46 protein-coding genes (1 of these 46 running past the window's edge) are annotated in these 57671 nt (G+C 67.8%); 13 read left to right on the top strand and 33 right to left on the bottom strand.

What is annotated here, in order from left to right; genetic code table 11:
- Positions 1 to 251 carry the 3' portion of a PAS domain-containing hybrid sensor histidine kinase/response regulator gene (locus Q3A80_RS24740; RefSeq protein WP_446331497.1) on the top strand. The gene continues 1330 nt to the left of window position 1, outside the view, so the window shows 251 of its 1581 coding nt (coding positions 1331-1581); its start codon lies off the left edge, out of view; its stop codon occupies positions 249 to 251.
- Between the two features lie 14 nt (positions 252 to 265).
- Here Q3A80_RS24740 and Q3A80_RS24735 read toward each other — a convergent pair whose 3' ends face one another.
- Together Q3A80_RS24735 and Q3A80_RS24730 are read right to left on the bottom strand one after the other, a co-directional pair.
- On the bottom strand, positions 266 to 592 hold the full coding sequence (locus Q3A80_RS24735) for a four-helix bundle copper-binding protein (protein ID WP_446331551.1): 327 nt from the start codon (positions 590 to 592) through the stop codon (positions 266 to 268).
- A 37-nt stretch (positions 593 to 629) separates the two neighbouring features.
- Complete coding sequence (locus Q3A80_RS24730) at positions 630 to 1835, bottom strand: zinc-dependent alcohol dehydrogenase (RefSeq protein ID WP_446331496.1); 1206 nt, start codon at positions 1833 to 1835, stop codon at positions 630 to 632.
- A 441-nt stretch (positions 1836 to 2276) separates the two neighbouring features.
- Here Q3A80_RS24730 and Q3A80_RS24725 point away from each other — a divergent pair, with 441 nt between their 5' ends.
- Together Q3A80_RS24725 and Q3A80_RS24720 are read left to right on the top strand one after the other, a co-directional pair.
- Entirely contained in the window at positions 2277 to 3758 is a 1482-nt protein-coding gene (locus tag Q3A80_RS24725) for a SulP family inorganic anion transporter (protein ID WP_446331495.1), read from the top strand.
- A gap of 138 nt (positions 3759 to 3896) precedes the next feature.
- Entirely contained in the window at positions 3897 to 4115 is a 219-nt protein-coding gene (locus Q3A80_RS24720; protein WP_446331494.1) for a DUF6566 family protein, read from the top strand.
- Between the two features lie 77 nt (positions 4116 to 4192).
- Here Q3A80_RS24720 and Q3A80_RS24715 read toward each other — a convergent pair whose 3' ends face one another.
- From Q3A80_RS24715 to Q3A80_RS24705, 3 genes are all read right to left on the bottom strand, one after another.
- Positions 4193 to 5728, bottom strand: coding sequence for an FAD-dependent oxidoreductase (locus Q3A80_RS24715; RefSeq protein WP_446331493.1), 1536 nt, complete (start codon positions 5726 to 5728; stop codon positions 4193 to 4195).
- 318 nt (positions 5729 to 6046) lie between these two features.
- Entirely contained in the window at positions 6047 to 7471 is a 1425-nt protein-coding gene (locus Q3A80_RS24710; protein ID WP_446331492.1) for an aminotransferase-like domain-containing protein, read from the bottom strand.
- A gap of 755 nt (positions 7472 to 8226) precedes the next feature.
- The gene (locus Q3A80_RS24705; protein WP_446331491.1) at positions 8227 to 9639 is read right to left on the bottom strand and encodes an aminotransferase-like domain-containing protein; all 1413 of its coding nucleotides are present in this window, start codon (positions 9637 to 9639) and stop codon (positions 8227 to 8229) included.
- Positions 9640 to 9871: 232 nt separating this feature from the next.
- On the opposite strand from Q3A80_RS24705, the gene Q3A80_RS24700 reads away from it, so the two are divergent.
- Together Q3A80_RS24700 and Q3A80_RS24695 are read left to right on the top strand one after the other, a co-directional pair.
- Positions 9872 to 11140: an NAD(P)/FAD-dependent oxidoreductase gene (locus tag Q3A80_RS24700; protein WP_446331490.1), complete on the top strand. Its 1269-nt coding sequence runs from the start codon at positions 9872 to 9874 to the stop codon at positions 11138 to 11140.
- Positions 11137 to 12288: a branched-chain amino acid ABC transporter substrate-binding protein gene (locus Q3A80_RS24695; protein WP_446331489.1), complete on the top strand. Its 1152-nt coding sequence runs from the start codon at positions 11137 to 11139 to the stop codon at positions 12286 to 12288. The genes Q3A80_RS24700 and Q3A80_RS24695 overlap by 4 nt, the downstream gene beginning before the upstream one ends.
- A 31-nt stretch (positions 12289 to 12319) precedes the next feature.
- On the opposite strand, the gene Q3A80_RS24690 is transcribed toward Q3A80_RS24695, so the two are convergent.
- From Q3A80_RS24690 to Q3A80_RS24645, 10 genes are all read right to left on the bottom strand, one after another.
- Positions 12320 to 13231, bottom strand: coding sequence for a hypothetical protein (locus Q3A80_RS24690; protein WP_446331488.1), 912 nt, complete (start codon positions 13229 to 13231; stop codon positions 12320 to 12322).
- 145 nt (positions 13232 to 13376) lie between these two features.
- Positions 13377 to 15113 carry a phage integrase family protein gene (locus Q3A80_RS24685; RefSeq protein ID WP_446331487.1) on the bottom strand — a complete coding sequence of 579 codons (1737 nt, stop codon included), beginning with the start codon at positions 15111 to 15113 and terminating at the stop codon, positions 13377 to 13379.
- A gap of 113 nt (positions 15114 to 15226) precedes the next feature.
- On the bottom strand, positions 15227 to 16492 hold the full coding sequence (locus Q3A80_RS24680; RefSeq protein ID WP_446331486.1) for an MFS transporter: 1266 nt from the start codon (positions 16490 to 16492) through the stop codon (positions 15227 to 15229).
- A 15-nt stretch (positions 16493 to 16507) separates the two neighbouring features.
- Positions 16508 to 17296 (bottom strand): peptidylprolyl isomerase, encoded by a 789-nt coding sequence (locus Q3A80_RS24675; protein ID WP_446331485.1) that lies wholly within the window; start codon positions 17294 to 17296, stop codon positions 16508 to 16510.
- 9 nt (positions 17297 to 17305) lie between these two features.
- Positions 17306 to 17989, bottom strand: a complete 684-nt coding sequence (gene narI, locus Q3A80_RS24670; protein ID WP_446331484.1) for a respiratory nitrate reductase subunit gamma — start codon at positions 17987 to 17989, stop codon at positions 17306 to 17308.
- A gap of 24 nt (positions 17990 to 18013) precedes the next feature.
- Positions 18014 to 18709, bottom strand: coding sequence for a nitrate reductase molybdenum cofactor assembly chaperone (narJ, locus tag Q3A80_RS24665; protein WP_446331483.1), 696 nt, complete (start codon positions 18707 to 18709; stop codon positions 18014 to 18016).
- Complete coding sequence (gene narH, locus Q3A80_RS24660) at positions 18706 to 20241, bottom strand: nitrate reductase subunit beta (RefSeq protein WP_446331482.1); 1536 nt, start codon at positions 20239 to 20241, stop codon at positions 18706 to 18708. The genes narJ and narH overlap by 4 nt, the downstream gene beginning before the upstream one ends.
- Complete coding sequence (locus Q3A80_RS24655; RefSeq protein ID WP_446331481.1) at positions 20238 to 24008, bottom strand: nitrate reductase subunit alpha; 3771 nt, start codon at positions 24006 to 24008, stop codon at positions 20238 to 20240. Before Q3A80_RS24655 ends, narH begins: the two co-directional genes overlap by 4 nt.
- An 896-nt stretch (positions 24009 to 24904) precedes the next feature.
- Complete coding sequence (locus tag Q3A80_RS24650) at positions 24905 to 25096, bottom strand: DUF2964 family protein (protein ID WP_446331480.1); 192 nt, start codon at positions 25094 to 25096, stop codon at positions 24905 to 24907.
- Between the two features lie 13 nt (positions 25097 to 25109).
- A complete protein-coding gene (locus Q3A80_RS24645; protein ID WP_446331479.1) occupies positions 25110 to 25586 on the bottom strand; it encodes a universal stress protein in 477 nt (158 codons plus the stop codon).
- Positions 25587 to 25846: 260 nt separating this feature from the next.
- Here Q3A80_RS24645 and Q3A80_RS24640 point away from each other — a divergent pair, with 260 nt between their 5' ends.
- Positions 25847 to 26608, top strand: a complete 762-nt coding sequence (locus Q3A80_RS24640; RefSeq protein WP_446331478.1) for a 2-keto-4-pentenoate hydratase — start codon at positions 25847 to 25849, stop codon at positions 26606 to 26608.
- Positions 26609 to 26869: 261 nt separating this feature from the next.
- Entirely contained in the window at positions 26870 to 28276 is a 1407-nt protein-coding gene (locus tag Q3A80_RS24635) for a 3-deoxy-D-arabino-heptulosonate 7-phosphate synthase (protein WP_446331477.1), read from the top strand.
- 178 nt (positions 28277 to 28454) lie between these two features.
- Here the strand turns inward: Q3A80_RS24635 and Q3A80_RS24630 are convergent, their stop codons facing one another.
- Both Q3A80_RS24630 and Q3A80_RS24625 read right to left on the bottom strand, forming a co-directional pair.
- Positions 28455 to 29291: an alpha/beta fold hydrolase gene (locus tag Q3A80_RS24630; protein WP_446331476.1), complete on the bottom strand. Its 837-nt coding sequence runs from the start codon at positions 29289 to 29291 to the stop codon at positions 28455 to 28457.
- A gap of 233 nt (positions 29292 to 29524) precedes the next feature.
- On the bottom strand, positions 29525 to 30358 hold the full coding sequence (locus tag Q3A80_RS24625; RefSeq protein WP_446331475.1) for an oxidoreductase: 834 nt from the start codon (positions 30356 to 30358) through the stop codon (positions 29525 to 29527).
- Between the two features lie 94 nt (positions 30359 to 30452).
- On the opposite strand from Q3A80_RS24625, the gene Q3A80_RS24620 reads away from it, so the two are divergent.
- Positions 30453 to 31424: an AraC family transcriptional regulator N-terminal domain-containing protein gene (locus Q3A80_RS24620; protein WP_446331474.1), complete on the top strand. Its 972-nt coding sequence runs from the start codon at positions 30453 to 30455 to the stop codon at positions 31422 to 31424.
- Between the two features lie 27 nt (positions 31425 to 31451).
- Here the strand turns inward: Q3A80_RS24620 and Q3A80_RS24615 are convergent, their stop codons facing one another.
- A complete protein-coding gene (locus Q3A80_RS24615) occupies positions 31452 to 32615 on the bottom strand; it encodes an aldose epimerase family protein (RefSeq protein ID WP_446331473.1) in 1164 nt (387 codons plus the stop codon).
- A gap of 16 nt (positions 32616 to 32631) precedes the next feature.
- Between Q3A80_RS24615 and Q3A80_RS24610 the strand changes: the two genes are divergently transcribed.
- Positions 32632 to 32853, top strand: a complete 222-nt coding sequence (locus Q3A80_RS24610) for a hypothetical protein (protein ID WP_446331472.1) — start codon at positions 32632 to 32634, stop codon at positions 32851 to 32853.
- Positions 32854 to 32883: 30 nt separating this feature from the next.
- Here the strand turns inward: Q3A80_RS24610 and Q3A80_RS24605 are convergent, their stop codons facing one another.
- Together Q3A80_RS24605 and Q3A80_RS24600 are read right to left on the bottom strand one after the other, a co-directional pair.
- Positions 32884 to 34170: an MFS transporter gene (locus Q3A80_RS24605; protein WP_446331471.1), complete on the bottom strand. Its 1287-nt coding sequence runs from the start codon at positions 34168 to 34170 to the stop codon at positions 32884 to 32886.
- A gap of 118 nt (positions 34171 to 34288) precedes the next feature.
- Positions 34289 to 35434: a mandelate racemase/muconate lactonizing enzyme family protein gene (locus Q3A80_RS24600; RefSeq protein ID WP_446331470.1), complete on the bottom strand. Its 1146-nt coding sequence runs from the start codon at positions 35432 to 35434 to the stop codon at positions 34289 to 34291.
- A gap of 385 nt (positions 35435 to 35819) precedes the next feature.
- Between Q3A80_RS24600 and rbsK the strand changes: the two genes are divergently transcribed.
- From rbsK to Q3A80_RS24585, 3 genes are read left to right on the top strand one after another with little or no spacing between them, the layout of a single operon-like run.
- Positions 35820 to 36746, top strand: a complete 927-nt coding sequence (gene rbsK / locus Q3A80_RS24595; RefSeq protein ID WP_446331469.1) for a ribokinase — start codon at positions 35820 to 35822, stop codon at positions 36744 to 36746.
- A gap of 42 nt (positions 36747 to 36788) precedes the next feature.
- Positions 36789 to 38162 (top strand): L-fucose:H+ symporter permease, encoded by a 1374-nt coding sequence (gene fucP / locus Q3A80_RS24590; RefSeq protein ID WP_446331468.1) that lies wholly within the window; start codon positions 36789 to 36791, stop codon positions 38160 to 38162.
- Positions 38163 to 38164: 2 nt separating this feature from the next.
- Positions 38165 to 39217, top strand: a complete 1053-nt coding sequence (locus Q3A80_RS24585; protein ID WP_446331467.1) for an aldose 1-epimerase family protein — start codon at positions 38165 to 38167, stop codon at positions 39215 to 39217.
- A gap of 22 nt (positions 39218 to 39239) precedes the next feature.
- Here Q3A80_RS24585 and deoR read toward each other — a convergent pair whose 3' ends face one another.
- Positions 39240 to 40010: a DNA-binding transcriptional repressor DeoR gene (gene deoR, locus Q3A80_RS24580; protein WP_446331466.1), complete on the bottom strand. Its 771-nt coding sequence runs from the start codon at positions 40008 to 40010 to the stop codon at positions 39240 to 39242.
- A 155-nt stretch (positions 40011 to 40165) separates the two neighbouring features.
- On the opposite strand from deoR, the gene deoC reads away from it, so the two are divergent.
- Positions 40166 to 40846 carry a deoxyribose-phosphate aldolase gene (deoC, locus tag Q3A80_RS24575; protein ID WP_446331465.1) on the top strand — a complete coding sequence of 227 codons (681 nt, stop codon included), beginning with the start codon at positions 40166 to 40168 and terminating at the stop codon, positions 40844 to 40846.
- Positions 40847 to 40963: 117 nt separating this feature from the next.
- On the opposite strand, the gene Q3A80_RS24570 is transcribed toward deoC, so the two are convergent.
- From Q3A80_RS24570 to bktB, 12 genes are all read right to left on the bottom strand, one after another.
- Positions 40964 to 44485 carry a pyruvate carboxylase gene (locus tag Q3A80_RS24570; protein ID WP_446331464.1) on the bottom strand — a complete coding sequence of 1174 codons (3522 nt, stop codon included), beginning with the start codon at positions 44483 to 44485 and terminating at the stop codon, positions 40964 to 40966.
- Positions 44486 to 44866: 381 nt separating this feature from the next.
- Positions 44867 to 45868, bottom strand: coding sequence for a LysR substrate-binding domain-containing protein (locus Q3A80_RS24565; protein WP_446331463.1), 1002 nt, complete (start codon positions 45866 to 45868; stop codon positions 44867 to 44869).
- 169 nt (positions 45869 to 46037) lie between these two features.
- Positions 46038 to 46298, bottom strand: a complete 261-nt coding sequence (locus Q3A80_RS24560; RefSeq protein ID WP_446331462.1) for a hypothetical protein — start codon at positions 46296 to 46298, stop codon at positions 46038 to 46040.
- A 101-nt stretch (positions 46299 to 46399) separates the two neighbouring features.
- The gene (locus Q3A80_RS24555; RefSeq protein WP_446331461.1) at positions 46400 to 47893 is read right to left on the bottom strand and encodes an aldehyde dehydrogenase; all 1494 of its coding nucleotides are present in this window, start codon (positions 47891 to 47893) and stop codon (positions 46400 to 46402) included.
- A gap of 16 nt (positions 47894 to 47909) precedes the next feature.
- Positions 47910 to 49241 (bottom strand): NAD(P)/FAD-dependent oxidoreductase, encoded by a 1332-nt coding sequence (locus tag Q3A80_RS24550; RefSeq protein WP_446331460.1) that lies wholly within the window; start codon positions 49239 to 49241, stop codon positions 47910 to 47912.
- Between the two features lie 6 nt (positions 49242 to 49247).
- The gene (locus tag Q3A80_RS24545; RefSeq protein WP_446331459.1) at positions 49248 to 50135 is read right to left on the bottom strand and encodes a dihydrodipicolinate synthase family protein; all 888 of its coding nucleotides are present in this window, start codon (positions 50133 to 50135) and stop codon (positions 49248 to 49250) included.
- A gap of 154 nt (positions 50136 to 50289) precedes the next feature.
- Positions 50290 to 51585, bottom strand: a complete 1296-nt coding sequence (gene glyA, locus Q3A80_RS24540) for a serine hydroxymethyltransferase (protein WP_446331458.1) — start codon at positions 51583 to 51585, stop codon at positions 50290 to 50292.
- Between the two features lie 167 nt (positions 51586 to 51752).
- Entirely contained in the window at positions 51753 to 52634 is an 882-nt protein-coding gene (locus Q3A80_RS24535; RefSeq protein ID WP_446331457.1) for a glycine betaine ABC transporter substrate-binding protein, read from the bottom strand.
- A gap of 153 nt (positions 52635 to 52787) precedes the next feature.
- Entirely contained in the window at positions 52788 to 53675 is an 888-nt protein-coding gene (locus Q3A80_RS24530) for an ABC transporter permease (RefSeq protein ID WP_446331456.1), read from the bottom strand.
- Positions 53672 to 54961 (bottom strand): quaternary amine ABC transporter ATP-binding protein, encoded by a 1290-nt coding sequence (locus Q3A80_RS24525; RefSeq protein ID WP_446331455.1) that lies wholly within the window; start codon positions 54959 to 54961, stop codon positions 53672 to 53674. Before Q3A80_RS24525 ends, Q3A80_RS24530 begins: the two co-directional genes overlap by 4 nt.
- Before the next feature lie 575 nt (positions 54962 to 55536).
- A complete protein-coding gene (locus Q3A80_RS24520) occupies positions 55537 to 56391 on the bottom strand; it encodes a 3-hydroxybutyryl-CoA dehydrogenase (protein ID WP_446331454.1) in 855 nt (284 codons plus the stop codon).
- Between the two features lie 38 nt (positions 56392 to 56429).
- A complete protein-coding gene (bktB, locus tag Q3A80_RS24515; protein WP_446331453.1) occupies positions 56430 to 57623 on the bottom strand; it encodes a beta-ketothiolase BktB in 1194 nt (397 codons plus the stop codon).
- Positions 57624 to 57671 lie beyond the last annotated feature (48 nt).

Here is a 57671-nt window from a genome sequence, read left to right as displayed (position 1 = left end):
CCGTTCCGCACCTGATGCTGATCGACCTGTCGATGCCCGACATCGACGGCTTCGCGCTGCTGCACGAATTGCGCTCGATCGACACGCTCGCCGGAATGACGTGCGCCGCGCTATCGGGTCATGCACGCCCGTCCGATCGCGCGCGCACCGCGAGCGCGGGCTTCGACGATCACCTCGTGAAGCCCGTCGAGATGGCGGTACTCGACGCGCTGTTGCAGCGCGTCGCCCGCAAGGTCCACGGCGCGCGGTAGACGCGCGCCACCGCTCATTCGGCCATCGCCCGGCACATCGCCGCACACGCGTCGCAGGCGAGCGCGCAGCGCCGGCAATGATCGTGCGCATGCAGCAGGCACTCGGCCGCGCACCGGTCGCAAGCATACGCGCACAGCGCACAGATCTGCGGCGCGAGCACGCTGCGGCGAGCCATCGCGCCCGACGCGAAGCGGCACAGCTGCGCGCACTCGATGTCGAGCGCGATGCACTCGGTCAGTTTTTGCGCATCGGGTTCCGCGAGACATCCGGCCGTGCACGCATCGCACGCATGTGCGCATGCGTCGCACGCGGCCATGCAGTTGTCGTAGCGTTCGTTCATCTGGTTCATCGCGTTGCTCCTCATCGGGTTCGCATCGTCACGGCGTCAGCTTCACCTTCATCCAGCCGGGCTCGCGCACGTCGAACGCGCGATACGCGTCGATCGCGTTGGTCAGCGGCTCGCAGCGCGTGAGCACCGACGCCGGATCGAACGCGCCGCTGCGCACCAGTTCGAGCAGATGCGGCGTGATGGTCCGGTGATTGCAGTTGCCCATCTTGATCGTCAGGTTGCGGTTCATCGCCTCGCCGATCGGGAATACGCGCGCCTGCGGCGGATACACGCCGATCACCGCGACCGTGCCGGCCTTCGCGACCGCGCGCACCGCCCATTGCAGCACCTGCGACGGTCCGTCGCCCGGCACCCAGTTGCGGCCATCGGGCTTGCGGCGCGGCGCCACGGCGTCGACCTCCGCATCGAATGCGCGCGCGGCGTCCTGATCGGCCGCGGCCGGCCCGTGCGTCGCACGCATCGCATCGACGCCTACCGCATCGATCACCCGATCGACGCCGATCCCGCCGGTGAGCCGCAGTACCGTGTCGACCGGGTCTTCCTCGGAGAAATCGACGGTCTCGGCGCCTTGCGCGCACGCCATCTCGAGCCGCGATGCGATGCGGTCGATCGCGATCACGCGCCCTGCGCCCATCAGCTTCGCGCTCGCGATCGCGAACTGGCCGACCGGCCCGGCGCCGAACACGGCGACCGTGTCGCCCTGCTTCACTTCCGCGAGCTGCGCGCCGAAATAGCCGGTCGGAAAGATGTCGGACATCAGGATCGCGCGGTCGTCGTCGATCGCGTCGGGCAGCCGGATCAGGCTCGCGTTCGCCAGTGGCGTGCGCGCGTATTCCGCCTGCAGCCCGTCGAACGGGCCGGTGTCCGCCGGGCCGCCGTAGAACGCGGTGCCCGCGCGCGGGCCGCCGGGGTTCGCGACGTCGCATTGCGCGGTGTAGCCGGCGCGACAGTACACGCAGCTGCCGCACGCGATCGTCGACGGGATCAGCACGCGATCGCCGCGCTTGAGGTTGCGCACGTCGCGCCCGACCGTCTCGACGATGCCGACGCCCTCGTGCCCGAGGATCGTGCCCGGCTTCATCCCGCCGAGCGTGCCGCGCACCATGTGCAGGTCGGTGCCGCAGATCGCGCTGGCCGTCAGGCGCACGACCGCATCGGTCGGTTGCGCGACTTCCGGGTCGGGTGCCGTATCGATGCGAATGTCGCCGATGCCGTGAAATACCACTGCTTTCATGTCAGGCCCTCCTTGTCGAAAGCGGAAACGGTGCGAATGACCGTCGCGCTGTTCGAGCAATGCGCGCGCCCGTCGGCGCGGCGCACGCTGGACTTGCGGGCGATAATTCTGTAAGCTTCGCGCCGCAGCCGTGCGCTGCGCTCTTTTCTTCTTCCGCCGAATTCCCCCGAGCTTCCTATGTAGCGCCTCGCGAACCGCCCATCGTCATCCAGCCTGACCGACAGGGGGTTCGCGTACCCGCTGTGCGTGCCCGCGCGTTCTCGTGCGCCGGCCGCGCATCGCCTTTCCGTTTCCGAAGCCGCTCGCGCCGTCGCGCCCGTATTTCATCGGGCCGCAGTTCGCCGTACTTCGCCGCACTTCGCCGTGCGGCACGCACGCTTCGCCCCGGATCGCGCCCCCTCGACGCTCGCCTGTTTCGTCCTTCATTCATTTGCTTTCGCCATGCAGACTCGTTCCCTTCGCGACGAATGGTTCTCCAACGTCCGCGCCGACATCCTCGCCGGCACCGTCGTCGCGCTCGCGCTGATTCCCGAAGCGCTCGCGTTCTCGATCATCGCGGGCGTCGACCCGCGCGTCGGCCTCTATGCAGCCTTCAGCATCGCCGTCGTGTCGGCGATCGCCGGCGGCCGGCCCGGGATGATTTCCGCGGCCACCGGCGCGGTCGCGCTCGTGATCGCGTCGCTCGTCAAACAGCACGGCGTCGAATACGTGCTCGCGACCGGCATTCTCGCGGGGCTGCTGCAGATCGCGGCCGGCCTGCTCAGGCTCGGCGCGCTGATGCGTTTCGTGTCGCGCTCGGTGATCACCGGCTTCGTCAACGCGCTCGCGATCCTGATCTTTCTCGCGCAGCTGCCGCAGCTGCACGACGTGCCGCACTACGTGTACCTGATGGTCGCCGGCGGCCTCGCGATCATCTACCTGCTGCCGCGCGTGACGCGCGCGGTGCCGTCGCCGCTCGTATGCATCGTCGTGCTCACCGCGATCTCGCTGGCGCTGCACCTGCAGGTGCCGACCGTCGGCGACATGGGCGCGTTCCCGGACCGGCTGCCGTCGTTCGGGCTGCCGCAGGTGCCGCTCACGCTCGATACGCTGCGCATCATCTTCCCGTACGCGGCGGGCGTCGCGGTGGTCGGCCTGCTCGAGTCGCTGATGACGGCCGCGATCGTCGACGACTTCACCGACACGCCGAGCAACAAGAACCGCGAATGCCGCGGCCAGGGGATCGCGAACATCGCGGCCGGCCTGCTCGGCGGGATGCCGGGCTGCGCGATGATCGGCCAGACGGTGATCAACCTGAAGTCGGGCGGCCGCGGGCGGCTGTCGACGTTCGTCGCCGGCGCGTTCCTGCTGGTGCTGGTGGTGTTCCTCGGCCCGTGGGTGCGGCAGATTCCGATGGCCGCACTCGTCGCCGTGATGATCATGGTGTCGATCAGCACGTTCAGCTGGCGCTCGCTCGCGAACCTGCGCACGCATCCGAAGCGCTCGTCGTTCGTGATGGTCGCGACCGTCGCGGTCGTCGTCGCGACCGGCAATCTCGCGATCGGTGTCGGCGTCGGCGTGCTGCTGAGCGCGTTGTTCTTCGCATCGAAGGTGCAGCGCGTGCTGCGCGTCGAATCGACGTTCGACGATACGCGCGGCGAACGCCATTACGTGGTGCGCGGACAGGTGTTCTTCGCGTCGTCGGAAGCGTTCGTCGCGGCGTTCGATTTCAAGGAGCGCGTGCAGCGCGTGCGGCTCGACCTGTCGCACGCGCACTTCTGGGACATCACCTCGATCGATGCGCTCGACCGCATCGTGCACAAGTTCCGCCGCAACGGGATCGACGTCGAGGTCAGCGGGCTCAATCGCGCGAGCGCGACGATGATCGAACGGTATGCGACGCACGACAAGGCCGGCGCGCAGCCGGGCGCGGCCGCGCACTGACTGCGCGATCCGGTCGATGCTGCTACGATCGATGCAGCGCTGCCGGCGGCACGCGCGGCGGTGCGGCGGTGCGGCCGTGGCCGCATGGTCGAATGTGCCGCCGCCTGATCGTTCACCTGCAACGGAGGGCCCTGACCGATGCAAGCAAGCGATACGTACCTGGATCACGAGATCCGCGTCGAAGCGACCCGCAATGCGAACGGCGCATGGGTCGCGCACGTGCGGATCTTCCGCGATGGCGAGCCGGTGGACCTGCCGGCGCCGGAACTCGTCACGCCCGAATGGCTCACCTGCGACGAAGCGCTGCGCGGCGGCATCGACCAGGGCCGCGTGATGATCCGCACGCGCGATCGCTAGCGGCGTTCCGGTGTCGCGCGAGAATCCGCGCGCCATCGCGCGCCGCACCGTGCACGGCTGCGCAATGAAGCCCGCGCTCACGCGTGCGGCGCACGCTGCTGCTCGAGCGCCTCTTCCGCGCGCAGGCAGTCGAGATCGCGGCCGACCGTCGCGACCGCCAGCCGCACATTGCCGCGCCAGTACGTGACGGACGCTTGATGTGCACGCAGGTCGCCGTCGACTTCCACGCGATCCCAGTGCTCCGCATGTCCGACATAACGCACCGTCAGGTCGTAGTGCTGGGTCCAGAAAAACGGCACCGCGTCGAACGGCCGCTGCTGTCCGAGCATGTTGTGCGCGGCGGTGATGCCCTGCCGCTCCGCGACGACCCAGTGTTCGACGCGAATGCGTTCTCCCGTCAATGGATCCGGCCAGCGCGCGATGTCGCCGGCCGCGTATACGTCGGGTGCACTCGTCTGCAGGAAACGGTCGACCGTCACGCCGCGATCGATCGCGAGACCGGCCTCCTCGGCGAGCGCGACGTTTGGATGCACGCCGATGCCGACCACCACCGCGTCGGCCGGCAGCACGTCGCCGTTCGACAGCGTCACATGGTCCTGCGTGATTTGCGTGAGCGTCGCGCCGAGGTGGAACGTCACGCCGTGCGACTCGTGCAGCGCGCGAATCGTGTCGCCGAGCGCGTCGCCGAGCACGCGCGCCATCGGATGCGCATCGGGCGCGACGACCGTCACGTCAAGCCCGCGCGTGCGCAATGCGGCGGCCGCTTCGAGCCCGATGAAGCTCGCGCCGACCACGACACAGCGCTGCGCCGTCTTCAGCCTGGCGATCAGCGCATCGCAATCGGCGCGCGAACGCAGCACGCGCACGTGCGGCAGATCGGCGCCCGGCACGGTCAGCCGGTTCGGCTCGGCGCCGGTCGCGAGCAGCAGCTTGCCGTAGCCGACCTGGCTGCCGTCCGCGAGTTCGACCGCATGCTGCGCGGGATCGAGCCGCGCGACGCGCGTGCCGCAGCGCACGTCGATGCGCCCGTCGGTATAGAACGACTCGCCGCGCAGCGGCAGCCAGTCGGCTTCGGCCGTGCCGGCCAGATAGTCCTTCGACAGGTTCGGCCGGTCGTACGGCGGCTCGCTGTCCGCGCTCAGCAGCGTGATCGCATGCGGATAGCCTTCCTGCCGCAGCGTCACGGCGGCCGCGATCGCGGCCGCACCGCCGCCGACGATCACCACCGATTCGGGCCACCCGGCCGCTTTCGACACCGGCGGCGCTGCCGCGGGCCGCGCATCGAGCACGACCGCCCGGCCGTCGCGGCGTTCGACGCGCCAGCACGTCAGACCGTCGAGCGCCGGCGCGCGCAACAGCTCGCCGGTGCGCAGGCAGAACGTCGCGTGATGCCACGGACAGCGAATCGTGTCGCCGACCAGCAGCCCGTCGGCGAGCCGCGCACCGTAGTGCGGGCATTGCGCGCCGACGGCGAACAGTTCGTCGGCGCGGCGCACCAGCAGCACCGTGGCGTCGCCGACCTGGCCCTCGATCATCGCGCCGTCGGCGATGTCGTCGAGCGCGATGCCTTGCGCGAGATCGGGACGTGAGGACGAGTGGCGGGTTGCGGACATGGCGTGGCTCCCGAGCTGAGGTGACGATCCCATTATCGACGTCGTGCCCGAAAAGAACAGGTGCGGACGCCCCCGCAGTGCACGCAAACACGGACTGTCGCAGGGACGCGAACCGTGACCGGCGCAGCGCCGCATCGACGTTGCGGCGCAACACGGGCGACTGCGCGTGCGCGGGTGTCTCGCGTCGCAAGCAAGCCGCGTGCCCCGAGCGGCGTTCGTTTCGTCACCGGAAACGCCGCGGCGGCCGCACGCCTGCCGCTCACGAGCAAGTCCGCTATCGCGCCGCACGCCACTGCACATGATGCACAGCCTCCGCCGTCAATTCATGCAGCCCGTCGCGAGCTTGCCGACCGTGACGATCGCGCGCTCGATCTCCGGCGACCACGGGCTGCTGTAGTTCAGCCGGATAAAGTTGCGATAGGTATCGGCGATCGAGAACATGTAGCCGGGCCCGATCGTGATCCCCTGCTCCAGCGCGAGCTGGTACAGCCGCATCGCGTCGACCTGCGCCGGCAACTCGACCCACAGCACGTAGCCGCCCGCCGGACTCGAGATGCGCGTGCCCTCCGGAAAGAACCGCGACACCATTGCGCGCGTCAGGTTCGCCTGCTGCGCATATGCCTTGCGAATCCGCCGCAGGTGATGCTCGTAGCCGTCGCGTTCCAGAAACTCGGCGATTGCGAGCTGCGGCAGCGACGGCGTCGCGAGCGTGTTCAGGAACTTCAGTTTCTCGACCTGTTCGCGATAGCGGCCCGGCAACGCCCAGCCGATCCGGTAGGCCGCCGTCAGGCTCTTCGAGAACGACGCGCAGTGCAGCACGATGCCGTTGCGGTCATAGGCCTTCAGCGCGCTCGGATGCGCATTGCCGAAATACAGTTCGTTGTACACGCCGTTTTCGATGATCGGCATGTCTGCTTTGGTTGCAAACTCAACCAGGTCGCGCTTGCGCTCGTCCGGCATCTGGAATCCGAGCGGATTCTGGAAGTTCGGCATCGCCATGCACGCGGCGATCGGCTGCGACTTCGCGATTGCCGCGAGCGCCGCGATGTCGATTCCGTACTCCGGATGCGTGGCCACCTCGATCGCCTTCATCCCCATCCGCTCGATCGCATGCAGCATTGCATAGAACGTCGGCGACTCCACCGCGATCGTGTCGCCCGGCTTCGCGACCGCCTGCAGGCAAAGATTGATCGCCTCGGTCGCGCCGACCGTCACGATGATCTCGTTCGGGTCGACCGACATGCCGTTTTCCAGGTAGCGTCGCGCGATCTGGCGAATCAGGCGCGGATGGCCCGGCGGCAATCCGTCCGTCACGCCCCACAGCGACTTGTCGCGGCCGGCTGCGTACGCATAGCGGTTCAGCTTCTCGAACGGGAACAGGCTCGGGTCCGGATACGGCGAGCCGAGCGGCACCGCGTCGTCGGTCCCGATCGAGCGCAGCGTCGACAGCACGAGCCGGCTCATGTCGACCGACGACGAGATCGCGATCGGCTTCGACGGCCGCAGCTCGCGCACCGGCGCGTGGTTGTCGTCGCGCCGCAGGTTCACGAAGTAGCCCGATTGCGGACGGCTCTCCAGCAGCCCGCGGCTTTCGAGCAGCAGGTACGCATGCAGCACGGTCGTGATGCTGATCCGGTGCTGCTGGCTCGCCTGCCGCACCGACGGAATCCGGTCGCCATGACGGTAGACGCCCTGCCGGATCAGGCGCTCGATGTCGTCCGCGAGTTTTTCATAGAGCTTCATCGCGTGCTCCCCGCCGGCCGAAGCATGCGCACCGCCGCTCCGGGTGCGTCCGATGCGCGCATGTTCCGCCCGCCGACCGGGCTGTCGTGACGCCTGATTGCTCCCTCCGGTTTTGCCTTTTCCATCGCAGTGGCTCGCTCTTGAAGATGCGCCGGAAGGCCCGTGACGTCTGGGCCTGCGGCACTGTGCACTTTACGATCGCATCTTAAGAGCAGAACAGTTGGCGAGGAGTACACACATCGGATATGCGTACAAGAGTACAGTTCGACGCGAATTCGAGACGTGCGGCGAACTGTACGTCTTAGGAATGGGTGCGGTGGCCGATGGAAGCTCGGACCGCGCGATTAACGCATGAGGGTCGGCCCGCTGGGGCTGCGGGCGGCCGGTGCGCGGGCTGCCACGAAAATGGCGTTGGAACGACATGGCATTCCGCCCGCGCGACTCGCGCGCTCCGGATTCAGCGCGGCAGACGCGCGATCGCTTTCCTCCGCCGCGTCGAACGTGCAGGCTATCGCGCTGCGTCAGGCCCGCATGGATCGCTGTGCGCAAATGCTGTTCCTTGGAAAACGGCGCTCCGGCTGTTTGATCGAGGCCCGTGTAAGAGCTGAATGCCCGCCCTGCCGGATACGAGCGCGAGCGACGGATCGGTCACCACCGCCGGTGCGCACCGTGGCGTGGCCCGCGTTACGACGAACCATTCTGCCGCGGCGAATCAACGAGATCGCCAAAGAAGAAACCGCCGTGAACGGCGAACGTCAGATCGAACCGAACAGCGCGCGCGGCCGGTCCTTCAACGTGCCGGCGAGAATCCGCAGCCCGTTCACCAGTTCGTCGCGCGTCGCCGGACACGCGAGGTTGATGCGCACGCCGTGCTCGAGTTCGGCGCGATCGACGGCGAACGTCGACGACGGCATCACGATCACGCCGCGCGCCTTCGCGTTCGCGGCGAAGTCGTCGGCGCGCCACGGCGGCGGCAGCCGCAGCCACACGAACATGCACGCGGGATCGGCTTTCAGCTGGCCGGCCGGCAGCAACTCCCGCGCAAGATCGACGCGCGCACGGATTTCCGCCAGCTGCGCGCCCATGATCCGTTCGGCGGTCCCGTTCTCGATCCACACCGTCGCGATCAGCATCGACGTCGGCGCGGGCATCCACGCGGTGGTGCGCACGGCTTCCGCGCACAGCGCGACGCTGTCGCGCGGGCAGCTCAGATAGCCGAGGCGCAGCCCGGGCGCGAGGATCTTCGACGTCGCGCCGATATGGAACGTCAGCTCGGGACACAACCCGGCGATCGCCGGCAGACGGTCGCGCACGAGCGGCCCGTACACGTCGTCCTCGATGATGGTCACGTGATGGCGGCGCGCGATATCGACGAGCGCCATGCGGCGCGCGAGGCTCATCGTCGTCACTGTCGGGTTCTGCAGGTTCGGCACGACGAAGATCGCCTTGACGGGCATGCGCTGGCAGATCCGTTCGATCTCGTCGGGCAGCAGGCCGTCGTCGTCGGCCGCCGCGCTGACGATCTCGAACTGGAACACCGGCGCGAGCGCCTTCAGCCCGTAATACGTGAGCCGGTCGGCGACGATCACGCCGTCGGTGCCGATCAGGCTGTTCAGCACCGCATAAAGCCCGTGCTGCGCGCCGCTCGTGACGACCACCTGGTCGGGCGACGGCGTGAAGCCGGGCGCGGCCAGCCACAGGGCGCCGGCCGCGCGCGCCCAGTCGGGGCCCTGCGGCGGCTGGTATTCCTGCAGCGACGCGAACCGCGGATCGGCCGGCAGGGCGCCGAACGTCTGCGCGAGACTCGCGAGAAACTCGCCGGTCGCCGGCCGGTTCACCGTCAGGTCGATCACGCCGTTGCCGGCCGCGAGCGACGCACGGACCGGCTCGATGCTCGGCATCGCCCCGCCGGTGACGAGCGACCCGCGCCGCTTGCTGCCGATCACGAGGCCGCGCAACTGCAGTTCCTTGTACGCACGCGACACGGTCGACACGTTGATGCCGAGTTCGGTCGCGAGCTGGCGCTGCGGCGGCAGGCGGCTGCCCGGCGGATACATGCCGTTGCGGATTTCCGCCTCGATCGAGCTCGATACCTCGACATAGGTCGGCCGCTTCGCCTGCGCTGGCGCACCGCTCTCGCGCTCGCCGGAAAGTTTGTCTGCTGCCATGTATCGCCTGTGCCCACACAAAAAGCGTTTGTCTGCCGGTTTGACTCGTCCAGCGATTGTATATGACATCCCACTCCGATCAAACCTCCGCCGAAAAGTCTATGGAATCAGCCGGTTGGAATCGGGTAAACGCTAGCGCCACACAATCGTTTTTTGATTGCACACAAAAATTTACTGTGTGATTCTTGATCCCATCTTTGTATGAATCCGGCGTGCCGAAGGAGAGAGCGTCATGGCGAACGTCGCCATCGTGGGTGCAGGTTTCATCGGGCTCGGCGCGGCGGCCTGGCTGCAGCGCGACGGCCATCGCGTCACGCTGTTCGATCCGGCCGGCGTCGGGCAAGGCGCGTCGTTCGGCAACGCCGCGACGTTTGCGCCGTATGGCTGCGTGCCCGTCAACGGCCCGTCCGTGTTCCGCGACATCCCGCACTTCCTGTGCGCCGCCGACAGCCCGCTGCGCATTCGCTGGCCTTACCTGCTGCGCGGCGCACCGTGGCTCGCGCGGTTCCTTGCCGCCTCGATGCCGGCGCGTCACGTGCGCAGCGCCGCAGCGCTGGCCGCGCTGCTGTCGCGCGCCGCCGACGGCTATGCGCCGCTGCTCGCGTCGTCGCGGCTCGCTGCCTATGTGCGGCCGCGCGAGTGCCTGTATCTGTACGCGCGGCAGGCATCGTTCGACGCCGCGCAGCCGTCGCTTGCGCTGCGACGCCGGTTCGGCGTGCCGTTCGACACGCTCGACGCGAGCGCGATTCGGCGGCTCGAGCCCGCGCTCGCGCCGATCTTCGCGCGCGGCGTGCTGTTCCATGGCAGTTGGCATTTCTCCGATCCGTGCGGGTTTCTCGCCGCCCTGTTCGCGCATCTGGCAACGGATGGCGCGACGCTCGAGCGCGCGCAGGTCGACCGGATCGAGCCGGCCGGCGACGGCGTGAACCTGCATGCGGGACCCACGGTGCGCAGCTTCGATCACGTGGTGATCGCCGCCGGTGCGCATTCGCGCGCGTTCGCCGCGGCGTGCGGCGACACGGTGCCGCTCGACACCGAGCGCGGCTACCACGTGCAGTTCGGCGCACCCGAACCGGTCGTCACGCGGCCGGTCGGCTGGGCCGAACGCGGTTTCTACATGACGCCGCTCGACGAAGGCCTGCGCGCGGCAGGCACCGTCGAACTCGGCGGCTTCGACGCGGGCATGAACCGCTCGCTGATCGCGCTGCTCACGCGCTCCGCACGCGAAGCGCTGCCGTCGCTCGGCACGCCGACGCGCAGCTGGCTCGGCTTCCGGCCGACGCTGCCGGACGGCGTGCCCGTGATCGGACGCGCACGGCGCAGCGAGCGCGTGATCCATGCATTCGGCCACCAGCATCTGGGCGTCACGCTCGCCGGCATCACCGGGCGGATCGTCGCCGACCTCGTCGCGCAGCGCGCGCCGCCGCTCGACCTCGCACCGTATCGCGCCACGCGCTTCCGACGCGCGCCGCATCTTTCACCCTGCAAGGAGGCATCATGAATCGTCGTAACTGGCTGGCATGGCTGGCCGTCTGCTCGATCGGCACGGCCGCGGCGTCCGCGCAGGCCGCGGACCCGGAAACCATCAAGATCGGCTTCGCCGGCCCGCTGACGGGGCCGGTCGCGCGGGTCGGCAAGGATCTGCAATACGGCGCGCAACTCGCGCTCGACGAGGAGAACGCGAAACATCCGACCGTCGGCGGCAAGCCGGTGCGCTTCGTGCTCGACGTTCAGGACGACCAGGCCGATCCGCGCATCGCGATCCAGGTCGCGCAAAAGCTCGTCGACGACGGCGTGGTCGGCGTGATCGGGCACTACAACTCGGGCTGCAGCATCCCCGCGTCGGCCGTCTACAAGCAGGCGAACGTCGCGATGATCACGCCCGGCTCGACCAATCCGCAGCTGACGATGCAGGGCTTCAAGAACGTGTTCCGCACGATGGGGCACGACGGCGTCGGCGGCGTGGTCGCCGGACGCTTCGCGGTCGAGCAGCTGAAGGCCAAGCGGATCGGCATCATCGACGATCGCACCGCATTCGGCCAGGGGCTCGCGGACGCGTTCGAGAAAGGCGTGAAGGACGCGCACGGCAGCATCGTCGGCCGCGAATACACGAACGACAAGGCGGTCGATTTCCGCGGGATCCTGACGACGATGAAGAGCAACAACATCGACCTGCTGTTCTTCGGCGGTCTCGACGAGCAGGGCGCGATGCTGGTCAAGCAGATGCGCTCGCTCGGCATTCGCGCGCAGCTGTTCGGCGCCGGTGCGCTGAAGAGCAATGCGTTCGTGAAGATCGCCGGCACCGCGGGCGAAGGCACGCAGGATCTCGAACCCGGCCCGGCGCTCGACAAGCTGCCGTCGGCCGTCGCGTTCGCGCAGCGCTACAAGGCGCGCTTCAACCAGGACGTCGAGCTGTATGCGCCATTCGCGTACGACGCGGCGCTCGCGATGATCGCGGCGGTGCACAAGGCCGATTCGGCCGACCGCGGCAAGATCGTCGCGAGCCTCGCGGGCGTGTCCGTCACCGGCGTGACCGGCAAGATCTCGTTCGACGAACGCGGCGACCTGATCAAGCCGCCCTATACGCTGTTCCGCGTCGAACAGGGGCAGTGGCACAGCATTCGCACGGTCGGCGGCGCGTCGAACTGATCGACGCCGGGCAGCCCGGGAGCAGGCGGCGTCATCGCGCCGTCTGCTGCCGCTGCACTTCCTGCGCCTTCATCTGCAGATACGCGCCGCGCTCGACTTCGTGCAGTTGCTGCGGATACTGCTCGGTCGCATCGAACCAGCGCGCGAGGCGCTGGTCGAGCGGCTTGTCGAGCGTCGCGAGATACGTGTCGATCGCGAGGTAGTAGCGCATCGTGTTGCGCTCCAGCAAGCCGCGTACGCCGCCGATGTATTGCGGCTGCGCGGCCGCTGCACCGCCGACGGTCGTGAACCCGACCTTGTCGCTGCCGACCGTCGCGAGGTAGGTCTTCATCGCCATGCGGCCGACCGTGCCGAACCCGTATGAATACGTCAGATGCAGGAACGTGCGCGATGCGCCGACCGGCACGGCCTCCAGCGCGATCCGGTAGTCTTTCGTGCCCATCGGGCCGCTGTCGGCGGTCAGGTCGACCTGGAAGTAGTCGCGCGTCGCGGCGGCCACGCGATAGCGGAACTGCACGCGATAGGTGTCCGACAGCTTCTGCTCGATCTTGCGGCCGACGTTCACGTCGAGCACCGGGCCGTCGGTGCCGGCAGATGCATGACAGTACTTCGTGTTCAGGTGCAGGATCAGCACCGCGCACCAGTTCGCGGGGCCCTGCGCGGGATCGTTGAGCTTGCCGTTCACGACGGAGAACGGGTAGTCGACGACCGCATAGATATCGCCCTTCAGCGACGACGATGCCTCGGACGATTCGAGGTACAGCGGGCGGTGAAACGGGTTGTTCTTCAGTTGCTCGCCGAGGCTGCGATAGCGGTCGAGCAGCGCGGCCGCGCCGTCCGCGCCGAACGACAGCGCGCTCCAGCCGACGCAAAACGCGGCAATGACGGTGTGCCAGGCGCGGCGTGCACGGTGCCGTGCTCGCAGGTGTGCGGATGTCTCCATTCGTGTTCTCCAACGAGGTGCGCGATCGTTGCGGCCCGTGCCGTTAGCGGATAAACCGTCAGACCGCGATCCGCACCGTGGCGTTCCGTTCGATTCGTACGCAACCGCTCGTGCGTCCCTGTCGTGCGTCCCTGATCGTGCGTCCCTATTTGTCAGCCGAAAACGCAGTCGACATCTGCCGTGCCCGCTTCACGTCGTCTCCGTGCAGATAGATCGACGTCGTCGAGATCGACGCATGCCGCAGGTTGTCGCGCACCGTCGTCAGCTCGGCGCCTCGCGCGAGCGCATGCGTCGCATGCGTGTGACGCATCCAGTGCGGGCTCGCCTGCCGCAGCTTCTGCGCGAGCGCCGGGTTGTCGTCGTCGACGCGCGCGGCCGTCTGCGCGAAGAAACGCTGCATCACCTTCCACAACCGCACGCTGGTGATCCCGGCCGCGCCGTCTTCCGCGAGACTCGGAATCAGCGGCGTGTCCGGCCGCCAGCGCACCGGCGTCACCGGCAGCCGCCGCGCGACCAGATAGCGGTCGAGCGCCGTGCGCGCGAGCGGCGGCAGCGCGACGCGTGCCGCCTTGCCGCCCTTGCCGATCACCTTCAGCCACGCGTCGCCGTGCGCATCGGTCTCGATGCCGCCGAGCGTCGCGCCGACCAGTTCGCTCGCGCGCAGCCCCGTCGCGTAGCCGAAATCGAGAATGAAACGCAATCGTTGCGCAGCGGCCGGCGTCCAGCCGGATGGCGGTGCGCCGGTCGACGCCGGCTTGCGAAACTCGAGCCCGTCCGCGATGGTGCGCACGAGCAGCCACTCGCCTTCGGTGAACGCATGCGACGTGTCGAGCGCGTTCGCGCCGCGCGTGTCGCGCACCTTGACGCCCGCGAACGGATTCGCGAGCAGGTAGCGCTGCTCGATCAGCCAGCGGAACAACGCGCCGAGGACCGACAGCGTGTACGCGGCCGAACGCGCGGACAGCCCGCCCGAAAACGGCCGCCAGTCCGGCGCGCCGCGCGGGCGCACGGGCCCGACCCAGCGCTCGTGCGGCGTCGGGTTGCGCAAGAACGCGCGATACGCGACCGCATCCTCGGTCGTCAGCGACGACAGCGCCCGCCCGCGCTCGACGATCGCCCACAGAATCAGCCGCTCGGCCTCCTTCCGGTACGCGCGGCGCGTCGCGGCCGATTCATGCAGCGACAGCCATGCCTGCACGGCCGCGTAATCGTTGTCCGCGTCGAGCGTGCTCGTGGCACGCGGCGCACGAAACGTGCCGGCCGACCCGTCGACTTCGTGCGGCAGCTTCAATTGCTCCCACGGCACGATGCCGCTGCGCGGCGTCGCCGCGATCAATGCGCGCGCCCGCTCGGTAAGGTCGGGATGTCCAGAAAAGAACGCCTCGATATGCCGCGCGCTCGCGACGCCGAGCCCCGCGATCGCGCGCCACCACTGACGCCGGCGCGGAATCCGCACGGTCAGGTCGGCGAGCGTCGCGATTCCGTGCGCCCGCAGCGCGACGACCGCGCGCGCCGGCAGCCACAGGCCGACATCGTCGCCGATCTGCGGCACCGCGGGCCGCGCATGGCGCAGCAGGCCGATCGCGTCGGCCGCTGCCTTGGCCATCTGCATGCGTTCGCCGTCGGCGTGGCCGAGCTGCTCGACCAGATCGGGCCGCCCGGCCTGCCGCGCGACGCGCACGACGCGCCGTCGAATTGCGCCGATCACGCCGCGCGCGGACCGCCCTTCGCCGAGCCGGTCGGGCAGATAGCGCTCGACGGCCTGGCGCACGGTCATGCCCGCGTACCACGCGCGCAGCGCGGCCAGTTCGTCGGCGTCGGGAAAGCCTGCGGGCGCAGGCGCGGGATCGGAAGAAGGCGGTAAGGCGAGGCGCGGTGTCATGGGCGCCAGTTTGACAGAAGCGCGAGCGGCCGAAAACGGCGGCGGCCGCCGAAAATGCCGGCACGATGCCGGATGCTGCCGGCATCGCGCCAACCTGTCGGCCAAGGCAACCGTCAGCCTGCAACGGGCGTACGCCGCACCTCGGACAGGTAGATGAGGATCAGCGACACCCACACGATCCCGTACAGGAACATGAAGCAGGTCGTGCGCACGCGCAGCAGGTCGAGCAGCACGCCGAACAGGATCGGCAGCAGGAAGCCGCCGAGCCCGCCCGCGAGGCCGACGATGCCGGTGACGACGCCCATGTTGTCCGCGAAATCGTCGGCGACGTACTTGAACGTCGACGCCATCCCGAGCGCGAACACCGCACCGAGCACGAAGGTCAGCGCGACGAAGCCGGCCACCGGCATCGCGACGTTCAGCGTCGCGGTGCCGTCGATCGTGTGGATCGCGAAGTCGGTCGCCGGATACGACAGCAGGAACAGCGCGATCCATGCGACCCACAGCCCCCACCACGTGACCGCATGCGCGCCGAAGCGGTCGGACAGCGCGCCGCCGAGTGCGCGCAGCACGGAGCCCGGCAGCGAGAAGCCGGCCGCGAACGCGGACGCCATCACGAGCGACATCCCGTATTCGTTCTTCAGGTACTGCGGGATCCACAGCGACAGCGCGGTGAAGCCGCCGAACGTGATCGAGTAGTACTGGCACAGCCGCCACACGCGCGGATCGCGCAGCACCTTGAACGATTCGAGCCACGAGCCGCCGCGCTTGCCCGCGCCCGGATCGGGCGCCGACGCGAACCAGAAGATCGCGGCCGTGACCAGCAGCGCGATCGCATAGACGCGCGGCACGAAACGCCAGCCGTATGCGTCGAGCAGCAGCGGCGTGACGAACAGGTTGACGGCCGCACCGACCGTGCCCGCGCCGAACACGCCCATCGCGAGCCCGCGCCGCTTCGGCGGGAAGAAGCGCGCGACATACGGCGTGCCGACCGCGAACGACGCGCCGACGCAGCCGAGGAACAGCCCGATGAACAGGAACTGCCACAGCTGCGTCGCGTAGCTGACGATGTAGACCGGAATCGCGCACACGACGAGCAGCACCGTCATCACGATGCGCCCGCCGAAGCGGTCGGTCCACGTGCCGAGCGGCAAGCGCATCAGCGCGCCGGTCAGCACGGGCGTCGACGTGAGCAGCCCGAACTCGGTGCCGTTCAGGCCGAGATCGGTGCGCAGCTGCACGCCGAGCACGCCGAACATCATCCATACGACGAAACACACCATGAACGCGAACGTGCTCGCGGCGAGCACCGACCACGCGCGCAGCGGAACGGCCTGCGAATCCGCAGCCACGCCGACGTTACCTTGCTGAGTTGCCATACGCAAAACCCCGTTTCATTGGACGAGCGGCCCGTTCGCGCCGTCGAAGGTCACGCCTTCGAGGCGCGCGCCGCCCGCGAGTATCGCCACGTATTGCCGCATCGCCCGCTGCCGCACGCGTTCCGACAGGTAGGCGGCGATCTGGCCTGCCGCTTCGTCGAACGGCACGGCGTCGCCCGGCACGCGGCGCTCGATGCGCACGATGTGGAAGCCGAAACGCGTGTTGACGAGTTTCGGCAGCACGCCGAGGCCGTCGGTATCGAACAGCGCGGCCTCGAATTCCGGCACGGTGTCGCCGCGCAACAGTTGCCCGAGGCTGCCGCCGACTTGCGCCGACGGGCAGTTCGACGACGCGCGCGCCACCGCTTCGAACGTATCGGGCGCGGCGACCACGTCGGCGAGCGCACGTTCCGCGCGCTGCCGCAGCGGCGCGAGCGGCACGCGGTCGGTCACCGCGAACAGCACGTGGCTCGCGCAGACGATGTCGCCGCGTCGAAAGCGCGCCGGATGCTGCGCGTAATAGCGCTCGCAGTCGGCACGGTCGGGTTCGGGCACGTGCGTGAGTTCGCGTTCGAGCAGCGCGTCGACGGCCGCGTCGTCGAGCGGCGCACGTTCGTCGAGCAACGACAGCGACACCGCGCGCTGCCGCAGCAGCTCGCGCACCGCGAGCGCATGCCGTGCCGCATCGAGCGGATCCGGCGCATCGCCGTGATGCTCGGCTTCGGCTGCGATGGCCTCGTCGTCGATCGCGACGCCGTTGATCGTCAGCGGCGCCGTCACGGTTTCGGAGAGAACGTCGTTCATGCGGGCTCCTCAGCGCTTGCGCACGAGCTGGTACGGCCGGATCAGGTACGCGACGGATGCGATGCCGCTCCAGATATGCACCATCCGCGTGAACGGCGACACGAGGAAGATCGTGAAGCCGAGCAGGATGTGCAGCCGGTACGTGAGCGGCACGCCGACGAGCAGGTTCGCGATGTCCGGCCGGAACGTGACGACGCCCTTCACGTAGTCGGTGAGCTGCTCGAACATCACGCCGTCCATGTGGCGCGTCGACAGCACGACGGTGCCGAGCCCGAGCGCGAGCTGCACCCACAGCATCAGCACGATCGCGATGTCGGACGTGCGGCTGTTCTTGCGGATGCGCGCATCGCCGAGGCGGCGCCAGATCAGGATCGTCAGCCCGACGATCGCGGCGACGCCGGCCGCGCCGCCCGCCACCATCGCGACGAGCTGGTGCGCGGACGCCGACAGGAACGGCGACACGAGCCAGTGCGGCGCGAGGAAGCCGCCGAAGTGGCCGAGCACGACGACGAGCACGCCCCAGTGGAACAGGTTGCTGCCGAGCCGCAGCATCCCGTGGCGCAGCAGCTGCGACGAATCGCTTTTCCACGTGTATTGCTCGCGGTCGAAGCGGATCAGGCTGCCGACCAGCAGCACCGCGACACAGATGTACGGGTAGATCCCGAACAGGAACTGATGCAGATATGCGTTCATGTGTTTCCCCAGTTGGGCCCGCGCTTACGCGCCGCGGGCCGGCCGCTTGTCGTGGAACCGGACCGTCTGCTCGGCCGGTGTTGCAGCGCCGACGAAGCGCACGGCTTCGTCCGCATACGACGCGTCGAGCGCGCGGTAGTCGTCGGCACTCGGCCTCTCGGCGGCGACGTCGTCGTCCGCGGCGGCCGGCGCGTCGGCCGGTGCGAGCCCCGCCATCGGCAACAGCGCGCCGACGACGAAGCTGTAATGGCTGCCGCGCTGCGCGAGCTGGCCGGCCAGCGCGCGCAGGATGTCGCCGGTCTCGGCGAGCAGGTTGCGCGCATCGGCCGCCGGCAGCCGCGACAGATATTCGAGGAACACGGGCAGGTAGTCGGGCAGTTCGCCCGCGTTCAACGTGAGCCCATGCCGCTCGTACATCTGCAGCAGGTCGACCATCGCCTGTCCGCGATCGCGCGATTCGCCGTGCACGTGCTCGAACAGGTGCAGCGACGTCGCGCGGCCGCGATCGAACAGCGCGACGTAGTTCTCCTGCAGCGTCAGCAGGTCGCGCTCGCGCACGTACGCAAAGAACCGGTCGAGCCCGGCGCGCACCGTCTTCGGCAAACGCGCCGCGTCGCGCAGGTGGGTCTCGATCGAATCGAGCACGTCGACGAGCGCGTCGTCCGGATAGTCGAGCAGCATCGCGAACGCCGCATAGGTCGGATCGGGTGCCGTGCTCATCGCGATACCTCGCGGATCGGAATCGTCCGTGTGCCCTTCTCCTTCTTCGCGCTGAACAGGCTGGCCGACGAACGGCCGTCCGAACAGCCGTTGCCGAACGAGAAGCCGCACGACGAACGCAGGTCGTACGCGTTCTCCGCATACTCGCGGTGCGTCGTCGGGATCACGAAGCGATCCTCGTAGTTCGCGATCGCGAGATAGCGGTACATCTCCTCGACCTGCGCGAGCGACAGCCCGACCTGGTCGAGCACGCCGCGCGCATCGATGCCGTCGACGTGGCGCGCGCGCATGAACGCACGCATCGCGAGCAGCCGCTCGAGCGCGAGCTTCACGGGCGCCTCGTCGCCGGCCGTCAGCAGGTTCGCCAGATAACGCAGCGGAATGCGCAGCGATTCGACGTCCGGCAGGTAGCCGTTCATCCCGAGGTCGCCGCTGTTCGCGGCCGCGTTGATCGGCGACAGCGGCGGCACGTACCAGACCATCGGCAGCGTCCGGTATTCCGGATGCAGCGGGAACGCGATCTTCCAGTCGATCGCCATCTTGTAGGTCGGCGAACGCCGCGCGGCGTCGATCCACGCAGCCGGCACGCCGTCGCGCTCGGCCTGCGCGATCACGGCCGGATCGTCGGGATCGAGGAACAGCGACAGTTGCGCTTCGTACAGATCCTGCTCGTTCTCCGCGCTGGCCGCTTCGCCGATCCGGTCGGCGTCGTACAGCAGCACGCCGAGGTAGCGGATGCGGCCCACGCAGGTTTCCGAGCACACCGTCGGCTGGCCGGCCTCGATGCGCGGATAGCAGAAGATGCACTTCTCGGCCTTGCCGCTCTGCCAGTTGTAGTAGATCTTCTTGTACGGGCAGCCCGACACGCACATGCGCCAGCCGCGGCACTTGTCCTGGTCGATCAGCACGATGCCGTCTTCCTCGCGCTTGTAGATCGAGCCCGACGGGCACGCGGCGACGCACGCCGGATTCAGGCAGTGCTCGCACAGGCGCGGCAGGTACATCATGAAGGTGTTCTCGAACTGCCCGTAGATCTCCTTCTGCACGTTCTCGAAGTTGTAGTCCTTCGCGCGCTTCTCGAACTCGCCGCCGAGGATTTCCTCCCAGTTCGGTCCCCACTCGATCTTCTCGAGCCGCTGGCCGCTGATCAGCGAGCGCGGCCGCGCGACCGGCATCGCGCGCGTGTTGCCGGCTTCCTGCAGATGCCCGTAGTCGAACGTGAACGGCTCGTAGTAGTCGTCGATCTCGGGCAAATGCGGGTTCGCGAAAATCTGCGCGAGCAACCGCCACTTGCCGCCGAGACGCGGCTCGATCCTGCCGTCGGTGCGCCGCTGCCAGCCGCCGCGCCAGCGGTCCTGGTTCTCCCAGTCCTTCGGGTAGCCGATGCCCGGCTTCGTCTCGACGTTGTTGAACCATGCGTATTCCATCCCTTCGCGGCTCGTCCACACGTTCTTGCAGGTCACCGAGCAGGTATGGCAGCCGATGCACTTGTCGAGGTTCAGCACCATCGCGATCTGTGCGCGTACTTTCATGATGCTTCTCCTTCGCGTACAGCCTGTGTTGTCGGATCGGCCGCGGCGTCTTCCCCGTCGAGCCAGTCGATCCTGTTCATCTTCCGCACGATCAGGAACTCGTCGCGATTCGAGCCGACCGTGCCGTAGTAGTTGAAACCGTACGACAGCTGCGCATAGCCGCCGATCATGTGCGTCGGCTTCAGCGCGATGCGCGTGACCGAGTTGTGAATGCCGCCGCGCGTGCCGGTGATTTCGGAGCCCGGCGTGTTCACGATCTTCTCCTGCGCGTGGTACATCATCACCATCCCCGACGGAATCCGCTGGCTCACGACGGCCCGCGCGCACAACGCGCCGTTCGAGTTGTAGCACTCGATCCAGTCGTTATCGACCACGCCGATCGCCTTCGCGTCGTCCTCCGACATCCACACGATCGGGCCGCCGCGCGACAGCGTCAGCATCAGCAGATTGTCCGTGTACGTGCTGTGGATCCCCCACTTCTGGTGCGGCGTCAGAAAGTTCAGCACGCGCTCGGGGTTGCCGTTCGAACGCTTGCCGACCATGTGCTCGTAGCTGCCGGTGTCGATCGGCGGCTTGTACACGCACAGCGACTCGCCGAACGCGCGCATCCACGCGTGATCCTGGTACAGCTGCTGGCGGCCCGACAGCGTGCGCCACGGCACCAGCTCGTGCACGTTCACGTAGCCCGCGTTGTACGACACGTGCTCGGATTCGATCCCGCTCCACGTCGGCGACGAGATGATCTTGCGCGGCTGTGCCTGGATGTCGCGGAAGCGGATCTTCTCGTCCTCGCGCGCGACGGCCAGATGCGTGTGATCGATGCCGGTGATGCCGGACAGCGAACGCCATGCCTTCACCGCGACCTCGCCGTTGGTTTCGGGTGCGAGCGCGAGAATCACCTCGGCCGCGTCGAGCGCGGTGTCGATCCGCGGGCGCCCTTGCGCGGCGCCGTCGGCAACCTTGTAATTGAGTTCGCCGAGCAGCTTCACTTCGTCCTTCGTATCCCAGCCGATGCCCTTGCCCGCATTGCCGAGCGTGTCCATCAGCGGGCCGAGCGACGTGAAGCGCGCATACGTGTTCGGATAGTCGCGCTCGACCGCGATCACCGCCGGCATCGTGCGGCCCGGCACCGGTTCGCATTCGCCGCGCTTCCAGTCCTGCACGTCGAACGGCTGCGCGAGCTCGCCCGGCGTATCGTGCGCGATCGGCGCGAGCACCACGTCGCGTTCGACGCCGAGATGTCCATCGCACAACTCCGAAAAGCGCTTCGCGATGCCCTTGAAGATCTCCCAGTCGCTTTTCGATTCCCACGCAGGATCGACCGCCGCCGACAGCGGGTGGATGAACGGGTGCATGTCGGACGTGTTCATGTCGTCCTTCTCGTACCACGTCGCGGTCGGCAGCACGACGTCCGAATACATGCAGGTGGTCGACATCCGGAAGTCGAGCGTGACGAGCAGGTCGAGCTTGCCGCGCGGTGCGTCGTCGCGCCACGTCACTTCGTCGGGGCGCGCGCCGCCCGTCGCGCCGAGGTCCTCGCCTTGCACGCCGTTGGTCGTGCCGAGCAGGTGCTTCAGGAAATACTCGTGGCCCTTGCCCGACGACCCGAGCAGGTTCGAGCGCCACACGAACAGGTTGCGCGGGAAGTTGTCTGGCGCGTCCGGGTCCTCGCACGCCATCTTCAGCGTGCCGGCCTGCAACTGTCGCGCGACGTCGGCACCGGCCTGCGACGGGTCGCCCAGGCTCGCGCCGACCTTCAGCGGATTCACCGCGAGCTGCGGCGCGGACGGCAGCCAGCCCATCCGTTCCGCGCGCACGTTGTAGTCGATCGGCGAGCCATGGAACTGCGTGCGGTCCGCGAGCGGCGACAGCAGCGCGCCCGGGTCCATCGTGTCGTAGCGCCACTGGTCGGTGTGCGCGTAGAAGAACGACGTCGCGTTCATGTGCCGCGGCGGCCGGTTCCAGTCGAGCGCGAACGCGAGCGCGGTCCAGCCCGTCTGCGGACGCAGCTTCTCCTGGCCGACGTAATGCGACCAGCCGCCGCCCGGCTTGCCGATGCAGCCGCACATGATCAGCATGTTGATGATCGCGCGGTACGACATGTCCATGTGGAACCAGTGGTTGATCCCCGCGCCGATGATCACCATCGACTTGCCCTGCGTCTTGTGCGCGTTCTCCGCGAACTGCCGCGCGACCGCGATCACGTCCGCGCGCTTCACGCCGGTGATCGTTTCCTGCCACGCCGGCGTGTACGGCAGATCGTCGTCGTAGCTCGCGGCCACGTCGCGCCCACCGAGCCCCTGGTCGAGCCCGTAGTTCGCGACGAACAGGTCGTAGACGGTCGCGACCAGCATGTCGCCGTTGCGCGTCGCAACGCGCCGCACGCCGATCCGGCGCGACAGCGTCGAGCCGTGGCCGGTCGAATTGAAGTGCGCGTGCGGCTGGTTGCCGAAGTACGGGAACAGCACGTCGACGACGTCGTCATGCTCGGCCGTGCACGACAGCCGCGGCGACAGCGCCGCGCCCTTCGACGTCTCGCCGCGCAGGTTCCACTTGCCCTTGTCGGCGTCAGCCTGCTGCCCCCAGCGGAAACCGATCGAGCCGACCGGCACGACGAACTCGCCGTTCGCGTCGTCGATCATCACGGTCTTCCAGTCCGGATGCGCGGCCTCGTCGAGCGCATCGTCGAAGTCGGACGCGCGCACGAGGCGCTCGGGCACGTAGCCGTCGCCGTGCGGGACGAGACGCACGAGCGCCGGCATGTCGGTATAGCGCTTGCAGTAATCGATGAAGTAGTCGCTCTTGCCGGCCAGGTGGAATTCCTTCAGGATCACGTGGCCCATCGCGAGCGCGAGCGCCGCGTCGGTGCCCTGCTTCGGATGCAGCCACAGGTCGCCGAACTTCGCGCCTTCCGAGTAGTCGGGAAACACCGACACGACCTTGGTGCCGCGATAGCGCGCCTCGACGAGGAAGTGCGCGTCGGGCGTGCGGGTTTGCGGGACATTCGAGCCCCACATCATGATGAACGTCGAGTTGTACCAGTCGGCCGATTCCGGCACGTCGGTCTGTTCGCCCCAGGTCTGCGGCGACGCGGGCGGCAGGTCGCAATACCAGTCGTAGAAGCTCAGGCATACGCCGCCGATCAGCGACAGATAGCGCGAACCGGCCGCATACGACACCATCGACATCGCCGGAATCGGCGAGAAGCCGACCACGCGATCGGGGCCGTAGCGCGCGACCGTGTAGACGTTGGCGGCCGCGACGATCTCGTTGACCTCGTCCCAGCTCGCGCGCACGAAGCCGCCGAGCCCGCGCCGGCTCTGGTACGAACGCCGCGCATCGTCGTCCTCGACGATCGAGCGCCATGCGTCGACGGGCGCAAGCGTGCGGCGGCGTTCGCGCCACAGCTTCACGAGTGCGCTGCGCACCATCGGATGCTTCAGGCGGTTCGCGCTGTACAGATACCAGGAGTACGAAGCGCCGCGCGAGCAGCCGCGCGGTTCGTGGTTCGGCATGTCGGGGCGCGTGCGCGGGTAATCGGTCTGCTGGGTTTCCCACGTGACGATCCCGCCTTTCACGTAGACCTTCCACGAGCACGAACCCGTGCAGTTCACCCCATGCGTCGAGCGGACGATCTTGTCGTGCTGCCAGCGCAGCCGATAAGCGTCTTCCCATTTGCGGTCTTCGTCGGTGACGGCACCGTGGCCGTCGGAGAAGGTTGGCCTCGTGGTGGAGAAATAACGCAATCTATCCAGGAAATGGCTCATGGGGATCTCGTTTTTCCGGTCTTTTGGCAGACCCTGATTATTTAAGGAGGTGAAATACCGGTTGTAAAGGACGATCGGATTCGACTTGATTCGACCGTATCCGGCCCTTTCGCCCTTTTCGTCCGGGTCCAATGAATTGTCTTTCGGATCGACATATCACGGCTTGATACAAATCACGGTATCGTTCATCGGCGCGCAACGGCGCTAAATGGGGACGGGGGCGTCGATGCCGCGCGGTGGGGAATCGGGTGGCCGATACCCGGTTTCGCTCCGGCGGCTTCTCCGCAAATCGCGACGCCGGACAGCGCCCGTATTGAATGGCGCCGGGCGATGCCGGTAATGCCCGCCGGAATCGCCGGCCCGCACGCGGCCCGCTGTTTATCGGAGACCGCGAAACGCATTCGACATATTCGGGCCGGCGCTCGAGCGCACCTTTACATATAAGAACCGCATTTTTGTGACATTGCGATTTTTCACGGCGATTGTCTTCGCGACGGCGGTATCGTCCGGAAAGGAGGCTGTGCCGCTTTCTCGTTGCACAACCGGTGCCGCCTGCGCGTTCTCTGCAACTGCCATCACGCGAGGAGGACTACAGGCATGCTGCCCGAGGAAAGCGGTGCGAGGAGGAATAGGCCGGCCAGATGAAGGGCGCACCGGCGTGGGCGCACATTCGGCAGCCGTTCGACCGACGGGGAGGGCTGAAGGTGCTGAAGGTGCGGAAGATGCCGCAAGTGCCCAAAGGGCTGAAGGTGATGAATGCGGCATCGGCGCGGCCCAGGATGCCAATCTCGCGGGTACCGGATGCCGCACGCACCGGAAGCGGAACGAAAGCCGACGCGCCTGCGGTACCGCAACGCTCGGCGTCGCCGTCGCATCAAAACCGGCGATGCACGCCGTCACCCGTCGCCTGTCCGCCCCGGGTCGAGCATCGCGACGAACGCCGCGACACCGGCGATCAACGCGACCGCACCGCCGCGCAGCGCAGTCGCTTCGTCGAACAGCAAGCCGGTGACGACGGCCATCATCCCCGCGAGCGATACGAACACGGCAATCGCCGCGACGACGATCCGCGACTGTCGACGTATCATCGCGCGCGCCGCGTCACGCCGCCGCGGATGCCGGCACGCCGGCATCGCCGCCGCGAATCAGCAGCACCGGGCAGTTCGATCCGCGCACGAAGCGCTCGGCGACGCTGCCGAGCAACACGCGGCTGATCCCGCGCCGCCCATGCGTGCCGACTACCGCGAGATCGATGTCACGCTCCTTCACGTAGCGCTGCAGCCGTTCCGCGATGTCCTCGCCGATGCTTTCGGTCTCGACCAGTTCGCCCTCGCCTTTGGCGCCGGCCAGCGCGATCGTCCGTTCCGCGTCGAGCAGCACCTTGCGGCCGTCGTCGCGGATTTCCTCGACGAGCGCATGCGGGTCGAACCGGCCCGCGTACGTGAACAGCACCGATTTGTCGACCACATACACCGCGTCGACGTGCGCGCCGGACGCCCGCGCGACCTTCAAGGCCTCGGCAAGCGCCTGCTTCGACGAAGCGCTGCCGTCGACGGCCACCATGATCTTCTCGTACATGCGAACCTCGTTGGGGTGAGCGGCCGCGCGCGGTAGCGCGTGCGGCCATGTCGTCATCATCGGCGGATCGCGCACCCGCAGCTTGACGACGGTCAAGGTTCGCCGGAGCCCGGCCGTGCGGCAAAGCGCCGCGCAATCGACGCCGCACGACCGGCCGCGGACGCGAACCGAGCGGGCCGCCCGCCGAAGGCGCTATCATCGGATATCCGACCTTCGTCCGGCCCCTTTTTGCCGGCTCACTTTCAACTCGCTCAACCGACATGACAACGACTACCGAACGCGTGGACGGCGCCGCCCAGCATCTCGTCGCCGCCCGCCATGCCGGCGTGCCCGGCCCGCTGCTGCCCGACGCCTTCCGCCCCGAGAGCGTCGATACCGCGCTGGCGATCCAGCATCGCGTCGCCGACCTGCTCGGCGAAGCCATCGGCGGATGGAAATGCGCGTTGCCGCCGCCCGATCGCGTGATCGTCGCGCCGATCTTCGCGTCGACGATCCGCGAAGCCGATGCGCCGTACCGCGTCGTCGGCGGCCCGATCGTGCGGATCGAGCCGGAAATCGCGTTCGTGCTCGATCGCGACCTGCCCGCCCGTGCGCGGCCGTACGTCGAGACCGACGTGCGCGCAGCGATCCGCGAGGTGCGCATCGTGCTCGAGGTGCTCGGCTGCCGCTATGCGGAGCCGGCGCGCGCGTCGAAGTTCGAGCTGCTCGCCGACGGGCAGTTCAACCAGGGGCTGTGTGTGGGGCCCGTCGTGCCCGACGGCCTGAACGTGCCGCTCGAAACGCTTGCGCTGTCGTTCGACGGTGCGCTGAATCGCACGATCGACGGCCGCCATCCGGACGGCGATCCGCTCAAGCCGCTCGTGTGGCTCGTGAATTTCCTCGCATCGCGCGGCGACGGCGTGCGCGCCGGCCAGATCGTGACGACCGGCTCGTATGCGGGCGCGATCGAAGTGCCGCTCGGCGATGCGCTGACGGTGCGCTTCGGCGAGCTCGGCAGCCTGTCGGTGACGCTGACGGCCTGACGTTCGGCGGCGGAGCGCATCTCTCGCCGTCCGCGTGCAGTGCCGCGTGCGCGGTCGACGCCGGATCGCCGCCGTCGGTCGACACCGGCGGCCGACGCCCGCGATCGGTCGGCGCGCTGCGCGAATCGTGCGCAGCACGCACGGCCGGCGCCGCGCGAACGGCGCCTGCGCGCGGCGCGCCATGCAGCAGGCCGGCACCGCGTGATACCGTTGCACATGGCCCGTCACACGCGCAACCCGCGTTCACTCCCGTCATTCGCCATGCCGCCGACACCGTTGCCCGCCCTGCTGGACGAAGTCCTGCGCACCGTCGACCGCCGCTTCCGGCTGCCGCCGCTCGTGCGTGCGGCGTCGCTGACCGACGCCGCGAATCCGGCCACCGTCATCGCGGTCGTGATCGAGGAAGCGCGCCGGATGCACGCCGACGGCCGAGCACCCGACCCGGCGCTGCAACACCGCTTCGTCAGCGCGCTCGCGCGGATGATCGGCGATGCGATGAACCCGCACGCCGGCGACCCCGCGTTCCAGGCCGCGGTATTGCGGCATCGCGCGGCCGCCGTACGCGAATACGCGTCGCTCGCCGCGCATGCCGAGCAGGATCGCCGCACGCTGCGCTCGGCCATCAACACGATCGCGCATCCTGCGCGGCTCGAACGCCATGCGCAGGCGTGGCAACGCGAGCCGCTCGCGCGGCTGCATGCGGCCGCGGCCGGCGCGTCGTGGAACGAAGTCGATGCGGCGCTGCGGCACCTGCTCGCGCAATCGGAGATGGCCACCGACCGCGCGTTCGAACAGGACATCGTCAAACTGAAGGACAGCCCCGCGCTCGCCCGGCTGCAGCGCCTCGATGCATTGTCGCCGGATCCGGACGTCCGCCGGTACCGCACGCTGTGGGGACGCCAGGGCCCGCTCGTCGGCAGTGCGCTGGCCGTCGCGCAAGGCGTCACGTCGCAGCAGCGCGGCGCCGCCGTCGAGGCGCTGGCCGCGCAGGCGCTCCACGCACTGGCCGCGCAACTCGATGCGCAGGATGCAGACCGCACGTATCGCGTGGTCACGTCGATGCGCGTGCCCGCATCGATTCCCGGCAAGCACGACCGCGCGAAGACGGAGTGGGATGCGGTGCTGCTCGAACGCGCACGCGGCGACGACCCATCGGCCGCGTGGCACGTCCGGTTCCTCGTCGAGGCGAAGGCGTCCGCGGATGCCGCGACGACCGATCTGCCGCGCCTGCTGCGCGGCTTGACTCTCCTCGCGCAAGCCGACGCGAACACCGTCTATGCATTCGACGCGCGCGAAGGCACGGTACGCCTGCACGGCGCGTCGCTGCACGCGCTGACGACCGACGACGCGGCCCTCCAGCGCGAAGTGCTGTATTGCTGCGACGCGTCGGCCGATCCGGCACCGCGCCTGCTCGGTGCGGCAAGCCGCATGCAGCTGCTGTCCGCGCCGGCAAGCCTCGACTATGCGAGCGCGCTGGCACAGCACCACGATGCCGATCTGCACGTCCTTAACGTCGTCTGGCACGCACTGCTCGAACTGCCGTCATGGCGCACGGTGCTGCATCAATACGAATCGCTGCGGCAGGTACGGGCGTTGATGGTCGGTGTCGACGATCTGATGGCGGCAATCGAAGGCGACGTGGGCGACAGCGTCGCGAACGATGGCTGACGCAGGCGCGCCGATTCGCCGGTGAAACGGGCCGCCGCAGATTGCCGCGCGGCGTTCGCGAAACCTGACGAACAGGATACCGAAGCAAAGTCGAACGCAGCCGACCGGCATGCACGGCCGGCGCGACGCAGTCCGCCGAAGCCGGCCCGCGCCGCCGCCGCGTTACATCGCTACACCGTTACGCCTGCACGAACGCCAGCAGGTCCGCGTTCAGCACATCCGCATTGACCGTCAGCATCCCGTGCGAAAAGCCCGGATACGTCTTCAGCGTGCCGTTCTTCAGCAGCTTGACCGACTTCAGCGCCGAATCGGCGATCGGCACGATCTGGTCGTCTTCGCCGTGCAGCACGAGCGTCGGCACCGAGATCGACCGCAGGTCATCGGTCTGGTCCGTTTCCGAGAACGCCTTGATGCCTTCGTAGTGCGCCTTCGCGCTGCCGATCATCCCCTGACGCCACCAGTTCTGGATCACGCCCTGATGCACGACCGCGCCGGGCCGGTTGAAACCGTAGAACGGGCCGGACGGCACGTCGAGGAAGAACTGCGCGCGATTGTCGGCGAGCGCCTTGCGGAAGCCGTCGAACACGTCGAGCGGCAGGCCTTCCGGGTTCGCGTCCGTCTTCAGCATCAGCGGCGGCACCGCGCTGACCAGCACCGCCTTCGCGACACGGCCGGCCGGCTCGCCGTGGCGGGCCACGTAGCGCGCCACTTCGCCGCCGCCGGTCGAGTGGCCGACATGCACCGCATTGCGCAGGTCCAGCGCCTCCGCCACCGCGAATGCGTCGGCCGCGTAGTGGTCCATGTCATGGCCGTCGGACACCTGCGCCGAGCGGCCGTGGCCGCGGCGATCGTGCGCGATCACGCGATAGCCTTTCTGAACGAAGAACAGCAGCTGGGCATCCCAGTCGTCGGAAGACAGCGGCCAGCCGTGGTGGAACATGATCGGCTGCGCATCCTTCGGGCCCCAGTCCTTGTAGAAGATGTCGACGTTGTCCTTCGTGGTGATGTACGGCATGGCGGTAGGCTCCTTTGGGGTGGATGAACATCGCGTGCCGGCCGACGCCCGGAAGGCGTCGGCGACGAACGGCGGCGCGGTGGCACATCGCGCCGGTCGACGCTGCACGCCTCGTTGTAGCGGAAATCCGCGTCCGTGTCATGAAGCCGATGACCCGTTGGCGTCGATCCCGCCGCTGCGGACGGCTGTAACGCAACTAACCATGCTCGTCGCCATGCACGGCATCTCCTGCGTCAGCCGTCCGTCGACACGGTCAGGGCCTCCCACGCGCGAATCTCGTGTTCCAGCGCGGTCCATTTCTCGCGCACGAGCCGAAGCGCATCGCTGCCGAGCAGCAGATGCGCGGGCGGATGTTCGGCGTCGATGATCGCCAGCATCGCGCGCGCGGCCTTGGCCGGGTCGCCCGGTTGCCTGCCGCTTTTCTCCTCGCGCGCCCGGCGGATCGGATCGAAGATCGCGTCGTAATCGGCAATCGAGCGCGGCGTGCGCGTCATCGACCGGCCGGCCCAGTCGGTGCGGAACGAACCGGGCGCGACGGCCGTCACCGCGATGCCGAACGGCGCGAGCTCCTTGCCGAGCGTTTCGGAAATGCCTTCCAGCGCGAACTTGCTGCCGCAGTAATACGCGATGCCCGGCATCGTGATGTGGCCGCCCATCGACGTGATGTTCAGAATGCGGCCGCGCCGCCGCTCGCGCATGAACGGCACGACGGCCTTCATCATCGCGACGGCGCCGAACACGTTCACGTCGAACTGCCGGCGCATCTCCGCGAGCGGCGACTCCTCCACGATGCCTTCGTGCCCGTAGCCGGCGTTGTTCACCAGCACGTCGACGGGCCCGACGCGCGCCTCGATGTCGGCGACGACGCCGTCGATGCGCTCGAAGTCCGTCACGTCGAGCACGCGCCCGATCGCGGCCCGCGGCGACAGCGCTTCGAACGCCTGTCTTGCCGCTTCGCTTCTGACGGTGCCGACCACCGTACGACCCGCGGCCAGCGCCGCCTCGGCGAGCGCGCGACCGAAGCCGCTGCTGACGCCGGTGATGAGCATGATGTTTCCGGATGCCATGTGAGCTTCTCCCGAATGTCGATCGAAGCGTGCATACTAGTCTGACCCACGACGCCGAATAAGGCCGATTCCGCTGATTTTCTTGCACAAAACTATGAGCACCGCGCCGTCCTCGCCCCGATCGCCCGCGCTGCCCGCGTGCGGCCGCGAACGCCTGATCGCGCTGCTGCATGCGTTGGCGCCGGACGAAGGCTACAACCTGACCGCGCTGCCGAGCGTGCGCATCCTGCGTTCGAACCGCGCGCTGTCGCGCACGCCGGTGCTGTACGACCCGGGCATCGTGATCGTGTGCCAGGGCCGCAAGCGCGGCTATTTCGGCGGCGAACGCTATCTGTACGACGAGGACCACTATCTGGCCGTGTCGGTGCCCGTCCCGTTCAGCATGGAAACCGACGCAACAGCGGAGCGTCCGCTGCTCGCGCTGTATCTGCACCTCGATTTCACGCTGGCGGCCGAGCTGGCCGAGCAGATCGATCGCGTGGGCATCGCCGAATCCGTACAGCCGCCGAAGAGCATGATGTCGACGCCGATGGACGATGCGATGCAGGCGACGGTGCTGCGTTTCGTCGATGCGATGCATCGGCCGCTCGAAGCGGCGGTGCTCGGCCCCGCACTGCTGCGCGAACTGTATTTCCGCGTGCTCACCGGCGCGCAGGGCAGCGCGATGCGAAGCGCGCTCGCGATGCGCGGACAGTTCGGCCGGATCGGCCGTTCGCTGCGGCTGATCCATGCCGACTACGCGCGCTCGCTCGACGTCGCGCGACTGGCCGCCGAAGCCGGGATGAGCGTGCCGAGCTTTCACAGCCACTTCAAGGCGATCACGCGGGTGTCGCCGATGCAGTACCTGAAGTCGACGCGGCTGCATCAGGCGCGCCTGTTGATGGTGCGTCAGGATCTGAGCGCCGAGGCGGCCGCCCATGCGGTCGGCTACACGAGCCCGTCGCAGTTCAGCCGCGAATTCAAGCGGCTGTTCGGGTTGACGCCCGCGCAGGAGGCGACGCGCATGCGCGCGCAGTTCGCGATTCCGGCGGCGTTCGACGATGCGGTGTACGTGTCGTCGCATTGACACGCCGCTTGCCGCTTCGCTGGCGCGTCACCGCGCGCCCACCTTCCACACCGTCACCTCGTGCAGCGTCTGTCCCGGCTTGAGCACCGTCGTCGGGAACGACGGATGATTCGGCGAGTCGGGAAAGTGCTCGGCTTCGAGCGCGAACGCGTCGGTCTGCCGGTAAACCGTCCCGCCCTTGCCCGCGACGCTGCCGTTCAACCCGTTCGACGTATAGAACTGCAGCCCCGGCTGCGTCGTATACACCTCGAGGAACCGGCCCGATGCCGGGTCGTACGTACGCGCGGCAAACGCGGGCGCGGCCTGCCCGCCCTGATCGAGCACCCAGTTCTGGTCGTAGCCGTGCGCGAGCACGAGCTGCGCATACCCGTCGCGCAGATGCGCGCCGATCGGCGTCAATTCGCGCAGGTCCATCGGCGTGCCGGTTACGCTGGCGAGCTGCCCGGTCGGGATCGACGTCGCATCGGTCGGCGTGAAGCGCGACGCGGCGATCTCGATCAGCTGCCGCTCGACACTGCCGGCGTCCTGGCCAGCCAGGTTGAAGTAGCTGTGATTCGTCAGGTTGACGACCGTGTCCTTGTCCGTCGTCGCGCGATAGTCGATGCGGATCAGGTTGTCGCGCGTCAGCGTGTAGGTCACGTCCGTCGTCAACGTGCCGGGGAAGCCGTTCTCGCCGTCGGGGCTCACGTAACGCAGCGTCACGCTCGAACCGTTCCCGTCGCTGTGCGTGCCGGTCACCGTCCAGACCTTCGCGTCGAAGCTGGCGGGACCGCCGTGCAGCGTATTCGGCGGATCGTTGACGGGCAGCGTCCACGTGTTGCCGTCGAGCGTGAAGCGGCCGTGCGCGATGCGGTTGGCATAGCGGCCGATCAGCGCACCGAAATGGATGTTGCCGTTGTGCGCTTCGTAGTCGCGCAGCGAATCGAAGCCGAGCACGATGTCGTCAACCTTGCCGGCGCGGTCCGGCACCTCGAGCGTGGTCACGATGCCGCCGTACGTGATGATCTTCAGCGTCACGCCGTGCGCATTGGCGAGCGTGTACTGGCTCACCGCCTGCCCGGCCGCGGTGGTGCCGTAATCGGCACGGCTGATCGATACGTCGGGTGCCGCCGATGCGGCGCTCGCGCCAAGCGCGAACGTTGCGAATACACCGAGTGCGAGCACCGGGCGCCGCGGCCAGAATCGGTTCATGGGAGACCTCCGAAGCGTGTTCGTGCGTGGCGACGCGCAATCTGCATGCCTGCCTGCCGCGCGGCGACACGCCGAACAACGGGCGCAGGAGATATCGGCGGAGGTGCGGCGCGCCGCAACGTGGTACGCGCGCGATCCTCGGCGCATGCCCGCCCGGCTGTTCCAATCGACGGAATTCGCGCCGCTCGAACCGAGCGCGCGACGCAATCTCGATGCGTTGATCCGCGCTTTCGCGTGACTGCGTGACGCGCGGCCTCCCGCTGCGCGGTCAGACCGCTCCACGCATCTGCGCAACGGCCCGCGCGCGCACCGCGAACGTCAGGATCACCGCACCGGCGAGCGCCGACGCGCCCGCGAGCACGAACGCACTCGCATACCCGCCGCCATACTGAACGAGCCAGCCGGTCACGCTCGGCGACAGGATGCCTGCGAGATTCGCGAGCAGGTGCACGAACCCGCCCGCCGAGCCGACCCGATCGCGCGGCACGATTTCCTGCAGCAGCGACCAGCACGCCTGCGGCGCCATGAACGCGAACAGGCTCGCGATCGCGATCAGCGTGACGGCCGCGCCGAGCGAGCTCACGCGCGACGCCAGCAGCACGCAGGCCGCCGCGACCGCGAGCCCGACGACGATCACGATCTTGCGCGCGAACAGCACGTCGCCGGTGCGGCGGTAGATGCGATCCGACACGGTGCCGCCGGCCACGAACCCGACGGTCGCGCCGAGCCACGGCAGGATCCCGACGACGCTCATCTGCTTGATGTTCAGATGCTGGTAGTCGGTCAGGTAGCTCGGCAGCCATGACAGGAAGAAATACAGCACGTAGTTGAAGCTGAAGAACGCGAGCGCGACGCCGAGCACCGGCCGCGACAACAGATCGCGCAGCAGCGGACGCGCGGTGCGATCGTGTGCATGCGCATCCGGTGCGACGTCGAGCGTCCGGTCGGATGCGATCTCGCGTACCTCTTCCGGCGACACGCGCGGGTGGCTCGCCGGATCGTCGCGGAACAACGCCCACCACGCGGCGAGCCACACGAAGCCGAGCGCGGCGATCACGACGAACGACACGCGCCAGCCGAACTGCAGCGCGACCAGGCCGACGATCGGCGCCGCGATCGCCGCGCCGAGCGGCTGCCCCGCGTTGGTCCAGCCGACCGCACGCCCCGCTTCGCGGCGCGGGAACCAGTTCGAGATCGCCTTGTTGGTAGTCGTCCCCATCGGCCCTTCGCCGATCCCGAACGCGACGCGCACGACCAGCAGGTGCGCGAACGATCCGGCCAGCGCGGTCGCGCCGCAGAACAGCGACCACACGCCGGCTGCGCACGCGAACACGCGACGCGGCCCGAACCGGTCGGCGGCCCAGCCGCCGACGAAGCAGAACACGCAGTAGCCGATGAAGAAGCTGCTGAACAGGATGCCCATCTGCGCGTCGTCGATGCCGAGTTCGCGCTTGATGATCGGCGCGACGACGGACAGCGCCGCGCGATCGAGATAGTTCAGCATGCCGGCGCCGAACAGCAGCGCGCCGATCCACCAGCGGTAACGCGTTTTCATGGTGTCTCCTGTCGAGCCGGGCACGTGCGTGCGCATCCGCCCGGCTTCCTGATTTCCGATTGCGCCGCCATACCGGCGACGGTTTCACACGTGTGCGCCATGCACACCGTGCCTGCGTTCAACCGATCGTCGCGCGCGCGATCGTGTTGCGTGCCAGCACCGCTTCGTCGGGCACGAAGCCGAGCCCCGGCACATCGGGCAAGCGCAGCCGCGCGCCGGGCCGCTGCGCGTCGTGCAGCCGCTCGGGCCAGTCGAGATACGGAATTTCCAGCGCGACGTCGTCCGGCAGCGTCGCGACCACGTGCGCGGTCGCCAGCAGCCCTGCTCCGTAATAGAAACAGTGCGGCACGACGCGCACGCCGTGCTCCGCCGCGAGCGCGATCACGTCCGCGATGCCGGTCGGTCCGCCGATCTTCGCGATGCTCGGCTGCGCGACGTCGAGCGCGCCGTGTTCGAACAGGTCGCGAAACCCCGCGACGCCCGACGCGTTCTCGCCCGCCGCGACCGGCACGCCGGTGCCGCGCACGCGCGCGATGCCGTGCACGTCGTCGCACGGCCACACCGGTTCCTCGATCCAGCCGAGCCGCAGGTCGGCCAGCTCGCTCACGTGCCGCAGCGCGTCGTTCGCGCTCCACGGGCAGTTCACGTCGACCATCAGTTCGCTGCCGGCCGGCAATGCCGCACGCGCGGCCGCGATGGCCGCACGTTGCGTCTCGTGCAGCTTGATGCGCCGGAACCCTTCGTCCGACGCGCGCCGCACGTGGCGCGCGACTTCGCCGGGGTCGTTGTCGTAGCTGACGAGGCTCGCATACACGTCGATCTCGTCGCGATTTCCGCCGAGCCAGCGATACAGCGGCACGCCGGCCGCCTGCGCGGCGAGATCGTGCAGCGCCGTGTCGATCGCCGATAGCGCGTACAGCACCGGCCCCGTGCGGCCGAACGCATGCAGCGCGCGGTCGGCCGCGTCGCGCAATGCGGCGATCCCGCGCCGCGTCGGCTCGAATTCGGCGCCGTTGAACCAGCGGCCGACCGGGCCTTCGAGCGCGGCGAACGTGACGGGATTGACGAGGTGGCCGAACGCCTCGCCCCAGCCGACGCGCCCGGCGTCGTCGGTGAGCCTGACGAGCAGCGACTCCATGCGGCGCAGCGAGCGGTCCGCGGCGTTGTACGTGTCGGCGGCGGCCGGTTCGGCAGCGGCGGCGGGACGGCGGCCCGCATCGAATGCGAGCGACAGGCGGATGACTTCGATGGCAACGATTTTCACGAACGGATTCCCGGGACGGCGGGTCGGCGGCGGGGACGGCCGACGGCGGAAGGCGCGATGTGACGGCGACGGCAATAGACGACGTCGGTCAGGGCACATCGAGCCGGAATTATTATCAGTCATCGTATGACATGAATCATGAGAACGCAATCTGCGGCTGCTATAACCCCAAAATTCGGCGGAAATTCTGCGCACGCCTCATGCGACATCCCACAACTGCGGCCGTCTGAACGCCGAAGATGCGCGTCCTCGTGGCCGCTCCCACATAGTGACTCACCTAACATCACAAGATTGCATTCTCACATTCTTTGTGATTTTATTATCATCCATTGCGGCCGCCAGCAACTCGCGTGTGCGGACCGCCCATTCCAGGGAAGAGACGCATATGGAGACAATCGCCGTCATCGGCAGCAACATGGTCGATCTCGTGACCTACGTCGCACGGATGCCCGCCCGGGGCGAGACGCTCGAAGCGCCGAACTTCGAGCTCGGCTGCGGCGGCAAGGGCGCGAACCAGGCTGTCGCAGCCGCGCGCCTCGGCGCGCGCGTGGTGATGGTCACGAAAGTCGGCGACGACGTGTTCGCCGACAACACGATCCGCAATTTCGAGCGCGAAGGCATCGACACCACGCACGTACGGAAGGTCGCCGGCGTGCCGAGCGGCGTCGCGCCGATCTTCGTCGAGCCTGATTCGAGCAACAGCATCCTGATCGTCAAGGGCGCGAACCGTCACCTGCGGCCGGCCGACATCGACGCGGCCGCACCGAAGCTCGTCGAATGCGCGCTGATCGTGCTGCAGCTCGAGATCGAGCTCGACACCGTCTATCACGCGATCGCGTTCGGCGCGCGGCACGGCATCCCGGTGCTGCTGAACCCCGCGCCCGCGGTCGCGGATCTCGATTTCGAGCGGATCCGTTCCGTCGAATTCTTCGTGCCGAACGAAACCGAACTCGCGATCGTGTCGGGCATGCCGGTCGATTCGCGCGACAGCGCGACCCGCGCGGCCGAATCGCTGATCGCGCGCGGGCTGAAGCACGTGCTCGTCACGCTCGGCGGCGACGGCTCGCTGCTGGTGTCGCGCGACGGCGCGCGGCACGTGCCGGGCGTGCCGGTCGACGCACGCGATACGACCGGCGCCGGCGACGCGTACATCGGCTGCTTCGCGCGCTGCTACGCGGCGTCGCGCGACGCGATCGACGCGATGCGCTACGCGTCGGCCTACGCCGCGCATTCGGTCACGGGCCTCGGCACGCAGAAGTCGTACGCCGACGCCGCGACCTTCGAACGCTTCCTCCGCGACGCCGGCCGCTGAACGGCGCCGCCCCTCGACGAGACAATCCGGAAGGAGACACCCATGAGCCGAGCCAGAATCGAACACACCCCCGACGGCTACTACCTGAACCGCACGCCGCTCTTCGCGTTCACGCTGCTGTGCTGCCTGTTCGCGCTGTGGGGCACCGCGGCGAACCTGAACGACGTGCTGATCGCGCAGTTCAAGAAATCGTTCTTCCTGTCCGACTTCGAATCGGCGTTCGTGCAGTCCGCGTTCTACCTCGGCTACTTCTTCCTCGCGATTCCCGCCGCGACCGTCGTGAAGAAGTTCAGCTACAAGACGACGATCCTGATCGGGCTGCTGCTCTACACGACCGGCTGCCTGCTGTTCTTCCCGGCCGCGTCGATGGCGAAGTACGGGATGTTTCTCGTCGCGCTGTTCGTGATCGCGGCCGGCCTGTCGTTCCTCGAGACCGCATCGAACTCGTATTCGACGCTGATGGGCCCGCGCGACACGAGCACGCGCCGGCTGAACATTTCGCAGACGTTCTATCCGTTCGGCGCGATGGCCGGCGTCTACATGGGCAGCTTCCTGATCTTCAAGGAAGGCGACGCGTCGCACGCGCAGCTCGCGGCGATGTCGGCGGCCGACGCGCACCGGCATCAGCTCGCGATGATCCAGGCGACGCTCGAGCCGTACAAATGGTTGATCGTCGTACTCGCGGCCGTGTTCGTCGTGTTCGCGCTGACGCCGTATCCCGCCTGCAAGGGCAACGGTTCCAATGCGGCCACGCACCGGATCGACGCACGCGGCACGCTCGCGCGCCTGTTCGGCAACCGGCGCTTCGTCGCGGGCGTCGTCGCGCAATTTCTGTACGTGGGTGCGCAGGTCGGCGTGTGGAGCTTCACGATCCGGCTCGCGATGCAGATCGGCGGCCTGAACGAGCGCGGCGCATCGCACTACCTGCTCGCGACGTTCTTCGCGTTCTTCGTCGGCAAGCTGGTCGCGACGCTCGTGATGAAGCGTGTCGGCCCCGCCAAGGTGCTGATCGCGTACGGCGTGCTGTGCATCGCGCTGCTCGCGTACACGATCGGCGTGCACAACATCACGGCCGTCTATGCCGCGGTATGCGTGAGCGTGTTCCTCGGCCCGTGCTGGCCGACGATCTACGGCCTGACGATCGACGGCCTCGGCAAGGACACCGAATACGGCGGCTCGATCCTCGTGATGAGCATCGTCGGCGGCGCGGTCGTGCCGCTGATCCAGGGGCTGATCTCCGATCGCACCGGCGGCAACATGCAGCTTGCGTTCGTCGTGCCGCTCGCGTGCTTCGTCGTGATCGTCTACTACGGGTTCTACTGCCTGCGCCACCTGCCGGCCGCAACGCCCGCCGCGGCCACCGACGGCAGCGCTTCTGCGCGCTACGTCGACTCGCGCAACACGTCGGGAGCATGACGATGCGAGGCGAGATCGAACTGCGCCGCGACGACTTTCGCGAAACGCCGCGCACGTTGTATCGCGCGGACGGCATGACCGTCACCGCGTTCGCGTATCCGTCCGGCGTCGAGGCGCTGAAGGTCGAGAACCGGCGCGGCCATATCGTCGTGCTGCCGTATCTCGGCCAGATGATCTGGGCCGCCGCGTTCGACGGCCGCGACCTGACGATGAAGCACATGTTCCGGCAGCCGAAGCGCGCGACGTCGATCGTCGATACCTACGGCTGCTTCATGTTCCACAGCGGGCTGCTGCGCAACGGCTGCCCGGCGCCCGACGACACGCATGCGCTGCACGGCGAGATGCCGTGCGCGCCGATGGACCGCGCGAGTCTCGTCGTCGGCGCGGATGCGCGCGGCGCGCGCGTCGAAGTGACCGGCGAGTACGAATACGTGCAAGGCTTCGGCAGCCACTACGTCGCGCGTCCATCGGTGCGGCTCGCCGAACACGACGCGCGAATGACGATCGGGATGGACGTGACGAATCTCGGCGGCACGCCGATGGACCTGATGTACATGGCGCATCTGAACTACGCGTACGTGCCGGGCGGCCGTTTCGTGCAGTCGCTGCCGCGCGGCGGCTTGCGGCTGCGCGGCAGCGTGCCCGCGCACGTGAAGCCGACCGCCGCGTGGCGCGACTACACGGCCGCGCTCGCCCGCGAACCGGAACGGCTCGCGACGCTCGATGCGCCCGCGCTGTACGACCCGGAAATCGTGTTCTTCATGAACGGTGTCGAAACCGATGCGGACGGCGTCGCGCATTTCGTGCTCGCGCATCCGGACGGCGGCGCGTTCCACACCGCCTATCGTCCCGAGCAGTTTCCGCATGCGGCGCGCTGGATCCTGCACAACGCGGACCAGCAGGTCGCCGCGTTCGCGCTGCCGTCCACGTGCGAGCCGGAAGGTTATGAAGCCGAGCGCCGCAAGGGGCACGTTGCGACGCTCGCGCCCGGTGCGACACGGCGCTTCGAGGTCGTCACCGGCTACCTGAATGCAACGGAAGTGCGCGATGCATGACGCGCCGCGCCGCCGCGCAACCTCAGGTCACGAGCGCGATCCCGTGCTCGCGGATCGCCGTCTCGTAGCGGCGGCTCAACTGCCCGTCGGAGATCACGTAATGGAAGTCGGTCAGGTCGGCGAAGTACGCGGCGCGCACTTCGTCGAACTTCGTGTGATCGACGAGCAGGAAGCGGTTCTGCGCCCGGGCCATCACCTTCTTCTTCGCATCGACTTCGTGGAAGTTGAAGCACGTGACGCCGCAGCGATCGCTGACGCCGGCCGCCGAGACGAACGCCTTCGACACACGCACCGTATCGAGGATGCCGGTCTCGGCCACCGACTCGAACACCATGTTCTTGCGGTGATACACGCCGCCGCACAGGATCACGCTGCAATGCGGCTTCTGCTGCAGCTTCGCGAACACGTTCAGCGAATTGCAGACAGCGGTGAATTCGAGGTCGTCCGGAATGAAGTCGACGATGAACGGCGTGGTCGAGCCGCAGTCGACGAAGATCGTGTCGCCCGTCTTCACGAACTGCGCGGCGAGCTTGCCGATGCGGCGCTTCTCTTCGATCTGCCGGTTGTTCTCGGCGCTGATCAGGTATTCGCCGATGTCGCTGCGTTGCGCGGCGAAATGGCGCGTCACGTAGCCGCCGATCAGGCTGAGGCCGTGCGGGTTGTCTGCGAGGTCGCGCCGGATCGTCATTTCCGACACGCCGAACAGATCGGCCACTTCCTTCAGATGAATCGCGTTCTGCCCTTGCAGCACGTTCATCAGCGTCTTGATCCGTTCGCCCTTCTTCGTTTCCATGCCTGTATCCTGCCTGCCCGTCACACGCGCTGCCCGCGTCGCTCGCCGTGCCGGGCGCGCGGGCCCGGCCGGAATGTCGTATTTGTAACAAACCGATGTGAAAACATCAACTTTCCGTGTGCCGTTTCCGCACACGATCCGTGGAGTCCTGACACATGCCGCTTTCCAACGCCCAACTCGCCCAAACCATCGATCACACGCTGCTCGCGCCGGACGCGAGCGACGCGCAGATCCGCGAACTCTGCCGCCAGGCGGCCGAGCATCGCTTTTACTCGGTCTGCGTGAATTCGGCGAACGTGCCGCTCGCCGCGCGCGAGCTGGCCGACACCAGCGTGCTCGTGTGCGCGGTGGTCGGCTTCCCGCTCGGCGCGGGCCTGTCCGCCGCGAAGGCGTTCGAGGCGTCGGCCGCGATCGCGGCCGGCGCGCGCGAGATCGACATGGTGATCAACGTCGGCGCGCTGAAGAGCGGCCGCGCCGACGACGTGAAGGCCGATATCGACACCGTGCACCGCGCGTGCGGGGCGGTGCCGCTGAAGGTGATCCTCGAAACGGGGTTGCTGACCGACGACGAGAAGGTGCACGTGTGCGAAATGTGCCGCGACCTCGGCGTCGCGTTCGTGAAGACGTCGACCGGCTTCGGTCACGGCGGCGCGACGCTCGCGGACGTCGCGCTGATGCGCCGCACGGTCGGCCCGACGCTCGGCGTGAAGGCGTCGGGCGGCGTGCGCGACCGCGCGACCGCGCTCGCGATGCTGGAGGCCGGCGCGACGCGGCTCGGCACGAGTTCGGGCGTCGCGATCGTCACCGATCAGCGCGGCAGCGACGCGGCGTATTGACCGCGTGGCGGACCGCCGCCGGCGCATCATCAGGTCACAAGGCGTGCAGGCAGCCGGTACCGAACGGTTCGGCCGTCACGCGGACGGCCGACGCGCCGGTTGCGATCGCGGCAACCGTCACTGCTGCGGCTCTTTCAACTCGATCAGCAGATCCTTCGCGGCCACCCGCTCGCCGGGCTTCACATGCACGGCCGCGATTTCACAGTCGCGCTCCGCCGCGATGTGCGTTTCCATCTTCATCGCCTCGAGCGCGATCAGCGTCGTGCCGGCCGTCACGCGCTGCCCCGGCTGCACGGCAACCGTGACCACCGAGCCCGGCATCGGCGCGGCGACGTGCAGCGGATTGGCGGGATCGGCGCGCTGCAGCCCGTGGCGCGCGGTGCCCGCCTGCACGACGCTCTTCTGCTCCACCAGCGCGGAACGCGACTGGCCGTTCAGTTCGAACAGCACCTTCACGATCCCGTCCTGCGCATCCGCATGCTGACCCTGCAGCGCCACGAGCAACGTCTTGCCCGGCTCGATGTCGATCGCCACTTCCTCCTGCGGCTGCAGCCCGTACAGGAACGCCGGCGTCGGCACGACCGACGTATCGCTGTACGCGCGAACGTGCGCGTAGTAGTCGATCGTCTGCTTCGGATACATCAGGTACGACGCCAGCTGCCGGTCGTCGAGCGGCTGCTCGCACGCGGCCTCGGCCTGCTTGCGTACCGCATCGAGATCGACCGGCGGAATCTGGTCGCCGGGACGATACGGCGCCGGCGGCTCGCTCTTGAGCACCTTGCGCGACAGCTCGGCCGGGAAGCCGTCCGGCGGGAAACCGAGTTCGCCCTTGAACAGCGACACGACCGACTCGGGGAACGCGATGTCCTTGTCCGGGTTGCGCACGTCGTCCACGCCGAGATCGTTCGCGACCATCATCAGCGCCATGTCGCCGACGACCTTCGACGTCGGCGTGACCTTCACGATGTCGCCGAACAGGCGGTTCACGTCCGCGTAGGCGCGCGATACCTCGGTCCAGCGATGATCGATGCCGAGCGAGCGCGCCTGCTCGCGCAGGTTCGTATACTGGCCGCCGGGCATCTCGTGCCGGTAGACGTCGGCCGTGCCCGCACGGATCTCCGATTCGAACGGCGCGTAATAGCGGCGCACGCCTTCCCAGTACATCGATGCTTCGTGCAGGCGGTCCTGGTTCAGCCCCGGGTCCCGTTCGCTACCGGCCAGCGCGGCCGCGATGCTCGACAGGTTCGGCTGCGACGTGAGGCCGCTCATCGCATCGAGCGCACCGTCGACCGCATCGCAGCCCGCGCCGATTGCCGCGAGCACCGACGCCGCGGCGATCCCGCTCGTGTCGTGCGTATGGAAATGCACGGGCAGCCCGGTTTCTTCCTTCAGCGCCTTCACGAGCGTCGCGACCGCCTGCGGGCGGCAGATGCCGGCCATGTCCTTGATGCCGAGCACGTGCACGCCGGCCTGCTGAAGCTCGCGCGCGATGCCGACGTAATACTTGAGGTCGTACTTCGAGCGCGACGAATCGAACAGGTCGCCGGTGTAGCAGATCGCGCCTTCGCACAGCATTCCGCTGTCGCCGACCGCATCGATCGCCACGCGCATGTTGCGCACCCAGTTCAGCGAATCGAACACGCGGAACACGTCGACGCCCGCGCTCGCGGCCTGCTGCACGAAGAAGCGCACGACGTTGTCCGCGTAGTTCGTGTAGCCCACCGCGTTCGAGCCGCGCAGCAGCATCTGGAACAGGATGTTCGGCACGCGCTCGCGCAGCAGCGCGAGCCGCTCCCACGGGTCTTCCTTCAGGAAGCGCAGCGCGACGTCGAAGGTCGCGCCGCCCCAGCATTCGAGCGAGAACAGCTGCGACAGCTCGCGCGCGTAGAACGGCGCGATCGGCAGCATGTCGGCCGTGCGCATGCGCGTCGCGAACAGCGACTGGTGCGCGTCGCGCATCGTCGTGTCGGTCAGCAGCACCTGCTTCCGGTCGAGCATCCAGTTCGCGAATTTCTCCGGGCCGAGTTCGCGCAGGCGATCGCGCGTGCCGGCCGGGATCGCCACCGCCGTATCGATCTTCGGCAGCACCGGCTTCGGCAACGGCAGCGCCGGCAGCGTGCGGCCCTTCATCTCCGCGTTGCCGTTCACGTTCAGCTCGCCGAGATAGCGCAGCAGCTTCGTCGCGCGGTCGCCGCGCTTCGCGAATGCGAGCAGTTCGGGCGTCTTGTCGATGAAGCGCGTGGTCACGTCGCCCGCGATGAACGCCGGATGATTGATCACGTTCTCGAGGAACTGCAGGTTCGACGTGACGCCGCGAATCCGGAACTCGCGCAACGCGCGATCCATCCGGTGGATCGATTCGGCCGCCGTCGGCGCCCATGTCGTCACCTTGACGAGCAGCGAGTCGTAGTACGGCGTGATCACCGCGCCGCCATACGCGGTGCCGGCGTCGAGCCGCACGCCGAAGCCCGCCGCGCTGCGATACGCGGTGAGCCGCCCGTAGTCGGGCAGGAAGTCGTTCTCCGGATCCTCGGTCGTGATCCGGCATTGCAGCGCGTTGCCGTTCAGCGGAATCGCGTGCTGTTCCGGCACGCCGGCCGCGCGCGCGACGAGCGCGCCGTCGCCGTCCGTCGCGTCCTCGGCGAGGCCGATCCGGCCGCCTTCGGTGATGCGGATCTGCGCCTTCACGATGTCGATCCCGGTGATCATCTCCGTCACCGTGTGCTCGACCTGGATCCGCGGGTTCACCTCGATGAAGTAGAACTGGCCGGTGTCGGCGTCCATCAGGAATTCGACGGTGCCCGCGTGCGTGTAGCCGACCGCGCGCATCAGGCGCAGCGCCGATTCGCACAGCGCGTGACGGCCGTCGTGGTCGAGATACGGCGCCGGCGCGCGTTCGACGACCTTCTGGTTGCGCCGCTGCACCGTGCAGTCGCGCTCGTACAGATGCACGACCGTGCCGTGCAGATCGCCGAGCACCTGCACTTCCACGTGCCGCGCATTGCGCACCAGCTTCTCGACGTACACCTCGTCGTTGCCGAACGCGGCCAGCGCCTCGCGACGCGCGACCGGCAGCAACGTTTCGAGGTCCTGTGCGTTTTCGAGCACGCGCATCCCGCGTCCGCCGCCGCCCCAGCTCGCCTTCAGCATCAGCGGATAGCCGACGTCCGCGGCCAGTGCGCGGCACGCGTCGAGATCGTCGGGCAGCGGCGCGGTCGCGGGCATCACCGGCACGCCGGCCGCGATCGCCGCATTGCGCGCGGCCACCTTGTTGCCGAGCGTGCGCATCACGTCGGGCGACGGGCCGATCCAGCGGATGCCCGCATCGATCACGGCCTGCGCGAAATCGGGATTCTCGGACAGGAAGCCGTAACCGGGATGGATCGCGTCGACCTTCGCCTGGCGCGCCACGCGCAGGATGTCGTCGATGTCGAGATACGCGGCGAGCGGCTTCTTGCCTTCGCCGATCAGGTAGCTTTCATCCGCCTTGAAGCGATGCAGCGCGAGGCGGTCTTCCTTCGAATACACCGCGACCGTACGCATGTTCAGTTCGGCGGCGGCACGCATCACGCGAATCGAGATTTCCGAACGGTTCGCGATCAGGATGGACTGGATGGGAGTGGGCGTCACGGCAGCCATGGATAGTGAAGGGTTGAAGTGTGCTCGCCGACGCAGCGCCCTCCACCCGCTTGCGTAATCGGGCGGCGTGCGGATCGTTGCGTCGGTGATGCGCGGTTGCATCGTCCCGGCTTTCGCCAGTCGACATGTTCGCGATATCGCCCGCTCGCCGCTATAACCGTCGCGACGACGAATGGTATTGAACCGCCAACCGTGAATAAGCACCGGATCGCAAGCCCGGTATTCGGTCGAAAAATGCCACGGGCCTTGGACGTGCAGCGCCGCGCATTCGGCGAGCGCCGGCACCGGCGGCGGGATGCGCCGCCCAAGGCCGTACCGGGTTGCCGACGCGGCTCGCATCGCGCCCCGACGCCCCGCTTCCCGGCCGAATTGCGCGGCGCGCTACCGGTCGATCTCGACGCCGGCGTCGAGCCAGCCGCGCATCATCACGCCGACCTCGTCGCGCAGCCACTGGCGGAACAGCCGGTACTCCGCGCGCGGCTGCGCATTCCGGTGCGTGATCAGGTAGTGATGACGATCGCGAAACACGAGCACGTCCTGGACCGGCCGGACCAGCACGCCCTGCTCGATCTGCCGGTGCACGAGGTGGTGCCAGCCCAGCAGCGTGCCCTCGCCGGCCTCGGCCTGCGCGACCAGCAGCCGGTAGTCGTTGCTTTCCAGATACTTGTTTTCGGTCAGCGTATCGGTGCCGTCGCTCTGCTGGAACCAGTTTCGCCACACGCGCCAGTCGACGTGCTCGCACACCTGCGCGCGGCCGAGCATCGACAGGTTCAGCGTCGGGCACGACAGCAGGTCCAGCGGCTTCAGCGACCGGGCGTGAAAATACCGCTCGTGAAAAGACGGGCTGCACACCGGATACACGATGTCGTGAAACAGCGGCTCGGCCTCGAACTCCGGCTCGCGCGGCGGGTTCTTCGTGATGATGACATCAGGCTCGATGAGCCCGTCGAGCTCCATGAAATGCTCGGTGACGATCACGTGCAACTGGATATCCGGAAACCGCTCGCGAAACGCGGGCAGCCGCGACGACAGCCACAGCGCGGAGAACGTGTGCGACACGCAGACCATCAGCGCGTGCTTGTCGGTCCGGCGCACGGCCTCCGCCGCCTCGGCGATGTTCATGATCGACAGGTACGACGCGTTGTACAGGATCCGCCCGGCATCCGTCAGCGCGATATGGCGGCCGGTGCGCTCGAACAGCGCGACGTCGAGCGAATCCTCGAGCTCCTTGATCTGCCGGCTGATCGCGGCCTGCGTCACGCACAGCACCTCGGCTGCCTGAGTGAAGCTCTCGTAGCGCGCCGCCGTCACGAAGCAGCGCAGCGCGCGAAGCGACGGCATCTGCGCGAGAAGTCGGTCGGCGAACAATTGCTTCTTCAACATGGCTTTCACTCTCAAAACGGAGGTCGGATGCTGCGCCGACGAACGCGTCGACGTCAGTCCCGCCGGCTGCCCGCAGGCAGTCTCGTCGCAAACCTTTCAATTATCTGAATATTGCAGCTTGCGAGTCGGTCGGGCGGCCGGCAACAGCAACACAGCCGCCGCAACGGCGTCACGATGACGCCATTTTCGATCGATTGTGCACCGCATCGCTATTATCGGAAGCGATGACGGCGACTGCAACGCGCACGTCGGCGTCGCGCCTCCGCCCCGCACCGGGCCGCCGCGCTGCGCGTTCACGCAGCGCACCATTGACCATGCCGACACGGTTTCGCGGCACGCCGCCGGACGTCGCGTCGTTCGTGCCGTCGCGCGCCGCGTGCGCGATCCTCGGCGGCCGGCCATGCTCGCGCGACATGGTGCAGAACAACATCGCGGCAAATCGGCGGCTCGAGCTGCAAGCCGCCGCAACGGTTGCGCCAACCCGCAAGCCGGGCCGCGCAGGCCCGCGTGCCGCGTGCGTGACGCCGCCGCTTAGTCGAGCTTCAGCCAGGTCGTCTTCAGTTCGCAGTATTGATCGTGCGCGTACACGGACTTGTCGCGGCCGCCGAACCCCGATTGCTTGAAGCCGCCGAACGGCGTCGACAGGTCGCCTTCGCCGAAGCAGTTCACCGTGACCGTCCCCGCGCGAATTCGCGCGGCGACCTTGTGCGCGCTGTTCACGTTGTCGGTCCACAGCGACGCGGCGAGCCCGTAGCACGTGTCGTTCGCGATCCGCACCGCGTCGTCGACGTCGTCGTACTCGATGAAGCACACGACCGGCCCGAACACCTCGTCGCGCGCGATGCTCATTTCGGGCGTCACCTGGTCGAAGATCGTCGGTTCGACGAACCAGCCGCCGGTTTCCGCGAGGATCGCCCGACCGCCGCACACCACGTGCGCGCCTTCCGCCTTCGCCTTCTCGATATGGCCGAGCACCTTCGTGTAATGCTTCTGCTCGATCAGCGCGCCGAGCTTCACGTCCGGGTCGAGCGGATCGCCGGTCTTCCAGCCGGCGAGCACCGCCTGGACCTTTTCCAGCAGTTCCGCCTTGCGGCTCGACGGCACGAGGATCCGCGAGCCGGCGCTGCAGTTCTCGCCCATGTTCCAGAACGCGGCCGCGACCGCCTGTTCGGCCACCGCGTCGAGGTTCGCGACGTCCGGCAGGATCACCTGCGGATTCTTGCCGCCGCATTCGAGCACGACGCGCTTCAGGTTCGTGTCGGCCGAGTAGTGCAGGAAGCGCTTGCCGGTCGCGGTCGATCCGGTGAACGCGACGAGATCGACGTCCGGATGGCGGCCGATCGCCTCGCCGGCCTCGCCGCCGAACCCGGTGACGACGCTGAACACGCCCGGCGGCACACCGGCTTCCAGCGCGAGATCGGCGATGCGCAGCGTCGACAGCGACGTCTGCTCGGCCGGCTTCACGACCACGCTGTTGCCCACCGACAGTGCGGGGCCGATTTTCCACGCGAGCATCAGCGCCGGGAAATTCCACGGCAGCACGGCGCCGACGACGCCGATCGGCTCGCGCGTGATCATGCCGACGACGCCCGCGCCGGACGGCGACAACGCGTCGTAGCGCTTGTCGGTCACCTCCGCGTGCCAGCGGATGCACGCGGCCGACTCGGGAATGTCGAGTCCCAGGCATTCGCCGATCGGCTTGCCGGCTTCGAGCGCCTCGAGCAGCGCGAGTTCCTCCGCGTGCTCGTCGATCAGCTGCGCGACGCGCAGCAGCACCGCCTTGCGATGCGCCGGTGCGGCCTTCGACCACACGCCCGACTCGAACGCGTCGCGCGCGGCCGCGACCGCGCGATCGACGTCGCGTTCGTTACAGCGCGCCACTTCGGCAAGCACCTTGCCGGACGCCGGGTTCAGCGTCGCGAACGTCTCGCCCGACGCCGCCGCGCTGCGCTGCCCCGCGATGAACGCGCGACCGTCGAGCGACAGCGCATTCGCCTTCTGCTTCCAATCCTGATGGGTCGTCATGTCGTTTCCTCAATCATCAAAGCTCGGCACCGGCCGAGAATTCCTTCGCCCAGATCGTCGCCGACACGGCCAGATCGACCAGCGGCCGAACCGGCAGCGGACGCGGATGCGGCTGCTTCAGCAACTGCTGCACGAGACTGTTCGATTCGCCGAGCGCGTATTCGGCGATCAGCTTGCCGGACGACGAGCCGCGGCTCAGCCCGAGACCGTTGCAGCCGATCGCCTCGTAGAGACCGTCGTCGCGCTTGCCGAACAGCGCGCCGTTGTTCGCGGACAGGCACAGCGGCCCGCCCCACGTATATTCGAGCTCGACGCCGCCGAGCATCGGGAAGCGGCGCTCGAACGAGCGTTGATGCAGGTGCCGCGCTTTCGCGAGGTCCGCGGGCGACACCTTCACGTCCGGCCGGAACGCGAAATGGTTGCGCACGCAGATGCGATCGGTGACCAGGCGCCGCACCGTCGTGCCCATCGGATCGGCGGGAATCACGGCCCACGAGCGCGTGCCGCCGAGCTTCGCGACTTCGTCGGCATTCATGGGGCGCGTGAGCGACGCGAACGTATAGACCGGCAGCAAGCCGTTCGAATGCATGCCGAAGGTCGCCGCGTACGCGTTCGTGCACAGGATCACCTGCTTCGCGACGATCGTGCCGCCGGCGAAATGCAGCACGCGCATGTCGCCGCGCGGCTCGATCCGCGTGACGGGGCTGAGCTCGAACACCGTCACGTTGTCCGGTTGCGTGGCCGCGAGCCCGCGCATCAGCGCAGCCGGCTGCACCGTGCTGCAGCCGGGCGTGAACAGCGCGCCCGTGTAGAAGTCGGTGCCGGTCACGGCCCGGATCGCCGGCTGGTCGAGCCATTCGAATGCTTCGCCGATGCGCGACAGGCCGTCCGCGAAATGCGCGAGTGCGGCGGTGCCCTTCCTGTTGACCGACGCGTGGAACTTGCCGTCGTCGCGCCAGTCGCAATCGATGCCGAAGCGCCGCACGATGTCGCGCACATAGTCGATGCCGTGCCGCTGAAACCGCACGTCGGCGCGGTCCTCGTCGATGCTGCGCGAATAGCTTTCGCTGCTGATGTCGTGCGGCAGGTCGACGAAGAACCCGGAATTGCGCCCGGCCGTCGTGCGGCCGATCCGGTCGGCCTCCACAAGCGCGATCGACGCGCCGGGCGCAAGCTCCGCGAGCCGGCGCGCCGCGCACAGCCCCGTGATGCCGCCGCCGACGACGACCCAGTCGAACCGGCCGTCGGACGTGACGGTGCGCGCATCCGGCGCGGGCGGCAGGCTCTCCCACCAGCCGTTCATTCCGTCCGGCGCAGGAAACCGCGCGAATTCCAGATTCGAACGCATGATCGCTTACCGGCCGTCGCGCAGCAGCGGCTTCACGAGCTTCGCGAACGCGTCACGCTCGTCGCCCGACAGCGCGCCGAGCGGTGCGCGTGCGACGCCGACCGGCAGGCCGGCCAGCTCGCAGCCGTAACGCACGTACTGAATGAACTTGCCGCTGCGCTCGAGCAGTTCGAGCACCGGCAGCAGTTGCGCCATCAGCTTGCGGCCCGTCGCGAAATCGCCGCGCGTCACGCATGCGTCGAACAGGTCGGTGTGCGCTTCCGGCAGGAAGTTCGACGCGCCGCCGACCCAGCTGCGCGCGCCCCACGCGAAGAATTCGAGTGCCTGGTCGTCCATCCCGCAGCTCAGCACGAGCCGGCCGCCGACATGCGTGGACAGGTGATGCAGGTGCGCGATGTCGCCGGTGCTTTCCTTCATCGCGACGAAATTCTTGCGCTCGAGCAGCGTTTCGAGAATCCCGTCGCCGATTTCGGTGCCGGTGCGCGCCGGGAAGTTGTACAGCATGATCGGCATGTCGAGCGCGTCGTCGACGGCGAGCAGGTGCGCGAGCAGTTCCTGCTGCGTCGGCTGCGCGTAGTACGGCGCGGCCACCAGCAGCGCGTCCAGCCCCGCGCGTTTCGCTTCGCGGCCGAGACGCAGCACCTCCTTCGTCGTCGTCGCGTTGATGCCCGCGGTCAGGAACGTCTTGCCGCCGGCTGCGGCCGCGACCGTGTCGAACGTGCGCACGCGCTCGTCGAAGCTCAATGCGTAGTATTCGCCCGTCGTGCCGCCGATGCCGAGACCGGACACGCGGCCGGCGAGATCGGCCGCATGCCGGCCCAGCAGTGCGTGATCGATTTCGCCGTCCGCGTCGAACGGGGTGACCAGCGGTGTGTGTACGCCCTCGAAGCTCATTTCGATTCCTCATTCAGGTAGGTGGGCCGGGTTCGCCCGTTCAGGCAGGAAACCGGCGATTCGACTCAAGGTCGTCGGCATGGCACTGCGTTCGTGAGCCACGCCGATCGATTTGCTGCGATATCGGGACGATGTGCGCGATCCGCAGCCGGGATCAGGCGAACGCCTCCGCATGCGCATAGATGGGAAACTGGTTGCACAGGTCGCGCACGCGGGTCCGCACCGCGCGCTCGACCGCTTCATTGCCGTTCGGATCGCGCTCGAGCGCGGCCAGCACTTCGAGGATCCATTCGCCGATCTGCTCGAACTGCGCGGGGCCGAAGCCGCGCGTCGTGCCGGCCGGCGTGCCGAGCCGGATCCCGGACGTGACGGTCGGGTTTTCCGTATCGAACGGAATCCCGTTCTTGTTGCAGGTGATGCCGGCGCGCTCCAGCGCCTTCTCGGCCTGCATGCCGGTAATGCGCCGCGCGCGCAGGTCGACCAGCAGCAAGTGGTTGTCGGTGCCGCCGGTGACGAGCGTCAGGCCGCCGGCCGTCAACACTTGCGCGAGCGTCTGCGCGTTGCGCAGCATCTGGTCGATATAGCGGGTGAATTCCGGGCGCAGCGCTTCCGCGAAGGCCACCGCCTTTCCGGCGACGACATGCATCAGCGGGCCGCCCTGCAGCCCCGGAAAAACCGCCGCGTTGATCTGCTTCGCGACGTCGGCGTGGTTAGTCAGGATGAACCCGCCGCGCGGGCCGCGCAGCGTCTTGTGCGTGGTCGAGGTCACGACGTCGGCGAACGGCACCGGGTTCTGGTGCCGGCCGGCCGCGACGATGCCGGCGATATGCGCCATGTCGACCATCAGCTTCGCCTCGACGCTGTCCGCGATCTCGCGGAACGCGGCGAAATCCAGCGCGCGCGGATATGCGGAGTAGCCGGCGATGATCAGTTTCGGGCGATGACGCTGCGCGAGGCGGCGCACGTCGTCGTAGTCGATGCGCAGCGTGTCCGGGTTCACGCCGTACTGCACCGCGTTGAACCACTTTCCCGACAGCGCGGGTCGCGCGCCGTGCGTCAGGTGGCCGCCCGCATCGAGCGACATGCCCAGCACCGTGTCGCCCGGCTTGACGAGCGCGAGCATCACCGCGCCGTTGGCCTGCGCGCCCGAATGCGGCTGCACGTTTGCGTGGCTCGCGTCGAACAGCGCGCATGCGCGGTCGATCGCGAGCGCCTCGATCCGGTCGACATGGTCGCAACCGCCGTAGTAGCGGCGCGACGGATAGCCTTCCGCGTACTTGTTCGTCAACACGGTGCCCTGTGCTTCCAGCACCGCCGCGGACGCGATGTTTTCGGACGCGATCAGTTCGATCTGCGTCTGCTGTCGACGCAGCTCCAACGCGATTTCCGATGCGATCACCGGATCGCGGCTCTGGAGCGTTTCGGCAAAAAAGCGGGCGTTCTCGTTCACTGGGTGACTCCGCGACGCGGTTCGTTACGTGCTGCATGGATTTCAGGCACCGCACACTGCAAGGCCGGCGCCGCCGTGACGGCCCCGGCCACCGGCATCGGCCGGCTCGCGCGTCCGGCTCGCGCAAACGACACCGATCTCGTCGTCCGCCCGGCCGGCGCCTGGCCTTACTGCTGCAGCCAGGCCTTCAGCTTGTCCGGATGGGCGTCGACGAACTTCTTCGCGGCGGTCGCGTAGTCGTTCGTGCTGTTGCCTTCGAACTCGATCGCCTCGACATCGGCCAGCGTCAGCTTCAGGTGCTTGAAGAACACGTCGGCGCGCGGGAACTTGGCGGCGAACTTCTTCGACGCGAACGCGTGGATCTGTTCTTCGCCGCCGAGCGTGCCCTTCGGGTCCTTCAGGTAACGCATCTGCCACTTCTGGAACAGCCAGTGCGGGCTCCAGACCGTCGCGACGATCCACTGCTTCGACTGGTACGCACGCGACACGCTGGCCAGCATGCCGGCCTCGCTCGATGCCTGGAGGTTGTAGCCTTCGAGGTTGTAGGCCTTGATCGTCTTCTCCGACGCCTGCATCAGGCCGCCGCCCGGCTCGATGCCCTGGATCGTGCCGTTCAGCTTGCTCTTGACTTCCGGCTTGTTCAGGTCGGCGATCGACGACAGCTCCGATTCCGGAACGTAGGTCGGCACGGCCCAGCCGTTCTTGCCGCCGGTGTAGATGATGCCGACGTCATCGAGGTCGTTCTTGTACTTCGCGTAGTACGTGCCGTGGGTGACCGGCAGCCAGCCGCCGACCATGATGTCGAGATCGCCGCGCGCGACGCCCTGGTACTGGATGCCGATGTCGGCCTGCACGAACTGCACCGGCTGCTTCAGTTGCGTCTCCAGCACGTACTTCGCGACGTTGGCCACCGCGAGCACGTCCGCCCAGTTGGTGACCGCGATCTTCACCGGCTCGGCCGCCGACGCCGCGCCCACACCTGCGCTGCAGGCAACCACCGTCGATACCGCAAGTTTCGCCAGAAGCGACTTGAACGTATGGGTATTCATCTAGTACTCCTTTTTAATCACGCGAGTCTTTCAAGGGTGAGGAACGCCTTCGATCGGCGTTTCTGGTCTCCACGCACTGCTACACCGGTTCCGCCGCGGCACCGTGGCCGCGGCGCTTCATCGTCCTTCGATTACCTCCGACTGCCGCACCTGTCACGTCCGTGCCGCGCCTTGCGCGCCGGCCTTGCCGGCACGCGCGATCGGCTTCTTCACCTTCTTCTTCGCCTTCACGCCGAAGCTTTCCGTCAGGCGATCCAGCACGATCGCGAGCAGCACGACGCCGAGTCCGCCTTCGAAGCCGATCCCGATGTCGAGACGCTGGATGCCGCTCAGCACGTATTCGCCGAGGCCGCCCGCGCCGATCATCGATGCGACCACCACCATCGACAGCGCCATCATGATCGTCTGGTTCACGCCGGCCATGATCGACGGCAGCGCGTTCGGCAGCTGGATCTTCCACAGCAGCTGCCAGTCGGTGCTGCCGAATGAACGGCCGGCTTCGATCAGTTCCTCGCGCACCTGCCGGATGCCGAGCGTCGTCAGCCGCACGACGGGCGGCATCGCGAACACGATCGTCGCGATCACCGCCGGCACGCGTCCGAGCCCGAACAGGATCACGGCCGGGATCAGGTACACGAACGCGGGCATCGTCTGCATGAAGTCGAGCAGCGAGCGCAGGATCATGCCGATCCGGTTGTTGCGTGCGCCCCAGATGCCGAGCGGCACCCCGATCACGAGGCTGAAGAACGTCGCCGCGGTGACGAGCGCGAGGGTCGACACGGTCTGCGCCCACAGGCCCATGTAGTGGATCACGAGCAGCGCGCAGCCGACGAAGATCGAGAACACGACGCCGCGGCGCCACAAGGCCAGACCGACCAGGATCACGACCATCGCGATGAACGGCACGGCGGCGAGGCCGTCCTCCAGCAGCTTCACGACCGCGCCGAGTCCGGCCGAGAACGTGTCGAAGCCGCCACGGAAATGCAGAAACAGAAAGTTGACGAAATTCTCCGCGAACTTCCCGATCACCGACGAATTCATGCTGCCCTCCGTTGCATCATCTGCTTGAGTATCGTCCGGCAGGACACGACGCCCGCCAGTTGTCCCGCCGCGTCCGTCACCGGCACGTCGTGCTGCTGCGTCAGCGCGATCGACGCGAGCCGATGCAGGTCCGTATCGATCGACACCGCGTTGAAGTCGTTCAGGAATGCGTCGCGAATCGGTTTCGTGCCGGACCGGTGCAACGTGGCGGGCGTGACGCAGCCGAGGTAGCGGCCGGATTCGTCGCACACGTAGCCGCACTCCGCACCGCTGTCGATCAGCTGGTTCAGGTAGCGGTCGGACGGCGTGCCCGCATCGCAGCGAAGCAGCCCGCGCTCGACCTGCGTCATCATGCTCGACGCCTTCAGGAAGCGCGACACGTCGACGTTGCGGAAGAAGTCCTGCACGTACGCATCGGCCGGCGTCTGGATCAGTTCGGCCGGCGTGCCGACCTGGATCAGGCAGCCGTCCTTCATGATGCCGATGCGGCCGCCGATCTTGACGGCTTCCTCGATATCGTGGGAGATGAACACGATCGTGCGCTGCTCTTCCTTCTGCAGGCGCAGCAGCTCGTTCTGCATTTCGAAGCGGATCAGCGGATCGAGCGCGGAGAATGCCTCGTCCATCAGCAGCACCGACGGATTCACCGCCAGCGCGCGGGCGAGGCCCACGCGCTGCTGCATGCCGCCCGACAGCTCGCTCGGCAGCAGCTTCTCGTACGACCCGAGACCCACGCGCTCCAGCGCCGCACGCGCGAGCTCGTAGCGCTGCGCCTTCTTGATTCCCGCGACTTCGAGCCCGTACGCGATGTTGTCGATCACGGTGCGGTTCGGCAGCAGCGCGAACGACTGGAACACCATCGCCATCTTCTGGCGCCGGACGTCGCGCAGTTCCGGCGTCGACATCGGGGCGATGTCGCGGCCTTCGAGCACGACCTGCCCGGACGTCGGCTCGATCAGGCGGTTCAGCAGCCGGACGAGCGTCGATTTCCCGGAACCCGACAGCCCCATGATCACGAAGATCTCGCCGGCGCGCACGCTCAGGCTCACGTCGTCGACCGCCACCATGTTGCCGGTTTCCGCGAAGATCTCGTTGCGGCCGACGCCGCGCTTCATCATCTCGATCGCACGTTCGGGCTTCGGACCGAAAATCTTCGACAGGTGCTTGACGGTCAGGATGTCGGTTCCGGTCGCGATATTCGACCGGGCGATCGACGGCGCACCGTCGGTGTGGATTGCTCCGGGGGGAAGTACGTCGCCCGGCGCAAACGTCAGATTTGGAGCCATTCTGTCATCCCGACTAACTGGTAAGGGAAGCCGCGAACTTCGTCTGAATCGCCATCGATTGCCACGCTTGCCGCGTGGGCCCGATGCCGCTCCTGCGTGGTTGACGGCGCTGATGCAGTGATTGCAGCGTATCAATCCAATTTCGTCGCTCCAGATACATTTTCTGTGCGCTTTTCCATACCTTTGGTAATGCATCGAATTCGGGCGAAAAGGCGTGATTGCGCCGAAACCGGCAGAATCGCGTGAAAGGCAATGCCGGCGCGGCTGGGCGGGATTTTGTGCGGATGGCGGCGCGCGGGCGCGCGCGGCGCGTGGAACGGTGCGCTAGGGGAAAATCCCGACGACGGGACTTAAGGGAAACTACCGAGAAATCGCGTTGACGACGGCGCGAACGGCCGTCGAACCTGCGTGGGACCGAATGATCGATGATGGATGAAGAGCGGAGCGAACCGCTTGCGGTCGCGACCAGGCGCATCGATGCGCATCGATGCGCGGCGGTGTCCGACACGCGCGCGCACCGCCGAAAGCACACGGCCGCCCGAAGGCGGCCGCGCGAACAGGCACCGCTGCGCCGCTTACTTGCTGTAGTCGTACACCCCGCGCCCCGTCTTCCTCCCCAGCCGCCCGGCCGACACCATCTCGCGCAGCAGCGGGCAAGCACGATACTTCGGGTCGCCGAAGTCCTTCAGGAACACGTCCATCACCGCGAGGCACACGTCGAGCCCGACGAGGTCGGCCAGCGCGAGCGGCCCGATCGGATGGTTCGCCCCGAGCTTCATCCCCGCGTCGATCTCGTCGGCCGACGCGATGCCTTCGGCCAGCACGAAGAACGCTTCGTTGATCATCGGCACGAGGATCCGGTTCACGACGAAGCCCGGCGCATTGCGCACGCCGATCGGCGACTTGTCGAAACGCTCGGTCAGCGCGCGCACGGCCGCCGCGGTCGCGTCGCTCGTCTGCAGCCCGCGGATGATCTCGACGAGCGGCATCAGCGGCACCGGGTTGAAGAAATGCATGCCGACGAAGCGCGACGGATCGGCAAGCAGCGCCGCGAGCGCGGTGATCGAGATCGACGACGTGTTGGTCGCGATGATCGCGTCGGGCCGTGCGACCGACTCGATCTGCTTCAGGATGCGGCTCTTCAGCTCGACGTTTTCGGTCGCCGCTTCGATCACGATGTCGACCGCGGCAAGCTTCGCGTAATCGGTGGACGTCGTGATGCGCGCGAGCGCGGCGTCGCGTGCGCCGGCGTCGAGCTTCTCCTTCGACACGAGCCGCTCGAGGCTGCCCTTCAGTGCGGCGACGCCCTTGTCGAGCGCCGCATCGGTGACGTCGATCATCACGACGTTCAGTCCTGCAACGGCGGCGGTCTGCGCAATGCCGTTGCCCATGGTTCCGGCGCCCACGACGCCGACGGTTTCGATAGCCATGACGATTCCTGTGTATTCGGATGCTGAGCGGTCGATTATCAGATGTTCTCGAAGATCGCCGCAATGCCCTGGCCGCCGCCGATGCACATCGTCACGAGCGCATAACGCCCGCCGATGCGCTTCAGCTCGTACAGCGCCTTGACCGTGATCAACGCGCCCGTCGCGCCGATCGGGTGGCCGAGCGAAATGCCGGAGCCGTTCGGGTTGACCTTGGCCGGATCGAGGCCGAGTTCCTGCGTGACCGCGCAGGCCTGCGCCGCGAACGCCTCGTTCGCCTCGATCACGTCGAGATCGGTGATCTTCAGACCGGCGCGCTCGAGCGCCTTCTGCGTGGCCGGCACCGGGCCGATACCCATGTATGCCGGGTCGACGCCCGCATGCGCATAGGCGACGAGACGCGCGAGCGGCTTCACGCCCTGCGCGCGCGCGGCATCCGCGCTCATCATCAGGACCGCGGCAGCCGCGTCGTTGATGCCCGACGCGTTGCCGGCCGTCACCGTGCCGTCCTCCTTCACGAACACCGGCTTCAGCTTCGTGAAGTCGTCCGGGCCCGCATCGTGACGCACGTGCTCGTCGGTATCGAACGCGACCTCGCCCTTCTTCGTGCGGATCGAGATCGGCAGGATCTGGTCCTTGAAGCGGCCTTCGGCGATCGCCCGAGCCGCGCGACGATGCGATTCGAGCGCGAGCGCATCCTGCGCGTCACGCGAAATGCCGTATTTCTTCGCGACGTTCTCGGCCGTCACGCCCATGTGGATCGTCTGGAACGGGTCGTGCAGCGCGCCGAGCATCATGTCGACGAGCTTCGCGTCGCCCATGCGCTGGCCGAAACGCGCGGACGGCACGCTGTACGGCGCGCGGCTCATGTTCTCCGAGCCGCCGCCGATCGCGACGTCGGCGTCGCCGAGCATGATCGTCTGCGCGGCCGACACGATCGCCTGCAACCCCGAGCCGCACAGGCGGTTCACGGTCAGCGCCGGCGTGTGCTGCGCGACGCCGCCGTTGATCGCCGCGACGCGCGCGAGATACATGTCCTTCGGCTCGGTGTTCACGACGTGGCCGAACACGACATGGCCGACCGCATCGCCCGGCACGTTCGCGCGCGACAGCACTTCACCGACGACCTTCGCCCCGAGATCGGTCGGCGAGAAATCCTTCAGGCTCCCGCCGAAATCGCCGATCGCGGTACGGACACCGCTCACCACCACGACTTCCTTCGCTGCATTGCTCATCGTCTCACTCCGGTTCGTTCGCGCCCGCGGGCGCAGGATGCGTTTGCG

Source organism: Burkholderia sp. SR8 (assembly GCF_052851275.1).
This window is presented reverse-complemented; position numbering and strand designations above follow the sequence as displayed.

What these genes read in the sequence shown, in the direction of transcription:
- Q3A80_RS24735 (WP_446331551.1), bottom strand. Translation starts at nt 592, where the DNA reads ATGAACGAACGCTACGACAACTGCATGGCCGCGTGCGACGCATGCGCA.
- Q3A80_RS24730 (WP_446331496.1), bottom strand. Translation starts at nt 1,835, where the DNA reads ATGAAAGCAGTGGTATTTCACGGCATCGGCGACATTCGCATCGATACG.
- Q3A80_RS24725 (WP_446331495.1), top strand. Translation starts at nt 2,277, where the DNA reads ATGCAGACTCGTTCCCTTCGCGACGAATGGTTCTCCAACGTCCGCGCC.
- Q3A80_RS24720 (WP_446331494.1), top strand. Translation starts at nt 3,897, where the DNA reads ATGCAAGCAAGCGATACGTACCTGGATCACGAGATCCGCGTCGAAGCG.
- Q3A80_RS24715 (WP_446331493.1), bottom strand. Translation starts at nt 5,728, where the DNA reads ATGTCCGCAACCCGCCACTCGTCCTCACGTCCCGATCTCGCGCAAGGC.
- Q3A80_RS24710 (WP_446331492.1), bottom strand. Translation starts at nt 7,471, where the DNA reads ATGAAGCTCTATGAAAAACTCGCGGACGACATCGAGCGCCTGATCCGG.
- Q3A80_RS24705 (WP_446331491.1), bottom strand. Translation starts at nt 9,639, where the DNA reads ATGGCAGCAGACAAACTTTCCGGCGAGCGCGAGAGCGGTGCGCCAGCG.
- Q3A80_RS24700 (WP_446331490.1), top strand. Translation starts at nt 9,872, where the DNA reads ATGGCGAACGTCGCCATCGTGGGTGCAGGTTTCATCGGGCTCGGCGCG.
- Q3A80_RS24695 (WP_446331489.1), top strand. Translation starts at nt 11,137, where the DNA reads ATGAATCGTCGTAACTGGCTGGCATGGCTGGCCGTCTGCTCGATCGGC.
- Q3A80_RS24690 (WP_446331488.1), bottom strand. Translation starts at nt 13,231, where the DNA reads ATGGAGACATCCGCACACCTGCGAGCACGGCACCGTGCACGCCGCGCC.
- Q3A80_RS24685 (WP_446331487.1), bottom strand. Translation starts at nt 15,113, where the DNA reads ATGACACCGCGCCTCGCCTTACCGCCTTCTTCCGATCCCGCGCCTGCG.
- Q3A80_RS24680 (WP_446331486.1), bottom strand. Translation starts at nt 16,492, where the DNA reads ATGGCAACTCAGCAAGGTAACGTCGGCGTGGCTGCGGATTCGCAGGCC.
- Q3A80_RS24675 (WP_446331485.1), bottom strand. Translation starts at nt 17,296, where the DNA reads ATGAACGACGTTCTCTCCGAAACCGTGACGGCGCCGCTGACGATCAAC.
- narI (WP_446331484.1), bottom strand. Translation starts at nt 17,989, where the DNA reads ATGAACGCATATCTGCATCAGTTCCTGTTCGGGATCTACCCGTACATC.
- narJ (WP_446331483.1), bottom strand. Translation starts at nt 18,709, where the DNA reads ATGAGCACGGCACCCGATCCGACCTATGCGGCGTTCGCGATGCTGCTC.
- narH (WP_446331482.1), bottom strand. Translation starts at nt 20,241, where the DNA reads ATGAAAGTACGCGCACAGATCGCGATGGTGCTGAACCTCGACAAGTGC.
- Q3A80_RS24655 (WP_446331481.1), bottom strand. Translation starts at nt 24,008, where the DNA reads ATGAGCCATTTCCTGGATAGATTGCGTTATTTCTCCACCACGAGGCCA.
- Q3A80_RS24650 (WP_446331480.1), bottom strand. Translation starts at nt 25,096, where the DNA reads ATGATACGTCGACAGTCGCGGATCGTCGTCGCGGCGATTGCCGTGTTC.
- Q3A80_RS24645 (WP_446331479.1), bottom strand. Translation starts at nt 25,586, where the DNA reads ATGTACGAGAAGATCATGGTGGCCGTCGACGGCAGCGCTTCGTCGAAG.
- Q3A80_RS24640 (WP_446331478.1), top strand. Translation starts at nt 25,847, where the DNA reads ATGACAACGACTACCGAACGCGTGGACGGCGCCGCCCAGCATCTCGTC.
- Q3A80_RS24635 (WP_446331477.1), top strand. Translation starts at nt 26,870, where the DNA reads ATGCCGCCGACACCGTTGCCCGCCCTGCTGGACGAAGTCCTGCGCACC.
- Q3A80_RS24630 (WP_446331476.1), bottom strand. Translation starts at nt 29,291, where the DNA reads ATGCCGTACATCACCACGAAGGACAACGTCGACATCTTCTACAAGGAC.
- Q3A80_RS24625 (WP_446331475.1), bottom strand. Translation starts at nt 30,358, where the DNA reads ATGGCATCCGGAAACATCATGCTCATCACCGGCGTCAGCAGCGGCTTC.
- Q3A80_RS24620 (WP_446331474.1), top strand. Translation starts at nt 30,453, where the DNA reads ATGAGCACCGCGCCGTCCTCGCCCCGATCGCCCGCGCTGCCCGCGTGC.
- Q3A80_RS24615 (WP_446331473.1), bottom strand. Translation starts at nt 32,615, where the DNA reads ATGAACCGATTCTGGCCGCGGCGCCCGGTGCTCGCACTCGGTGTATTC.
- Q3A80_RS24605 (WP_446331471.1), bottom strand. Translation starts at nt 34,170, where the DNA reads ATGAAAACGCGTTACCGCTGGTGGATCGGCGCGCTGCTGTTCGGCGCC.
- rbsK (WP_446331469.1), top strand. Translation starts at nt 35,820, where the DNA reads ATGGAGACAATCGCCGTCATCGGCAGCAACATGGTCGATCTCGTGACC.
- fucP (WP_446331468.1), top strand. Translation starts at nt 36,789, where the DNA reads ATGAGCCGAGCCAGAATCGAACACACCCCCGACGGCTACTACCTGAAC.
- Q3A80_RS24585 (WP_446331467.1), top strand. Translation starts at nt 38,165, where the DNA reads ATGCGAGGCGAGATCGAACTGCGCCGCGACGACTTTCGCGAAACGCCG.
- deoR (WP_446331466.1), bottom strand. Translation starts at nt 40,010, where the DNA reads ATGGAAACGAAGAAGGGCGAACGGATCAAGACGCTGATGAACGTGCTG.
- deoC (WP_446331465.1), top strand. Translation starts at nt 40,166, where the DNA reads ATGCCGCTTTCCAACGCCCAACTCGCCCAAACCATCGATCACACGCTG.
- Q3A80_RS24570 (WP_446331464.1), bottom strand. Translation starts at nt 44,485, where the DNA reads ATGGCTGCCGTGACGCCCACTCCCATCCAGTCCATCCTGATCGCGAAC.
- Q3A80_RS24565 (WP_446331463.1), bottom strand. Translation starts at nt 45,868, where the DNA reads ATGTTGAAGAAGCAATTGTTCGCCGACCGACTTCTCGCGCAGATGCCG.
- Q3A80_RS24560 (WP_446331462.1), bottom strand. Translation starts at nt 46,298, where the DNA reads ATGTTGTTCTGCACCATGTCGCGCGAGCATGGCCGGCCGCCGAGGATC.
- Q3A80_RS24555 (WP_446331461.1), bottom strand. Translation starts at nt 47,893, where the DNA reads ATGACGACCCATCAGGATTGGAAGCAGAAGGCGAATGCGCTGTCGCTC.
- Q3A80_RS24550 (WP_446331460.1), bottom strand. Translation starts at nt 49,241, where the DNA reads ATGCGTTCGAATCTGGAATTCGCGCGGTTTCCTGCGCCGGACGGAATG.
- Q3A80_RS24545 (WP_446331459.1), bottom strand. Translation starts at nt 50,135, where the DNA reads ATGAGCTTCGAGGGCGTACACACACCGCTGGTCACCCCGTTCGACGCG.
- Q3A80_RS24535 (WP_446331457.1), bottom strand. Translation starts at nt 52,634, where the DNA reads ATGAATACCCATACGTTCAAGTCGCTTCTGGCGAAACTTGCGGTATCG.
- Q3A80_RS24530 (WP_446331456.1), bottom strand. Translation starts at nt 53,675, where the DNA reads ATGAATTCGTCGGTGATCGGGAAGTTCGCGGAGAATTTCGTCAACTTT.
- Q3A80_RS24525 (WP_446331455.1), bottom strand. Translation starts at nt 54,961, where the DNA reads ATGGCTCCAAATCTGACGTTTGCGCCGGGCGACGTACTTCCCCCCGGA.
- Q3A80_RS24520 (WP_446331454.1), bottom strand. Translation starts at nt 56,391, where the DNA reads ATGGCTATCGAAACCGTCGGCGTCGTGGGCGCCGGAACCATGGGCAAC.
- bktB (WP_446331453.1), bottom strand. Translation starts at nt 57,623, where the DNA reads ATGAGCAATGCAGCGAAGGAAGTCGTGGTGGTGAGCGGTGTCCGTACC.